This is a genomic window from Granulicella sp. dw_53, assembly GCF_018449545.1.
Taxonomy (GTDB): Bacteria; Acidobacteriota; Terriglobia; order Terriglobales; family Acidobacteriaceae; genus Edaphobacter.
This window is the reverse complement of the sequence record NZ_JAAVUR010000006.1, coordinates 1-57,671: the sequence shown is the minus strand read 5'-3', so window position 1 is coordinate 57,671 and position 57,671 is coordinate 1. Positions and strand designations below refer to the sequence as shown.

At 59.2% G+C, this 57,671-nt stretch carries 36 protein-coding genes (1 of these 36 running past the window's edge); 20 read left to right on the top strand and 16 right to left on the bottom strand.

Annotated features, from left to right (window positions below; translation table 11 throughout):
- Nucleotides 1–3,831 carry the 5' portion of a sigma 54-interacting transcriptional regulator gene (locus tag HB393_RS10740; protein ID WP_213805173.1) on the bottom strand. It extends 1,983 nt beyond the left edge of the window, so only the first 3,831 of its 5,814 coding nucleotides appear in the window; it begins with the start codon at nt 3,829–3,831; the stop codon falls past the left edge of the window.
- A 750-nt stretch (nt 3,832–4,581) separates the two neighbouring features.
- Here HB393_RS10740 and HB393_RS10735 point away from each other — a divergent pair.
- Nucleotides 4,582–5,760: a TIGR03118 family protein gene (locus HB393_RS10735; RefSeq protein WP_213805172.1), complete on the top strand. Its 1,179-nt coding sequence runs from the start codon at nt 4,582–4,584 to the stop codon at nt 5,758–5,760.
- Between the two features lie 170 nt (nt 5,761–5,930).
- Here HB393_RS10735 and HB393_RS10730 read toward each other — a convergent pair whose 3' ends face one another.
- The 5 genes from HB393_RS10730 to HB393_RS10710 form a co-directional block, all read right to left on the bottom strand.
- Nucleotides 5,931–7,262, bottom strand: a complete 1,332-nt coding sequence (locus HB393_RS10730; RefSeq protein WP_213805171.1) for a glucoamylase family protein — start codon at nt 7,260–7,262, stop codon at nt 5,931–5,933.
- Between the two features lie 91 nt (nt 7,263–7,353).
- Nucleotides 7,354–8,970, bottom strand: coding sequence for a glycosyl hydrolase family 39 (locus HB393_RS10725; protein WP_213805170.1), 1,617 nt, complete (start codon nt 8,968–8,970; stop codon nt 7,354–7,356).
- A 97-nt stretch (nt 8,971–9,067) separates the two neighbouring features.
- On the bottom strand, nt 9,068–12,616 hold the full coding sequence (locus HB393_RS10720) for a carboxypeptidase regulatory-like domain-containing protein (protein WP_213805169.1): 3,549 nt from the start codon (nt 12,614–12,616) through the stop codon (nt 9,068–9,070).
- 249 nt (nt 12,617–12,865) lie between these two features.
- A complete protein-coding gene (locus HB393_RS10715) occupies nt 12,866–15,325 on the bottom strand; it encodes a TIM-barrel domain-containing protein (RefSeq protein ID WP_213805168.1) in 2,460 nt (819 codons plus the stop codon).
- Nucleotides 15,326–15,455: 130 nt separating this feature from the next.
- Complete coding sequence (locus HB393_RS10710; protein ID WP_213805167.1) at nt 15,456–17,696, bottom strand: winged helix-turn-helix domain-containing protein; 2,241 nt, start codon at nt 17,694–17,696, stop codon at nt 15,456–15,458.
- 328 nt (nt 17,697–18,024) lie between these two features.
- Here HB393_RS10710 and HB393_RS10705 point away from each other — a divergent pair, with 328 nt between their 5' ends.
- Both HB393_RS10705 and HB393_RS10700 read left to right on the top strand, forming a co-directional pair.
- On the top strand, nt 18,025–21,435 hold the full coding sequence (locus HB393_RS10705; RefSeq protein ID WP_255550984.1) for a TonB-dependent receptor: 3,411 nt from the start codon (nt 18,025–18,027) through the stop codon (nt 21,433–21,435).
- Nucleotides 21,436–21,500: 65 nt separating this feature from the next.
- Nucleotides 21,501–23,378 carry an alpha-amylase family glycosyl hydrolase gene (locus HB393_RS10700; protein ID WP_255550983.1) on the top strand — a complete coding sequence of 626 codons (1,878 nt, stop codon included), beginning with the start codon at nt 21,501–21,503 and terminating at the stop codon, nt 23,376–23,378.
- 59 nt (nt 23,379–23,437) lie between these two features.
- On the opposite strand, the gene HB393_RS10695 is transcribed toward HB393_RS10700, so the two are convergent.
- Nucleotides 23,438–25,312, bottom strand: a complete 1,875-nt coding sequence (locus HB393_RS10695; protein WP_213805166.1) for a glycoside hydrolase family 2 TIM barrel-domain containing protein — start codon at nt 25,310–25,312, stop codon at nt 23,438–23,440.
- A 407-nt stretch (nt 25,313–25,719) separates the two neighbouring features.
- On the opposite strand from HB393_RS10695, the gene HB393_RS10690 reads away from it, so the two are divergent.
- The gene (locus HB393_RS10690; RefSeq protein WP_213805165.1) at nt 25,720–29,592 is read left to right on the top strand and encodes a TonB-dependent receptor; all 3,873 of its coding nucleotides are present in this window, start codon (nt 25,720–25,722) and stop codon (nt 29,590–29,592) included.
- On the opposite strand, the gene coaBC is transcribed toward HB393_RS10690, so the two are convergent.
- Nucleotides 29,589–30,845, bottom strand: coding sequence for a bifunctional phosphopantothenoylcysteine decarboxylase/phosphopantothenate--cysteine ligase CoaBC (gene coaBC / locus HB393_RS10685; protein WP_213805164.1), 1,257 nt, complete (start codon nt 30,843–30,845; stop codon nt 29,589–29,591). The two genes, HB393_RS10690 and coaBC, sit on opposite strands and share 4 nt — an antisense overlap.
- 621 nt (nt 30,846–31,466) lie before the next feature.
- On the opposite strand from coaBC, the gene HB393_RS10680 reads away from it, so the two are divergent.
- The 6 genes from HB393_RS10680 (at nt 31,467) to HB393_RS10655 (ending at nt 39,650) form a co-directional block, all read left to right on the top strand.
- The gene (locus HB393_RS10680) at nt 31,467–32,879 is read left to right on the top strand and encodes a TolC family protein (protein ID WP_213805163.1); all 1,413 of its coding nucleotides are present in this window, start codon (nt 31,467–31,469) and stop codon (nt 32,877–32,879) included.
- Complete coding sequence (locus HB393_RS10675) at nt 32,876–33,136, top strand: YtcA family lipoprotein (RefSeq protein WP_213805162.1); 261 nt, start codon at nt 32,876–32,878, stop codon at nt 33,134–33,136. The genes HB393_RS10680 and HB393_RS10675 overlap by 4 nt, the downstream gene beginning before the upstream one ends.
- A gap of 9 nt (nt 33,137–33,145) precedes the next feature.
- Nucleotides 33,146–34,345 carry a biotin/lipoyl-binding protein gene (locus HB393_RS10670; protein WP_213805161.1) on the top strand — a complete coding sequence of 400 codons (1,200 nt, stop codon included), beginning with the start codon at nt 33,146–33,148 and terminating at the stop codon, nt 34,343–34,345.
- A gap of 4 nt (nt 34,346–34,349) precedes the next feature.
- Nucleotides 34,350–36,407, top strand: a complete 2,058-nt coding sequence (locus HB393_RS10665) for an FUSC family protein (RefSeq protein ID WP_213805160.1) — start codon at nt 34,350–34,352, stop codon at nt 36,405–36,407.
- A gap of 211 nt (nt 36,408–36,618) precedes the next feature.
- Nucleotides 36,619–36,969 (top strand): PadR family transcriptional regulator, encoded by a 351-nt coding sequence (locus tag HB393_RS10660; protein ID WP_345945145.1) that lies wholly within the window; start codon nt 36,619–36,621, stop codon nt 36,967–36,969.
- A gap of 17 nt (nt 36,970–36,986) precedes the next feature.
- Nucleotides 36,987–39,650, top strand: coding sequence for an ABC transporter permease (locus tag HB393_RS10655; protein ID WP_213805159.1), 2,664 nt, complete (start codon nt 36,987–36,989; stop codon nt 39,648–39,650).
- A gap of 46 nt (nt 39,651–39,696) precedes the next feature.
- Here the strand turns inward: HB393_RS10655 and fabF are convergent, their stop codons facing one another.
- From fabF to HB393_RS10635, 4 genes are all read right to left on the bottom strand, one after another.
- Nucleotides 39,697–40,974 carry a beta-ketoacyl-ACP synthase II gene (gene fabF / locus HB393_RS10650; protein ID WP_213805158.1) on the bottom strand — a complete coding sequence of 426 codons (1,278 nt, stop codon included), beginning with the start codon at nt 40,972–40,974 and terminating at the stop codon, nt 39,697–39,699.
- Between the two features lie 2 nt (nt 40,975–40,976).
- Nucleotides 40,977–41,222, bottom strand: coding sequence for an acyl carrier protein (locus tag HB393_RS10645; RefSeq protein ID WP_020715918.1), 246 nt, complete (start codon nt 41,220–41,222; stop codon nt 40,977–40,979).
- 638 nt (nt 41,223–41,860) lie between these two features.
- Complete coding sequence (locus HB393_RS10640) at nt 41,861–42,379, bottom strand: hypothetical protein (protein WP_255550982.1); 519 nt, start codon at nt 42,377–42,379, stop codon at nt 41,861–41,863.
- Nucleotides 42,380–42,556: 177 nt separating this feature from the next.
- The gene (locus HB393_RS10635; protein WP_213805157.1) at nt 42,557–43,204 is read right to left on the bottom strand and encodes an HD domain-containing protein; all 648 of its coding nucleotides are present in this window, start codon (nt 43,202–43,204) and stop codon (nt 42,557–42,559) included.
- Between the two features lie 118 nt (nt 43,205–43,322).
- On the opposite strand from HB393_RS10635, the gene HB393_RS10630 reads away from it, so the two are divergent.
- The 4 genes from HB393_RS10630 to HB393_RS10615 all read left to right on the top strand — a co-directional run bounded on the left by HB393_RS10630 (nt 43,323) and on the right by HB393_RS10615 (nt 48,146).
- The gene (locus tag HB393_RS10630; protein ID WP_213805156.1) at nt 43,323–44,558 is read left to right on the top strand and encodes a sodium:proton antiporter; all 1,236 of its coding nucleotides are present in this window, start codon (nt 43,323–43,325) and stop codon (nt 44,556–44,558) included.
- 115 nt (nt 44,559–44,673) lie between these two features.
- Nucleotides 44,674–45,606 (top strand): winged helix-turn-helix domain-containing protein, encoded by a 933-nt coding sequence (locus HB393_RS10625; protein WP_255550981.1) that lies wholly within the window; start codon nt 44,674–44,676, stop codon nt 45,604–45,606.
- Nucleotides 45,607–45,723: 117 nt separating this feature from the next.
- Nucleotides 45,724–47,124: a hypothetical protein gene (locus tag HB393_RS10620; protein ID WP_213805155.1), complete on the top strand. Its 1,401-nt coding sequence runs from the start codon at nt 45,724–45,726 to the stop codon at nt 47,122–47,124.
- Between the two features lie 95 nt (nt 47,125–47,219).
- Nucleotides 47,220–48,146 carry a polysaccharide deacetylase family protein gene (locus HB393_RS10615; protein WP_213805154.1) on the top strand — a complete coding sequence of 309 codons (927 nt, stop codon included), beginning with the start codon at nt 47,220–47,222 and terminating at the stop codon, nt 48,144–48,146.
- Between the two features lie 186 nt (nt 48,147–48,332).
- Here the strand turns inward: HB393_RS10615 and rmuC are convergent, their stop codons facing one another.
- Nucleotides 48,333–49,811, bottom strand: a complete 1,479-nt coding sequence (rmuC, locus tag HB393_RS10610; RefSeq protein WP_213805153.1) for a DNA recombination protein RmuC — start codon at nt 49,809–49,811, stop codon at nt 48,333–48,335.
- A 272-nt stretch (nt 49,812–50,083) separates the two neighbouring features.
- Here rmuC and HB393_RS10605 point away from each other — a divergent pair, with 272 nt between their 5' ends.
- A complete protein-coding gene (locus tag HB393_RS10605; RefSeq protein ID WP_213805152.1) occupies nt 50,084–50,368 on the top strand; it encodes a hypothetical protein in 285 nt (94 codons plus the stop codon).
- 85 nt (nt 50,369–50,453) lie between these two features.
- Here the strand turns inward: HB393_RS10605 and HB393_RS10600 are convergent, their stop codons facing one another.
- Nucleotides 50,454–51,200, bottom strand: a complete 747-nt coding sequence (locus HB393_RS10600; protein WP_213805151.1) for an SDR family NAD(P)-dependent oxidoreductase — start codon at nt 51,198–51,200, stop codon at nt 50,454–50,456.
- A gap of 185 nt (nt 51,201–51,385) precedes the next feature.
- On the opposite strand from HB393_RS10600, the gene HB393_RS10595 reads away from it, so the two are divergent.
- Nucleotides 51,386–51,808 carry a helix-turn-helix domain-containing protein gene (locus HB393_RS10595; RefSeq protein ID WP_345945143.1) on the top strand — a complete coding sequence of 141 codons (423 nt, stop codon included), beginning with the start codon at nt 51,386–51,388 and terminating at the stop codon, nt 51,806–51,808.
- Between the two features lie 8 nt (nt 51,809–51,816).
- Here the strand turns inward: HB393_RS10595 and HB393_RS10590 are convergent, their stop codons facing one another.
- Both HB393_RS10590 and folP read right to left on the bottom strand, forming a co-directional pair.
- Nucleotides 51,817–52,596 (bottom strand): hypothetical protein, encoded by a 780-nt coding sequence (locus HB393_RS10590; protein WP_213805150.1) that lies wholly within the window; start codon nt 52,594–52,596, stop codon nt 51,817–51,819.
- Between the two features lie 101 nt (nt 52,597–52,697).
- Nucleotides 52,698–53,573 (bottom strand): dihydropteroate synthase, encoded by an 876-nt coding sequence (folP, locus tag HB393_RS10585; RefSeq protein ID WP_213805149.1) that lies wholly within the window; start codon nt 53,571–53,573, stop codon nt 52,698–52,700.
- Between the two features lie 78 nt (nt 53,574–53,651).
- On the opposite strand from folP, the gene dacB reads away from it, so the two are divergent.
- The 4 genes from dacB to lipA are packed head-to-tail and all read left to right on the top strand — an operon-like array spanning nt 53,652 to nt 57,086.
- Nucleotides 53,652–55,298, top strand: a complete 1,647-nt coding sequence (gene dacB, locus HB393_RS10580) for a D-alanyl-D-alanine carboxypeptidase/D-alanyl-D-alanine-endopeptidase (protein WP_213805148.1) — start codon at nt 53,652–53,654, stop codon at nt 55,296–55,298.
- A 54-nt stretch (nt 55,299–55,352) separates the two neighbouring features.
- Complete coding sequence (locus HB393_RS10575) at nt 55,353–55,703, top strand: cytochrome c (RefSeq protein WP_345945142.1); 351 nt, start codon at nt 55,353–55,355, stop codon at nt 55,701–55,703.
- Nucleotides 55,700–56,101: a hypothetical protein gene (locus HB393_RS10570; protein ID WP_213805147.1), complete on the top strand. Its 402-nt coding sequence runs from the start codon at nt 55,700–55,702 to the stop codon at nt 56,099–56,101. Before HB393_RS10575 ends, HB393_RS10570 begins: the two co-directional genes overlap by 4 nt.
- Nucleotides 56,102–56,150: 49 nt before the next feature.
- Entirely contained in the window at nt 56,151–57,086 is a 936-nt protein-coding gene (gene lipA, locus HB393_RS10565) for a lipoyl synthase (RefSeq protein ID WP_213805146.1), read from the top strand.
- Nucleotides 57,087–57,671 lie beyond the last annotated feature (585 nt).

Sequence of the window (57,671 nt, the reverse complement as noted above, 5' to 3'; positions counted from 1 at the left end):
TGATTCTTCTCGGAGGTGCGGATGAAGCCGGTCCAATTGTTGCACTTTACCATCGGCGCCCCAGAGGAGATAGCAATTCCGCGCGTTGCGCAGGTAAGCATGAGAGATCGTTGCCAGGCCACGCGTGTCGTAGAACCGGGATGCGAGTTCGTTCGCCAATGCTTCGTTTTGAATAAAGCCTTGTTCCTGTGCCAGCCGAATGGCCAGCGCGTAGAGTTCTTCTGCATCCGATGTTCTGTCTTCAATGCGTGCGATCTCAGCGGCAACGAGCGTTGCGCGGTTTGCGAAGTTCTCCGGGCTGTTCTTCGCCCATACAACAAGCTGTTTGTGATGGCTGAGGAGCGCTTCGGTGTGCTCGCGCCGTCGATCGTCGTGTGTCGTGTACCATGCCGCGGTCCGCGCCAGTGCAGCATAGAAGTGATATTCCGCCTCTTCCAGGAAGGACTTCGCCGCCCAGAGAAGATCCTGTGCTTTGATCGCTGCTTCGATTGCACCTGCGTAGTCTCCCGCAAAGAAGCGCGTTTGCAGCTTGTGAATCCAGAAGCAACAGGCGGGAAAAGACAGGTGCGACTTTGCGGCCGGGTGTTGTCCGTACCTAACATTGTCCGTCTCATCGTCGCTGTCGACGACGAGATCTGTTTGCCCGCGAAGTGCGCGGATCAGCGTGAGCTGTCCCATGAAGCTGTCGATGACGAGACCGAACTTTGCCTTGCGGGAGAAGGCGAGACCGTCCTCCGCTTCCTGCAGAAGCTCGCCTAATGGAACTCCGGAGACGAAGAGGTTCGTGATCAGATTTTTCACGCTATAGGCAGCGTAGGTCAGGTCGCCCATACCGTTGGCTGTTGTGAAGCTGCGGCGCATCCACTCTTGAGCGGATGACGTGTGTTTCGTCCACGGCATCAGGAGGCCGAAGCACATGTAGACACGCGCTTTGAAGCGATCCAAGCCGCGGCTGTCTACCAGGTCGACGCCGAGCCTGCCAAAGCGGAACCCTGTTTGATAGTCGTTGAACCGGTACCCCAGAACAATGGTGAGACAGACATAGGCGTAGCATGATCCGTCGCTGTTGCCGTATTCCAGGCTGAGATTCGTCATGCGAAGAAGAAGAAGATGGTGCAGATTTCCGTCCGTGAATCGTGCCGGAGGTGCGAGCTCTACGAGGACGTCCATCGTTGCACGCCAAACTGGATCGCTCATCCATGGAAGATCGATCAGCTCTTCAACGGTGCGTCTTCCGAGCAGGTGTCGCATCTGCTCCCATTCGAGCTCAACTTCTGTGTCCGTCGGATGCGCGGACCATTCGATGTCGACATTGCGCAGGTACTCGAGGCCGATCTCCAATGCACGATCCGATTGGTCTAACGTCGTGTAGATCGCCACGCGCAAGCGTGTCACAGCGGCTTTGTCGGCCAGGGAGGCTGCATGCCCTGCTAACGTCGATAGCCTTTCTTCCGCGGCGGCTATCTCGCCGGTCAGGAATTCGCACTCAGCTTGGCTGAGTTCTATTGCATAGGTAAGTGAGTAACAGCTCTCCCAGTGGTCCTGCGGCAACAGCGACTTGGCAGTGGCGAGGTAGATGAGCGATGAGGCGTAGTCTGTCGCTGTCCTGGCACGGTTCGCCGCAGCTAGGTTGAGTTCGGCGACCTGCTCGCGCTCCCCTTTCGATGAGATCAAAACGGCGCCGCGGTTAAACTGATTCACAATCTCGAAGGCCATCTCCTCGCGCTTCTCCAATGGAATGTTCGCAGCGAGTAATCTGCCGATCCGGAGATGGACTGCGGCGCGCTCCTCTTCCGGGACAAGTGCGTACGCTGCCTCCTGGATCCGGTCATGCAGGAATGTGTAGATCGCGCCATCTTGACCGAAGACGAGTCCGAGGTTCACGGCTTCCCAGAGTGCCGAGTGAATCTCGTCCTCCGATACCCCGTGAACTATCGCCAGCGTCGATGTGTCTGCACTGTTCCCCAGGGATGCGAGTTGCTTCAGGACCTCCCGCGTGGCTCCAGACAGACGATTCAGTTTGTCGATCATCAGTTCGACGATATTGTCGGTATGGCTCTTAGCGCGGATGCGTTCGAGATTCCAGGTCCAGACCGCTGCTTTGACGTCAAACACGATGAGCTTCTGTTCGGTCAAGGTACTGAGAAACTGCAAAGCGAAGAATGGATTGCCCCCGGTCTTCTCGTATACAAGCTCGGTGAGGGACTCTGCATGTTCGCGCTTGCAATGTAGTGTGTCGGCTACGAGTCTGCCAATATCGTCGAGAGGAAGGGCGGCCAATGTAATCTCATCCATTCCAACTTCAGCCTTGCGGATTGCCTGTAGAGTCCTCGTAAGAGGATGGGTGGAACTGACCTCGTTGCTCCGATACGCGCCGATCAATAGAAAATATCGTATCTCAGGTTCCGTTAGTAGATGTTGCAGCAGCTCAAGGGTTGCAGTATCCAACCACTGCAGGTCGTCGAGGAAGAGCGCAAGGGGATGTTCCCGCTGGGCAAAAACGCAAAGGAATCTGCGGAGTACCGTCTTGAAGCGGTTCTGCGAGTCGCGGAGCTGGAGGTCCACAATCGGTGGCTGCTTCCCAACGACGAGCTCGACTTCAGGAATGAGATTCACGATGAGTTGGCCATTCATTCCCACGGCTTCCTGGAACAAAGAGCGCCAGCGCGCGAGTTCTGTATCGCTCTGACCAAGGATGCGGAGGACAAGGGGCCGGAGTGCGTGGGCCAGTGTGGCGTAGGGGATGTCGCGTTTGTGTTGGTCGACCTTGCCGGAGGCGAAGAGGCTGTGCGGTGAGATCAGTGTCTTTTGCAGCTCGTTCACTACAGCAGATTTGCCGATGCCGGAGTAGCCCGAGACGAGTACAAGCCGCGGTGTGCCGGAATTAAAGACGCGGTCGAAGGCGGAGATGAGTAGGTTTACCTGAGACTCGCGACCGTAGAGTCTCTCCGGAATCAGGAGGCGGCTTGAGACGTCCTCTGTGCCAAGTGGAAAGGGGGCGATGTTTCCTCGTGACCTCCATTCGTCGAGACATCTCTGTAGATCCTTCTCGACGCCCGTAGCGGTCTGATATCGGTCCTCGGCGTTCTTAGACATCAGCTTCGATAAAATCGCGGAGACGGCAACGGGGACTCCATCCACTCTCTCGCTTATTGGCACTGGAGGCCTCGCAACGTGACAGTGGATCCATTCCATTGGATCGGAGGCCGTAAATGGCAGTACCCCCGTGAGCATCTCATACAGCGTTATTCCGAAGGAATAGAGATCGCTCCGCGAATCGATCGACCGGTTCATGCGCCCGGTCTGCTCTGGCGCCATATATGGAAGCGTTCCGACCATGATCGACGGAGGCCCAGAGGCCGGTCTCTCACGCGCGAGACGCGATGCAACTCCGAAGCCCATCAGCCACGCTTCGCCCGTCTCTTTGTTTACCAGGATGTTCGTCGGCTTGATGTCTTTGTGGACGATCCCGCGCTCGTGGAGGAGACTGAGAGATGCTGCAAGACCAATGGCGACACGAAGAAACTGTTCCAACTCCCATGGGCTTCCGAGCATGGCGGCGAGAAGCTCTCCGCCGGGATGCTCCATCCGTAGTGTCAACTTGCCCTGATGAGAGACCAATTCGAAGGGGCGCGCGGCGTATGCGGAATCTAATTCCTCACGCAAAGCATATGCATGCTCAAGCTGAGCGACGCTTCCCGGCGTCGATTGCACATGTGTCGAACTGATCGCCAGGATTGGAACCTGACCCTCTTGTAGGCTCGCGTGCGATAGGACAAATGTTCCATCGTCCCAAATCGTCTCGAAGGTGGACTCCAGCAATTCTGTCATGGTGGAATTTCGCGGCGATATCTTTGAGGATCGGCTTGGTCTCCAGTCGAACAGCTCAAAAGACAAAAGCCAATAAGACCGGCACATCAATGCGTCGATCTTGCCTCATGTGGCTCGGAATTACTTGGCTATCGGAGACACGTATTTTTACGTAAATCTCCCTAGAGCAACAAAGAAGCGAATAAGGAGAGGCCACCCTAAGATATCGATCTTACTGACTATTGTAAGCCAAAGACTGACCATAAGGCACTCCTGGACAGCTTCACGATAACGTCTAGTCGTCATCCCGGCCTTTCACAAAACGCCAGAATGGTTTGTCCTTTAGTCACATGAAAAAACATCGTATTGGGTGGAAAAGCCTGAGCAGATGAGTTGGAAAAATTATTGCAAACCGCTTGGAATAATCCCGACAAAGAAACCCTATTGGGGCTTGCACTAAGAATCAGTTACTTCGGTAGGGTGCTGGGCAGTTTCTGTGCGCTCCATCGTGGCTTGTTTATTTAGAGTCACTGCGCAGTAACTAGCGCCTTAGGTTTTCCTTCCGGGGTGGCCTTTCCTATACATGTCACAACCCTGTCACGTCTGGAATATAGGTGGGGCGGCTCTGTTCTTACAGCGGAGAATCTGCAACAGCGGACGATCCGAATTCCAACTCCGCTCCCCCTTGTAGTTGGATTCCAGCCGTTTGACGACACTGTGTCGATCAGAGAGGCATGAAGACGTCGGGGCTTTACAAATGGAGACTTGAAGATGAAGAAGTTATTGCATTTCGCGGCCGCTAGCTTGGTTCCTTTCGCGGTAGGAGCCGTTGCATACGGACAGCATTACACGGAAGTGAATCTCGTAGCCAATGTTTCGGGTGCGGCCCCAGTTACCGATGCCAAGCTCGTCAATCCCTGGGGCATCTCCCGTACTGCTGCCGGCGCCTGGTGGGTTTCAGATAACGTCACCGGATTTAGCACGCTCTACAACGGCGCTGGAATGGTGAATCCACTCATAGTTACAATTCCAGTAAGTCCTAATAACAAGACCACTAAGATTGGGTCTCCCACCGGCACAATCTCCAATAGCAGCGCGGCGGATTTCGTCCTCTCCAATGGCGTGGCGGCGCAGTTCCTCTTTGCGACGATCGACGGAACGATCGCGGCGTGGAATCCCACCATTGCTCTGGCGGACGGTGCAGCGCCACCTTCCACCCACGCGGTTACGGTTGCAGCGACGAAGGATGGTTCGGTCTACACGGGTATTACCAGTGCCACGGTGGAGGGAACTCGCTTTTTGTATCTTGCGAACAACAGCCTGAAGCGCATCGATGTCTATGACAACTCCTTCCACATCGTTCACCTGGATGGAGCTCATCCGGCACCTGGAAATGCCGCTTTCGCCGATGCCGAGCTGCCGGCTGGCTATAGCCCCTTCAACGTGCAAAACATTGGGAACGACATTGTTGTGACCTATGCCTTGCAGGTAGAGGGTAACCCCAGGCCGATGGCTGGGCCTGGTTTCGGTCGTGTCGATATCTTCACCTCGGCTGGACAGTTGTTGAGGCGTCTCGATAACGGCGATCAATTGAATGTGCCATGGGCCGTAACGCTGGCTCCCAACGACTTTGGGACCTTCAGCCATGCGTTGCTCATCGGCCAATTCGCGAATGCCGGTGCGACTCCGAATAGCGGCGTCATCGCTGCCTACGATCTCGCATCTGGGCACTTCCTCGGTCTGCTTGAAGATGCGAGCGGCGCGCCTATTGCCATCAATGGGCTGTGGGGGCTGAGCTTCGGAAACGCATCTGGGCCAGGTAACTACGATCCAGCGGGTGCGCCGAGTGAGGAGTTGTACTTTGCTGCTGGCGTTCACGGTGAGACGCAAGGTCTCTTCGGATACCTCAAGGCTGTTCCAGCGGAGCAGACCCAAGGTAACGATCAGTAGTTAGCTGCATTGCTTCAAATCAGAAGGGCGTCAGCATGCAGATGCTGGCGCTCTTTTCTTTATAAGAGACGAACTTCTTTTGATAATTGGCCGATGATCAGTTCTTCGAAAAGCGCTTTCGATATTGACGTAACAAATGCGTCCCTTCTACAGAAGAAGGGCGAGAGACTTTAGACGGTGTGGAAGCCGCAGAGGTTCATGGCGTTAACGGGCTCCGGGTTCTGCATGAAGGTATTCCAGACGAAGCGGCTGCGAAGGTTTTCTGCCATGAGGAGACCGATGCCGAGGTCGATGCCGAGGACGTCGGGATCGTACCAGAGCTGATCGGGATGGAAGGAGTCGCAGGGACCGTAGCGGCCCCAGGCATCCTTGCCGAATTTTTGCTTCAGGGAGCGGAGGACGCGCACGCACTCCGTGGGGAGGAAGGGAAGTGATCCAGCGGCGGCGGCGGGTACGACCGAGCCATCGACGGGGCCCATCAAGGGCGGGCCGCCCCATGCGGTGTATCCGTGTGCCCAGTCGGAGGCGGAGACGCCCCAGTAGTCGTCGTCGTAGCCGCGGTTGAGGCTGAGACACCAGGCTTTGTGGGCGCGGGTGGCGGTGACGGAGTTGTTGAAGTAGTTGGCGTAGGCGTCGCGTTTGCCGGAGAAGTCGAACCAGGCGTGCGAGTACTGATGGACGAAGAGAGGATCACGTCCACTGATGTAGTTGAAGGTGTCGAAGCGCATGCGGGGGCGCGTGAAGTTGTTCCAGTGATCGGGCGAGATGGGATTGGTCGGGGAGCCGATGGCGAGGAGGTACAGCATCATCAACTCGCAGTAGTGGTCCCAACGGAGGGGGAGGAAGCCGGTGGCGGGGTGCCAGCCCATGGAGAAGGTGTCGCCGCCGTTGAGCATCCAGGACCATTCGACGCGATTGTAGAGCTGGGTGGCGAGGTAGGTGATGGTGGAGTCATTGAAGTAGGCGCGGGCGGTGAGGACTCCGCAGAGGAAGATGGCGGTGTCGATGGAGGACACCTCACTCCAGGAGAGAGGTTGCCCGGTCTTGATGTTGTTGAAGTGAGAGAAGAAGCCGCGCTCGTGAGGCATGTTGTTGAGGTGGAAGTTGAGCGTGGAGAGGACCTGTTTGCGGATGACATCGGAGGGGGCGTAGGCGCGCTTGTCGGCGATGCAAAGGGCGCTGAGGCCGAAGCCTGTGGCGGCGATGCTGCCGGCGGCGCGGCTGTCGAGTTTTCCGGTGGAGGTCTTGTTGGAGGCGCGATCCAGAACCTGGCCGCTGGCGGGGTCGACCTGCTCCATGAAGTAGAGGCAGGCTGCACGTTGCATGTCGTCTAGGAAGCCGATGTCGGACGGGCTAAGCGAGCCCGCTGGAGACGATGCCCGGCGCCGCGGGGCCTGGGCGGCGTGTGCGCCGGGAGAGGCCGCGGTGGCAGAGAGAAGGCCCGCTCCGATCAACCGGAAGGCACCGCGCCGCGTGATGTTTTGAGAGGCAGAATCTTTCATTCGTGCAGGCTTCCAGTCTTCATCGCTGGCCTTGTTGGGAAGGCCCTGTTTATGGGACGTATCCAACCTTCATTTCGATGTGTGAAGAACTTCAGCGGGTGCCGCCTACGGTAATCAGCACGAGCCCTTGCGGAGGAATGCTGAGCTGGAGGCTTCCCGCGCGGAGCGTAGCTGTCTCAGGAGGCGATGGCTGGCCTGCAGCGCGGAGTGCGGTGAGCTGCTGCCGGGTTGGGAAGGCGGGGCGGCCCATGGCGTCATAAGCTTTGATGACGTTGCCGTGGTCGGCGTCGAGTCGCCAGATTTTTACAGCGGCGTTGGGAGCTGCTCCGGTGAGCTTGAGGCTGAAGGACTTAGAGGCACCGAGGCTGGTGGGAGATGGAGTGTAGGCGGCACCAGTTCCTGCTGGCGGTGCATAGTTCCAGAGGGCGAGGGCCAGCGCGCCGTCTGCCGTGCGGGTGGCGAGGGCGGAGTCCGAGTCGAGCTTGATGCGCTGCGTGCCGAGGCGATGGAGCATGGCGAAGGCGTTGAATGCGGGTTTGGGGATGCCATCTTCCGCGATGAGGCCGAAGCCGCCGTAGAACGGAGTGCGGATGACACCTTGTTCTTCAAAGACATCGGAGAAGGTCCAGTAGCTCATGGACTCGGTGAGACCGTCGCACTGGCTGATGGTGGTCGCGAGCCAGGGTCCCATGTAGATAGAGTCGGTGACGTTGGGCTCGTTGGCGTAGCTGGCGTTGTATTCGCTGAAGATGAGGGGAATCTTGGGGTAAGGAGAGGCGGCGATCTCGTCGTGAACCTTGCGGACGGAGCGGCAGACCATCTGGTCGCGGGGAATCTGCTCGTCGGTTCCCATGACGTCTTTGGCGGTGTCGTTGGCGTAGACGTGGGTGGAGGCGAAGTCTACGGGGATGTTTTTCTCTTTGCAGTGAGCGAGGAAAACGGTGACCCATGCGGCCTGTGCTGTGGAAGGGCCACCGATGCGGATGCGGGTGCTGACTTTTTTGAGGGCGAGTGCGGTGTGGTCGTAGAGCTCGAAGTAGGTGGGTTGTTTGGGGTTGCCGGCCCAGAAGTCGATGTTGGGCTCGTTCCATACTTCGAAGGACCAGGTGGAGACCTCGTTGATTCCATAGCGTTCGATGAGGTGCTGGGCGAAGGCGGTGATCATGGCATCCCAAAGCTTGTAGTCGCTGGGTGGGGAGACGTTCTGCTTGTACCAGAAGGCGTGCAAGGCGGCGGGATCGGCCGCCATCTTCTTGGGCATGAAGCTGAGCTCGACGAAAGGGCGGACGCCGTTGGCGAGCAGGCCGTCGTAGATCTGGTCGACGTAGGAGAAGTTATAGCTCCCGATGTCGGATGACTCTGGAGTCGTCGCGTTGGAGTTTGCCATCTGCGCGAACTTGATGGGCTTGCGGTCAGGGTCGTAGAGGCCTAAGTCATCCATGAAGATGCCGTGGAAGCGTACGGCGTTGAGCTCGGTGGCTTGCTTTACAGTGCGGAGGTCGTTGCGATAGCTCTCGCGAAGAGAGAGGACGGCGCGGCCGGAGCCGAAGACCTGCTCCCAAAAGTGTGGGAATGGAGTCGTAGGGGCTTTGGTGTCGATGGTGAGATTCACTTGATTCGGGGCGCCAGCCTGAGCGGCAGAGGTTTGCGAGGTGAAGGGGGCGAACAGGAGAACCAATGCTAGTAAGGCGGGGTGCAACGACTTCATATGTAACTCCGAGCGTCTGTACATACTTTACGTGTTGTTAATGAGATGAAGCCCCTGGGAGTTTGGGTTCCCAGGGGCTTGTCGAGAATTGTTCCGATCAGAATTGAAAGCGTGCGAGGAACTCGATGACGCGCCCAGCATTTGCACCCTGAGACTCGCCGAAGTTGGCGCTGGTAATGTTTGCCCCCGCGTTGGCGTTGCCGTTGGTGATGGGCTGCAAGCTGAGGATGTTGAAGGCGTTGAAGGCGTTAGCCTGAAAACGAAGGAGAGCGGTGCGGGCGTACATCTGGAACTTGATCTCCTTGGCAGCGCTGAGGTCGACGTCGACGTAGCATGGGCCGCGGAAGCTGTTGCGTCCGATGCCGGGGGCGTAGGCAGATTTGATGGTATTGCCGTTAGCGTCGACGGGAAGGTTGATGTTGAAGTACTGCGCTCCGCCTCCGACAAAATTTGTTCCATTCTTGAAGGCGTCGTTGGAGCAACTGGTTCCAGCACCTCCGTTGTAACCCAATGGGCGAACGGGATTGGGGACGTCGGAGTTCGGATTCGATCCTACCTGCTGGAGGTTAGGCACAACCGGGGTGTAGGGGAAGCCGGTGTGGTACGTCGCGATTCCGTTGATCTGCCAGCCGTTGGCGGCTGCCTTCACCAAGAAGTTATTGGAGCGTACATGAGGAAGCTCCCAAAGTGCGGTGCCGGTGATGCGATGGCGGCTGTCATAGTCCGACGGGCCGTACTCGGTACGATTGTGGGCGGGATCGGTTTGGTTAGCGTTGGAGTTGGATTGATCTCCGTTCGAGACCTGATCGAGACTCTTGGAGTAGGTGTAGTTTACGGAGGCGGTGAAGTTGCTCTTCATGCGCCGCTCGAGCCGGACGTTCAAACCGTTGTATGACATGACGGAGTCGGTCTGAGCCATGTAGACGTTACCGCCCACAGGCCCGCCAGTAGGATAGATGAAGCCCTGGCGCACGAGACGAGCGTAGTGACGCCCGAGGCTACCTGCATATCCGATGGTGGTGGTCATCTGGGCGGGCAGTTCGAACTGCGTCTCCAGGGAGTAGAGATAGCTGTAAGGAACCTGGGTTCGGGGGAAGGCTCCGTAGATCTCGATGCTGGGGTAGATGGGGTTTCCGCTACCGTCGACGCCGTAGGGATTGGGAAAGCCGTTTGCTCCGGTGCCAGTGGCGAGTGCAGGGTTCGCAGGAAAGCTGGTGGGAGAGTTACTTGTCCCGACCGAGTACTTGATAATTCCGCCTGCGCGAGGCGAACTGGAGTCGCCGCAGCAGAGGTTGTAGTTCGCCAGGTTCGGGCCGTTGTCCTGCTGCGCGGTGTTGAAGAGCGCGAAGTCGAGGTGGTTATAGGCGAGAGCGAATCCTCCGCGGAGGACCATCTTGCCAGAGAGTTGCGTGGGGTTGTAGGCGAAGCCAACCTTCGGTCCGAAGTTCTTGTACTGCGTGTTCCAGAGATGATTGCGAGGCACCAGGGTCATGCCTGCGAGTTCGTTGCCGGCGGGTCCGAGGACGGGGTAGTTCAACCGGGAGCCAGCGTTGCGTATCGGAGTAAATAGCTCCCAGCGAAGACCGGAGTTGATGGTGAGCTGAGGAGTGACCTTCCAATCGTGCTGCACAAAGGCGGCGTAGTTCTCTGATCGCAGGTAGTTGGCGATAGCAGGTGCGCCTCCGGTATTCGGGTTAGCGGTGATGCCCTCGAAGACGGGTGCATCATTCGCCAGACTCCACAGACCCTGGAAGGAGTAGACCGGACGCGTGGCTGCGATCACAGGGTTGTCGTTGTCTTGCTCGCGGCGAATCTCAACTCCCATTCGGAGGACGTGACTACCGAAGGTCTTGCTGACGGTGTCGCGGACTTCGTAGGTGTTCTGGGCGAAGAAGCTTCCCCGGCCTTGCGGGAGACCGAATTGAATCTCGTTTACAGGAAGACTCTCGGTGTGAGCTTCGGGGATGCCGAAGTTGACGATGCCTCCGCCGTCGGCGATGCCGTTGTCGAAGAAGCGAGTGACGTTGCCACGGAGTTCATTAATCAATGACGGGGAGAAAGTGTGGATGTAGATGAGTGTGCCAGCGGAGTTCAGAGGCTTGAAGGGCACGTCGCCTTGAAGGCGGGAGTTGAGATTAGCCGAGCCATAGCTGTCGAGCTTGGTTACATAGATGCTGCCTGCGATGAGGTCCTTCTGGGTCGCCTGATAGTCGACGCGTCCGTTGAACTGGTTGCCGCGACTATGGCCGGGAATGGCTAATGCCACGTATTGAAGGTCGGCCTGACTGTCGAGGCCGTTCCCTACCTCCCGCGGACTTGCCTGATTTGGTCCGGGTCGATTGAGATTGGGATAGACGCCGATCTGCGATGCGCCTCCGGCCGTAAGGGAGCCGATATCGATGCCACCGTTGACAGCCCGGCACCAGGGGCCATTGGTCAGTCCCTGGCCGGGATACTGACTGGGATTGGCTACGTAGTCGGTGCAGTCACGAGTCAGGTGGCCGGTGATGCGAGGTTGAATGCCCGCGCTACCGAAGATCTGCGAGGTGACACTGCCGGGGCGCGCTGCCTGAACTGCAGCGCGGTACTGATCGGTCTCGACCCAGCCTACCGCGGTTCCGGCGGTGCTTTGTCCGAAGCCCTGATAGGAGGCGAAGAGGAAGAGCTTGTTCTTGACGATGGGTCCGCCGATGGAGGCGGCGTAGGTCCGTTGCTTATTGGTGACCTTTAGAGGTGGGCCTCCGGTGGGACCGCCCCACTTGTTGAAGCTGTTGAGCCCGGGTTCGTCGTAGAGAAAGAAGAGCGAGCCGTGGATGTCGTTGGTGCCGCTCTTGGTGATGGACATGATCTGCGCGCCGGTGTTGCGGCCTTGCGAGGCGTCGTAGGAGGTGGAGATGACGTTGAGCGAGCCGACGGCCTCGGTGTTTGGCGTTACCACTGCCGAGCCGCCGTGGCTCAGGGAGTTCACGCTGACTCCGTCGAGCATGTAGTTGTTGTTGGCGACGCGCTGGCCGTCGGCGGAGATCTGAGTCTGGTTCTCGGTCTGGAAGATGCCGGAGGAGGAGCCGCCTGGGCCCGCTCCGTTGGGCAGGAAGTTGGCGGTGCCGTTGCCCGCGCGGGCTGCATCGCCGTTGATGCCGGGGGCGGTGCGGAGAAGTTCGTAGGGATTGGCGCCGAAGGTGGGAATGCGCTGGATCTCGGCGCTGCTGATGGTCGCGCCGATGCTGGCGTCGCCGGTCTGCAGGGCGGGAATCTCATCAGCGGTGACGGTGATGGAGTCGTGGCTCGATCCGGGCTGCATGGTGACGTTGAGATTGCGGGGGCTCTGGGAGTCGAGAGAGACACTTAGGGAGTTGTTCTGGAAGCCGTTCGCGCTGACGACGACAGTGTAGCTCGCGAGGGGCAGCGATCCGAAATGATAGAAGCCGGCATCCGCGGTGGAGGTCGTTGTCTGCGTCTGGTTAGTGGCGGTATTGGTCAGGGTGACGGTGGCGCCTGGAATGATTGCACCTGTAGCGTCCTGAACCGAGCCGGAGAGACTTGCGCCGTACTGCGCAAAGGCCGGGATCGCGAGGGACAGGAGCAGAAGGCTAGAGAGCAGCTTGAAGGCGCGGGAAAAAATAGCGAGAGGGGATACGTTGCGCATAAGTCTCCAAAAGGCGTGCTGGGACGATCGGCACACAGGTGATTCTTTTTTTCGAGTCTTTTATTACCGCGAACCGGGCATTCGGCTCGTACCAGCGGGCGCTGGTATTTGTCGCAGCGGGGCCTTCGCGAAGGAGATCCACAGGTGAATGTCTCAGAGTGTAGTTCGCCTACTCAAACGATGCCTTAGCTAGAGACGAGGTTGTCCTCAAAGCTCAATATCTGCTCTGCAAAGAATCTATCGAGTTACTTATCGGAGGACGAGTTCAGTAGCCGTGGTGACAGCAGGAATGGTCAACGTCCACGCCGCGCCGGACTGTTGGAGCGGTTGCGCTCCCTGCGGTGTTGTGGCGGTGCGGCTCGTGGGGGTCCACCCGTAGGCTTCGATGCGGATCTGTTTCCACCATGGCGCGAACGAGCCTTGGGGAGCGTCGATATGGAGCGCTAGGCTGCCGTCAGGATTCTCAGTGCAGGAGAGATGTATGCGAAGGTAAGAGCCGGTGCGGAAGGCGAAGGATTTGCCATCGTCCTGATAGAGATCGCCACTGCAGTGCTGGCCGGGATAGACTCGCAGGGTGAGCGGGCCGTTGGGGACTTCATTGGTGCTTTGGGTTAACGGTGAGATGGGAAGGATCGTGCCTTCGCGGACGTAGACGGGGAGATCCGCGAGCGTGGGAGTGACGAGGAGGGGCTTGTTGGGCTGCTTGGCGTCGCGCTGTTCGAGGTCGCGGGCGGCGGTCAGGGCACGGCGGTCGAGGCGTGCGCCGGTCCAGTAGTCGTACCAGACTCCGGGAGGAAGATGGACCTCGTAGGGTGCGACCTCCTCGGGGGAAGGATTGGGTGCGATGAGCAGGCTGGGACCGAAGAGGAACTCGCTGCCGGCGTCGAGATCGATGGGATGGCCGTCGTTGGTGGCCTGGGGAAATTCGAGGAAGAGGGGACGCATGATGGGCAGGCCGGTGCGGGACATCTCCTCGGCCACGGTGTAGAGGTAGGGCATGAGGCGATAACGCTCTTCGATGTAGCGGCGGCGGATGGCGAGGTGTTCGGGGCCGTCGACCCAGGGCTCGTGGTCGCGGGTGCCTTTGGCGGCGTGGTCACGGTCGATGGGCTGGAAGGCGGCTAGCTCGAGCCATTTGGTGAGGAGGTCGGGGGAGGGAGAGCCGGCGAAGCCACCGACGTCGGCGCCGGTCATCGCGAATCCGCTAAGCCCGAGGTTGACGATCTGCGGGACGGACATGCGCAGGTGGTTCCAGGTGGAGCTATTGTCGCCGGTCCAGGTGGCGGCGTAGCGTTGGCCTCCGGCGTAGCTGGCGCGGGTGAGGACGAAGGGACGCTGGTCGGGTTGGAGGGAGAGCAGACCCTCGTAGGTGCCGCGGGAGTTCTCCAGGCCGTAGATGTTATGGACCTCGAGATGGCTGGTGGTGCGGGTCTGGAAGCCGGGCTCGTCGATGCGGTGCTGGATGTTATCCGGCATGGTCTTGGTGGGGTAGGTGAAGACGGCGGGCTCGTTCATGTCGTTCCAGAAGCCTGCGACGCCTTGCCGGGTGAAGTCCTGGTAGAGGGTGCCCCACCAGTCGCGGCTGGCCTTGCGGGTGAAGTCGGGGAAGACCGAGGGGCCGGGCCAGACGGGGCCGACGTAGGTGGTGCCATCGGGATTCTTTACGAAGTGGTCGCCTGCGGTGCCGGTGTCGTAGGGGGTATATCCGGCGTTGGGAAGATGGGCGATGTGGAGGTCGGTGATGGCGACGATGTGGAAGTTCTTCTGCGCCAGGTCCTGGATCATCTGCTGGAAGTGAGGGAACTTGTCGGTGTCGACGGTGAAGGGGCGATTGCTCTTCTGGTAGTCGATGTCGAGATAGATGGCGTCGGAGGGGATGTGGTCGGCGCGAAGACGGTCGGCGATCTCGATGACTTTGGACTCCGGTACGTAGCTGTAGCGCGACTGCTGGAAGCCAAGGGTCCAAAGCGGCGGCAGGGGGGTGGGACCGGTGAGCCAGGCGTAGGTCTCGACGACCTGTTTCGGCGTCGGTCCGTAGAGCAGGTAGTAGTCGACGGGACCGTTTGGGGCGCTGAAGGTGTATTGACCGGGGGCGTCTTTGCCGAAGTCGAAGGAGGTGCGCCAGGTGTTGTCGAAGAGGACTCCCAAGGCGCGGCCGGCGCGGAGGTCGATGAAGAAGGGGATGCTCTTGTAGATGGGATCGGTGGACTCCTGCCAGCCGAAGGCGTCCGTGTTCCACATGGTGAAGGACTGGCCGGCGCGGTCGAGGGGACCGGGTTTGTCGCCGAGGCCGAAGAAGTGGTCGGCGGGGTCCTTCTGCTTGGTGACCCTGAATCCGGTGCCGTGCCAGAGGATGGGTTCGGAGTCCTGCTGGAGGATGTGGCCGGCGAGGTCGGAGACGGTGAGGCGGAGCGTGGGGTCCAACGTCACCTGGAGGGAGGCGGTGTGGAAACCGGTGGCATCGGGAGAGACGTGGATGGAGGAGGTGCGGGAGGCAGGGAGGACGGCCCACGAGGCGTCTTCGGGCAGCTTACCGTCCTGGCCGATTCGGACGCGGAGAACGTCATCGCGGAGAGCGGTGATCTGAACGGTGGTGCCGCTGGCCGTGGCCTGCACGCCGTTGGGGAGGGATTTAATCTTTGCCGAAGCAGCGGCCGCAATCACTGACGACGAGAGAACGGAGAGAAGGAGGAGAGCAGACGCGCGCATTGGATCAAAGAACGTTATCTGGCAGGGTAGTCACAATGCAAGGAAAACCTTTTGTGGCTCATTTTTGTGTCATCTTGTAAGCCTTTTTGAATGAGTAGCATGGAGTGCCGCATTAAATAGGGGAACAGGCTTATTTCCCGTCGAGATCCAGGGAGTAGAGGTTTCCAGTGGAGCTGCGGGAGCGGACCAGAGGGGTATTGTCCGGGGTAATGCCGCTGAAGAAGTAGTCCGCAGTGTCGCCGGTGCGGAAGTTGGCCAGGCTGGCGATGGATTCGAGGCGGCCATCGGGAACGGAGACGCGATAGATCGGCTGGGTTTCATCCATGAAGGCGTGGATGAAGATTGATCTGCTGTCGCTGCTCCAGACGGGGTCGGCTACGCTGGTCTCGGCGAGGATCTTCCAGGTACGGCTGTCGGTGTTAAAGAGAAAGAGGCGGCTCTGGTCGAGGGAGAGAGCGGCGATGAATCTTCCGTCAGGAGACCAGCGGGGGCTGAAGATGCCCTCGGAACCTGGGATCTCCTCCAGTTTTCGGGTACGGAGATTGAGGATTTGCATGTTGCGTGCGCCGTTCTCTTTGCCCATGAGGTCGGGAACGCGACCGAAGACGAGGGAGTTTCCATCGGGAGACCAGGAGGGGTCGGCCTGGTTGCGGTTTTCAGGGAGAAGGTGCTCTGGGCTGCCTCCGTCGGCGGTTATCAGATAGATCTGCCAGGCCTTACCGGGCTCATGGGCCATGAGGGCGAGACGAGTTCCATCGGGGGACCAGTGGGCCAGGAAGACAGTGAGGGAGTCGCGAGTGAGCTGGAGTTTTTCGGTTCCGTCGATGCGGGCGCGCCAGAGACGGCCGTCGGGATCGGTCCAGGCGACCCATTTCTTATCTCTGGAGTAATCGATCCGGCTGGCGTCGACGAGAAAGGTTCTCTCGGGTATAAATTCTTTCTTATCAACTAGAAATCGTTTTAGTTCAGAGTGGGTATCGACTCCGAGGAAGAAGATCCCGTGGCCGTTTCGGGCGGCAACGGGTGCCTCGTAGCTGAGGGGGCCGTTGGTGAGTTTCTCGGGGTTTCCGGTGCTTTTGCCTTTGAGACGCCAGAGGTCGGAGGTGCCGTCGTGGGAGGACTGGAAGACGTAGGAGGTACCGTCAGAGGTCCAGGTGCCGCAGCACTCGGTGGCTGGATTGGTCCAATTAGCGAGGATCTGGTGAGGAGCGTGGTAACCGGCGGGGAGCTCCCAAAGGGAGAGGGTGTGACTAATAGGGTCGAGAATGGTGAAGCGGAGGATCTGTCCGTCGGGGGACCAGCGGAGCCAGAAGGCGCGACCCGGGAGACTAGCGTAACTGGTTTGACTGCCGTCGTTTACGTGGGTCAGGAACAGATCGTTTCCGTTGGCGTAGAGGATGCTTTTGCCGTCGGGCATCCAGGTAGCGTCATGGGCGAGAATGTTGGCCAGACGCAGGGCGCTGCCTCCGCCGGTGGGGACGATCCAGAGAGCTTGTTCGGACTCTGGGGATAAGTGGCTTCGCAGCAGTAGTTTGGAGCCATCCGGTGAGAGGTCTCCGAGAGAAGGAGCGGCGATCTCGCTGGGGATGGGGAGCAGTTGGATCTCGCCTCCGTTGACCGAGATCTGGGAGAGAGCGGCGCGTCCGTTCTCTATGACGGAGGCGAAGATACGGACCCCGTCGGTTGCGGTAGCAGGGAGGCTCTCCATTGCGGGCGCGCCCGGGGAGATGCGGCCGGAGTGTGTTATCTGGTTGATGTGTAAAGGCTTGGGAGATATGTTGCGCGTGCCGAAGAAGAAGCCGATTGCTGCGGCAGAGAGGATAGTGGCTACAGTGGCGCCCCAGCGAACGAGTGCTCCTGTATTAAGGAGGATGCGATTGCCTGCGAGACCGTGGGCGTCCGGAAGAGAGATTGGGGTAGCAGAAGCTGGTGTGTCTGGGAAAGATTGCGCGGAGGGTGGATTTTGTATGGCTGTTATTTCGCCGGGAACGAGGGGGAGCCGGACGGGCTGGAGCTGGGGCTGAGGCGAAGGCGGGTAGGTGACCGGGGCGATGAAGCGGTAGCCACGGCGGGCCAGGGTCTCGACGAAACGGGGATTGTCGGCGGTATCGCTGAGGGCTTCGCGGATCTTATTAATGGCGGTGCCGAGGGAGTGGTCGAAGTCGACGATGGTGTCTTTGCCCCAGACGCGGAGTTGAAGATCTTCGCGGGCGACAACTTCACCGGGACGCTCGAGGAGCGCGGTCAGGACTTTAAAGGGCTGGCTTTGAATCTTGATTCGCTTGCCAGCCTTCCATAGCTCTCCGGTTTGTAGATCAGCCTCGAAGAGACCGAAAAGGACCCGCGACGGGCTCTCGACGGTAGGGGACATGCGACGACCTCTGGATGACGACTGTAACACTGGTTTGATTCGGGAGTAAGTGCCTACGATGCGGTTCCTTCGAGGGAATCAAAACCGTTTTTGGCCGACACTCCTTCTGGATTCGAAGAGCCCCAAAGTCTTATCCTCCATTTTAATGCGTTGAAGGCTCGAATCATCTCATTGAAATAACGGCATTTATCAGGAGAAGCAAAATTGAAGGAGAAACGAACTCTAAAGGATTGCGAAGGGACGAATGCAACCGCGATGGTTCTCCGCGCAGCCCATTCCTCTTTTGGATTGATAGTCGCAGGCGAGAGATGGGCGCTTTGGAGGCAACATGGCAGCGTTCGCAGATTTGGGCAGGATAGCCCGGGCAGTAGCCCAGAACAAATTTCACGGTATCGGCAAGACTTTTTTGATGGGATTCGCGGTGTTGGCTCTCGCGATGACCAGTATTGGAAGCGGTGTGGCGCAGACCGATACAGGTCGTGTGACCGGGACGGTGGCGGACTCTACGGGCGCACTGATTCCGGGAGCCGCCGTAACCCTGACGAACTCGGAGAACGGAAACGAACTGAAGCAGACCGCCGGTCCGGATGGTTCGTTCAACTTCTCGGCGGTATCCCGGGGGCATTACAAGATCGTGGCGGCGAAGGATGGGTTTGAGACGACGACCCAAAACTTCGATCTGCAGGTGTCGCAGGTGCAGAACGTCCTCTTCCATCTGGCGGCAGGAGAGGCGAACACGGTGGTCGAGGTGACGGATGCCGCGCCGCCGGTGGACCTGTCCACGTCGTCGACAGGCGAGGTGATCGCCGGCCGGCAGGTGACGGAGCTTCCTCTGAATGGACGTAACTTTACCCAGTTGGCGTTGCTGGCTCCAGGTGTGACTCGGGGGAACTACGGCAATGGGGCGAGCGGTGTAAATGGAGATGCGGAGACGTTCCGCAACTCGACGAATGGAGGCGGGTCGCTCTCGAACAACGGACTGCGGCCGCAGGCGAACAACTTTATCCTGGACGGCGTGGACAACAACGAGTCTCTGGTGAACACGTTGGAGTTCTTCCCGAACGTGGAGGGGACGCAGGAGTTTCGGGTGAACTCAAGCGTGGCTCCGGCGGAGTTCGGACGGGCGGGCGGCGCGATCGTCCAGACGTCGATCAAGTCGGGCACGAACCAGATTCACGGATCGGCCTTTGAGTTTGCGCGCAGCAGCTTGTTTGATGCGAGTCCGAACTACCGGTTCGCGGGTGCGAGCGCGACACCGGTGCTCCCGTTCAAGCGGAATCAGTTTGGCGGTTCGCTGGGAATGCCGCTGCTTCGCAATCGCTTATTCTTATTTGGTGACTACCAGGGGCTCAGAGAGAGCCAGCCGCTAAATCCCGAGCTCATCACGGTTCCCACCGCCTTGATGCGGACCGGTAATTTCAGCGAGCTCTACAACCAGGGCACGACGCAGGCTCCACAGTTCTGCACACCGGCAGCGGGTGCGGTGACGGGTGCGCCCGTGGGTACGACGAACGGGTTTATCTACGACCCGCAGACTTGCGCACCGTTCGTCGGCAATATCATTCCGACTGCACGGCAGAACAAGGCGGCGATCAACTATCTGAATGCTTATCCGTTGCCCAACATTCCGGGTGTTGCGAATGGAACGCAGAATAACTACCGGACGATTCGGAAGGATGTGCGGCACGCGAATACGTTCGACGCACGGTTGGACTACAAGATCGGCGGGCGGGATCAGTTCTTTGCGCGGTTCTCGTATGACAACAGCGACTTCACCAGGACTTCGCGCCTGCCGCTGCTGCCGGCCGGATTCGGATCGGGTTCGAACAACGTACATGGACGAGGCTATGCACTGGGTGAGACGCACATCTTCACTCCGAATATGGTTAATGAGTTTCGTGCCGGATACGTTCGCTATACGTTTACGAATCAGCCGGTCTTTAGCAATGTTCCGATCTCGGCGAACCTCGGCATCGTGAATGCGAACCGCAACGCGAACCTCGGGGGTGGCGCATTGATTGGTGGAAACAACAACCAGTTGGAGTACACCGGAGACTATGGTACGTATGCGGTGCCGGAGAACACGTACCAGTTGAATGACGCGCTTTCTTATGTTCGCGGCAGGCATACGTTCAAGGTCGGTGGGAATGGGATTCGACGCGAGGTAGCGTTCTTCCGCCCTATCGCGGGCAAGGGATTCTTCCAGATCGCGAATGGTGACTTCACCGGATACCAGGTGTCGGAGCTGCTGGCTGGATTCATCGATAACTACAGCATCGGCGCGCAGAGCGGCTTCTTTGGGACGCGCAACTATGAGGTAGGAGCCTTCGCGCAGGACGACTGGAAGATTACGCAGCGTCTTACGTTGAACCTCGGCATACGGTACGACATTATTACGTATCCGACAGAGGAGCATAATCGGCAGTCGGCGTTGAACCCGGTGACCGGCACGATCGATCTGGCGGGAGTGAATGGCGTTCCGCGTAGCATCGTGAATACGGACTACAACAACGTCGCTCCACGTATCGGATTTGCGTACGACGTATACGGGACGGGCAAGACGGTTCTGCGCGGCGGCTACGGCATCTTCTACTTCCTGGATCGCGGCGGCATCGACAACCAGTTCGGCCAGCAGGTGCCGTTTGGTGGAAGCGTGAGCTATACGGCAGCGAGTGGATATCGCATTACGTTTACGGGTCAGAGTCCGCTGAACAATAACAACAATACGTTGGCCACGAATCCGTTGCCGCTGCCGGGATTTCCGAACTTCGATCCACAGAATCCTCCGGCTGGTGTGAACGTGTTTGCGACGGATCGTAATAAGCAGCTTCCCGCGGTGCAGCAGTACAACCTGCAGGTGCAGCAAGAGGTGGCGAGGAACCTGGTGATGAGTGTCGCGTTCGTAGGTAACAAGAGCGACCACCTTGCGACGGGATACAACTTCAACAACAAGCCGCTAGGCGCGCCGGCGAGCGCACCGAACCGCTTTCCGAATCTGGGACAGGTGGTCTACAACCAAAACAACGGGACGTCGCACTACAACAGTCTGCAGGCGCAGTTGACCTACCGTGCAGCGAAGGGGCTGACATTTACCTCTTCGTATACTTGGTCGCACAACATCGATAACTCCGATGGGTTCATCGGTTTTTCCGCGGTGAGCCAACTGTATCCGTATGACACACGCTTGAATAAGGGCAACTCTACCCTCGATCAGCGGCATGTGTTCGTGTCGAGCGCGGTGTACGATCTTCCGTTTGGACGAGGCCGGATGTTCGCGTCGCATCTGAACCGAGGTCTGGATACCGTGGTGGGTGGATGGCAGTTGAATGCGCTGGTACAGGTTGAGACGGGCACGCCCTTCAGCGTTCTCTTCAACCAGAGCAACGGCAACTACAGTCTGCGTGCGAGCACGACGGGACCGGTGCAGCAGCCGCACAGCGTCAAGGGCCAGTGGATCGTGAATAACTTTGTGCAGCCACCCGCAGGGCAGGAGGGCAACACGTCACGGAATCAGTTCTACGGGCCGGGTTTTGCTACGGGAGATGTCTCGCTGTTCAAGACGCTGCCATTGACGGAGCGGCTGAAGGCGGAGCTGAGGGCGGAGGCGTTCAACATTACGAATACGCCGCAGTTCACGAATCCGGATACGAATGCAGGGAATGCCACGGTCGGTCAGATCCAATCGACACGGCAGGCTACGGAGCGCCAGTTGCAGATGGCGGTTCGTTTCCTGTTCTAGGCTACGGCGTGATCATGGGCGCCGCGGCTTCGAAGGCGCGGCGCCTTTTCTTTTGAGTGGATGGAATGAATAGAAGTGAGGGCGCTGTGATTGTTTGCAGGTGGATGGTTGGTCTGGGAGTGTTGATTGGCACGGTTGGACTATGGGCGCAGGCGCCGGTGATGACGAAGGTCGATCCGCCGAACTGGTGGGCGCGTATGCCGAAGGCGATGTTGCTGGTGCAGGGCGAGCATCTTGATGGAGCGACGTTTCGCTTGAGCGACCGCAAGCTAAAGGTAGAGCGGACGACGGTGTCAGCGAATGGGCATTGGGCGCAGGTTTGGTTGAGTGGTTCTCCGGAGAAGGCGGAGACGGTGGAGTTGAGTGCGGTTGCTCGGGGTGAGACGGCGAAGGTGGAGTATCGGTTCGAGGAGCGGAAGGCCGCGTCGAGTGGGTTTGCGGGATTCTCTTCGAAGGACGTGGTGTATCTGATCATGACGGATCGGTTCGCGGATGGGGATACGACGAACGACATGCAAGCTGGCGATATGGCCGATGAGAAGGCGAAGGCTCGTGGGTGGCATGGGGGCGATCTGCGTGGGGTCCTGCAGCATCTGGACTATCTGCAGGAGCTGGGCGTGACGGCGGTGTGGATCACGCCGGTGTATCAGAATCATGAGGCGCAGAGCTATCACGGGTATGGCGCGACAGATATGTATGCGGTGGATGAACACTTTGGGAAGCTGGAGGATCTGAAGGTGCTGGCGACGGCGCTGCACGGGCGCGGGATGAAGCTGGTGTTGGATACGGTGCCGAACCATGTGGGCGCGAAGCATCCGTGGGTCGAGGACTCGCCGACAGAGGACTGGTTTCATGGGACGAAGGCGAATCATACAGTGGCGCAGGGGGAGTTTCGGCCGCTGACCGATCCTCATGCGGCGTGGCGGGACCAGAAGAATGTGACGGAGGGGTGGTTCGCGAATACGCTGCCGGATATGAATCAGGAGAACCCTGCGGTGGCGCAGTATCTGACGCAGAATGCGGTGTGGTGGGTGGAGGAGACGAGCGCGGATGGTCTACGGATCGATACGTTTCCGTATGTGGGGCGGGAGTTTTGGCAAGGGTTTCATGCGGAGCTGCATGGGCTGTATCCGCGGCTGACCACGGTGGGTGAGGTGTTCAATCCGGATGCGACGATTACGTCGGCGTTCGCGGGAGGTGTGGTGCGGAATGGCGTGGATACAGGGCTGGATACGCCGTTCGACTTTCCGAGCCACTTTGCGCTGCGGGAGGTTTTTCTGAAGGACGCTCCGATGACGAAGCTGGCGGAGGTGTTGCGGCTGGATGCGCTGTATCCGCATCCGGAGCGGCTGGCGCCGTTTCTGGGGAATCACGACATGGCACGGTTCATGGGCGAGAAGGGCGCGACGCCGGCTCGCTTGAAGGAGGCGTTCGTGGTGCTGACGACGATGCGGGGGATGCCGGAGATCTACTCGGGCGACGAGATTGCCATGCAGGGGGGAGAAGACCCGGACAACCGCAGGGACTTTCCGGGAGGGTTTGCGGGGAGTAGCGCGAGTGCCTTTGTCGCCGCGGGACGGACGCCGGAGCAGGCTGAGATCTTCGATTGGGTGAAGGGCTTGCTGAAGCTAAGGGCTGCTCGTGTTGAGTTGCAGAGCGGCGAGGAGCAGGTGCTAGAGGCGAAGGCCGGGGTAATGGTGTTCGTGCGCGGAGTTGGGTTGCAGGCTGGATGTGTCGCGGGGAACGATCGGCAGCGGGTGATGGTGGTCGTGAACAATGGCGATGCTGCGGAGAGTGTAACGGCTCCGGTTGCGAATACTTCTCTTGAGGGTTGTGGGCGGGCGGAGGTGTTATGGGGGAAGGACAGTAGGGTGAGGGTGTATGGAGGGGAAGTGCGGGTGGAGGTTGGAGCCAGGCAGGCGGTCGTGGTAGCTGTGTACTAACAGGTTGCCCCTTCGCGATGCGCCGCGAAGGGGCGTAAGTTAGTTGGCTTTGGCTGACTCTATTCGGCTTTACCGAGGGTTTTGTCTTTGTAGGCCTTCTGCAGGATGAAGAAGGCTTGCTTCTTCTGGCCCTCGGGGGAGATGAGGCCCTTGCGGTTGAAGTTGTCCTGGACGCCAGGCAGTACGCGGACAGGAGAGCGGAAGTCCATGAGGATCCAGGGGCTCATGCCGCGAAGCTGAGGGATCTTGTTGAGCATGACGATTTGGTTACGGTAGATGTTGGACTGGTACTCCTCGGTCCAGCGCTCGTGTTCGGAGCCATGCAGACCGAAGCGCGCATCGCCACCGAACTCGCTCATGATGAGTGGCTTGTCGTAGGCGATCTTCCAGACAGTGTTTGCAGCGTCTTCAGGAGTCTTCTCGTACCAGCCGATGTATTCATTTGCGCCGATGACGTCGAGGGCCTTGCCGAGCGGATCGTCGACGATCTTGACGTTGGGTTCGCCCGGCTTGACGTGCGAGTCGCCGCTCTCCGTATGGCCTTCGGCGCGAACCAACAGCGCGGCGGTGACGAGGCGGGTAGGATCGAGCTCGTGGGCGTTGGCGGCGAGCGTGGAGAGGAAGGTTGTGCGGGCCGGTGTGTTGGGTGTCTCGTTGGCGACAGACCAGAGGATGACAGAGGCTTTGTCGCGGTCGCGACGGATGTTCTCGCGGAGCTGCTGCTGAGCCTTGGCGAGGACTGCAGGGTCGTCGAAGTGAAGCGCCCAGTAGGTAGGAATCTCGCTCCAGATGAGGACGCCCATGCGGTCGGCGGCGCGGGTCATGCGTTGGTCGTGGGGGTAGTGGGCGAGACGGAGGAAGTTGCAACCCAGCTCTTGCGCCCAGGTGATGAGGGTGGTGACATCCTGCTCGGTGTTAGCACGGCCGGTGCGGTACGGCGCTTCGGCGTGCACGGACATGCCGCGGAGGAAGACGGGCTTGCCGTTGAGGAGGATTTGAGTGCCCCGCGTCTCGATGGTGCGGAAGCCCATGTCGTCGGTGAGGGTGTCGGATCCGGATGCGATGGTGACCTTATACAGCTTGGGGGTCTCGGGGGACCAGAGCTCGAGGTTCTGCGGAGTAAGTGCAATGGCGGCGCGGCCTGCAGCGTCTGTGGTCGCGTCTACTGCGACCTTGAGCTCGGGGATGGTGAGGTGGACCTTGGTTCCCGACGTAGCGTGTTCGACGTGGACGTAGCCCTCGATCTTGGTGCGGGTCGCGCGGTCGAGGTGGAGTTCGTAGTCGTCGACGAAGGCTTCGGGGACGGAGAGGATGGAGACGTCACGGGTGAGCCCACCGTAGTTCCACCAGTCGGTGTTGAGGGTGGGCACGCCGTCGGCGATGCGTGTGTTGTCGACGTTGATGACGACGGAGTTCTGGCCGGGCTTAACGACCTGCGTGACCTCGCAGTCGAAGGGAGTGAAACCGCCCTCGTGATCGCAGATGTGTTGGCCGTTGACCCAGAGCTTGGCGCGGTAGTTCGCAGCGCCGATGTGGAAGAAGACGCGGCTGGCGGCCTTGGGGGTGAAGTCGAACTTGCGCTCGTACCAGAGGGGACCTTCGTAATAGAAGAGGGAGTCGTGCTGGGTGTTGAAGTCTCCCGGAACCTTGAGGATGGGAGACTTGGCGAAGTTGTATTCGATGGGGCCGGCTTTGGCGGAGGCAGGATCGGCGTCCATGAAGTAGCCGTCCTTCTTGATCTCGCGGTGGAAGCTGTAGAGGCCGCCGAAGTAGGGGTCGACGATGTAGTGCCAGTCGCCATTAAGGCTAAGGGCGTCGCGGTGGTCGATGTCGACGAGCACGGTTGGTTCGCTAAGGGTGGTCTGTGCGAGGGCGGCAGGGATGCATGGGACAACAAGGAGAGTCAGTAAGATGCGCGTACAAAGGTTCGACATGAAGTTCGGGCTCCGGGTAAGGCTTTGATGCTTAAGAAAGTAACGATACAGGGGCAAAGATACGTCTCGCCAGCCGATCCCGGAAATACGTCTGGATCGGCGTGAAAGAGAGGTGCAATCTCCTCCGTCAAATTTTTTTTGGCGGCATGAACTCACAGAGATCTTCAATGGTGGACCTTAATTAATTCCTCGCCAACGAAAAGAGTATGCGGTATGGTGGGAATCGAAACCTCAATTTCCATTTGGATCCGTTGTTAGGATCACTGCTGTTCGTTTGAACGAGTGGTTTTAGCGTTTTTACATCTCCCCGTTTTTCGTTGCAAATCCGACTCCCCGTTTTATAAGCGCTGATCCCGCTCGCCTTTTTTCTACTCACTCCAACCCAGAGCTTCTCAGGAGAGATCTTGATGTCTACCCGTCTTCACACCCGCATCCGAATCTCAATGGTGGTCATAATTGCTTTGTTGAGTGCGCGATTTGCGGCGGCTCAGCAGACGCTGGGGGGGATCACCGGTATTGTCACGGATGTGACGGGTGGCATCCTGGCAGGAACCGAAGTGACCGTAGTGGGCGACCAGACGGGACTCAAGCGGACCCAGAAGTCTGGCAGCAACGGCTTCTATGAGTTCCCTAATCTCCCAATCGGGAGCTACAAACTAACCTTCAGCCTGGATGGATTCCAAAGCCAGGAGATTCCCTCGATCGGAGTGCAAGGCAATCGCACGGCCACGGTCAATGCGGCGCTGGCGATCGGCAACCTCAATACGTCGATTACGATTGAGGCCACTCCGCTCCTGAACGCGGTGGACACGACGAATGGCTACGTTCTGGATCAGGCGCAGATCCAATCCATCCCTCTGCCGACGGGCAGCTTTACTGGCCTCGCGATTCTCTCCCCAGGAGTGAATGCGGAGCTTTCCGGTGGCACGGGTGTCAACAGCGGTCTCGGCAATGCGCCGATCTGGGCCAACGGACAACGTGACACCAGCAACACCTTTCTGCTGAACGGGGTCGACGGCAGTTCCCTCTTCAATGGCAAGAGTACGAGCCAGGTTGGTTCAGCGCGCGTGATCAACAGTACCGGCGTGGGAAACAGCGGAGGTGGTGGCGTGATTCAATCCAGCGCCTCGGTGTATCTCTCAATCGGCAACTCCATTCCGACTCCTGCTCCGGAGAGTCTGCAGGAGGTGCGCGTCAACGCCTCCATGTACGACGCCTCCCAAGGCTCTACCTCGGGGGCACACATCGATCTGAGCACCGCTTCGGGAACCAATGTCTTCCATGGCAACATCTATGGACGACGCGGAACGAACTGGATCAACGCTGCACCCTTCTTCTTCAAGAATGACGATGCCATTCCGGCCAACCTGAAGAACCCCGAGCTGCACCGTTACATCGTGGGGGGAACTTTCGGTGGCCCGATCATTAAGAACAAGCTCTTCGGGTTCGTGTCCTATCAGCACTTGCATGTCGCCGACCAGGAGATCGGGGATGGATTCCTCAACGTTCCTGTCGGCTTAAGCGATACCAACCGTAACGCCGCCGGTCTGGCTTCGATCATCAATGCGCAGTTCTCGGATACGAACGTGATGCCCTCGCAGGTCGATCCTCTGGTGCTGCAACTCTTCAACTCGCCTTCGCTTCCCGGCGAGCCTGGCAAGTGGCTCATTCCCAACGACACCGGCTCGTCTCATCTCTCCCCGACGCATGCCTTCGACGCATTCCTTCCCGGGACGGGACGCTTCACAGCAGACATGGCAGTCGCCGATCTCGACTACAACGCCAACTCCAAGGACACGCTCGCGCTGAAGTACTACTACCAGCACGATCCGACGATCGCGCCCTACGCCTACTCGAACGTTCCGGGCTTCTCGCAACATCTGGATGCGGGCGCGCAGGTCTTCTCGATCAACAACACCTACACCGTCAAATCGAACCTCAGCACAACGCAGTCCCTTGGTTTCCTGCGTGAAAAGATCTACTCCAACAACGAACAGCCCTTCACTCCGCAGAGTATTCCTGGAGGCACGTACGGAACGGGCTCCATCAATACCTTTGGTTCGACTTACTTTCCAGGCATCTCGATCGTCAACGTGCTTGGCGAAGCGGCCTACAACGCCGGTATCTCCACCGGCATCCTGAGCATTGGTCCTAACGCGGAGGCCCAGGGGTCGAACACCGGCGTCTTCCAGAACCGGCTTCAGCCGTCGGGTAACGCGATCTGGACGTTGGGGAAACACACAGTCAGCTTCGGTGGAAGCTATAGCTATACGCAACTCAATACGATCGACAAGCGGACCGGCACCGGCACGATCGCTACCGACGACCTCAGCGCGTTTGCGCAAGGATACGTTACGCCGGGCGGCTCTTCGACCGGCTTCTATGTCTCGTCCTTCCTGCAAGGAAATGCCAGCCGCTACTATCGTGCGAATCAGGTCGGCTTGTATGTGCAGGATAAGTTTCAGGTAACGCCGACGCTTAGTCTCACTGCCGGCATTCGCTATGACTGGGACGGCGGACTGACGGAGAAGGAGGGACGCATCTTCAACTTCGACCCAACCCTCTACAGCTATTCGGCTGGCTCCGACACCATCGTCAATCCCGGCTTCATCATCGCTGGAAATAACACGAACGGTACGAGCGGTGTCAGCGGTACGACGCTTACGGGTCGTCAATGGGGCATCGGTCCGCGTCTGGGTGCGGCCTGGCAGCCGGAGGCGTTTCACGGCAAGGTGGTCGTCCGTGCCGGCTCCGGCATGTACTACGATCGCGGCGAGCTATTCAGCTACTTCTCGCCTGGCTATGCCATTGGCACTGTGACCGGTGGTCCCTTCGGCGTGAATCAACAACTGCCGTTTGTCACTGCGCAGAGCTGCCCGACCGCTACTCTTTACAGCGGTTTCATCCCTACTTGCGGCGGCCTTGGGCCGGGAGGCGATTCCTTCGCTCCGCCGACGGTGGCGCCTACCGCCTCAACTGGAAATCTGGCGAATCCCTATACAAATGTGAAGTCCGCTGCGCCGACGAATCCCAAGGCCTCCGACCTTAGCAACTATCTGCCAAATCTAGCCAGGATCAACAATGGAGCTCAGCCGATCTCGCTAGGCGTCTACGACCGCAGGAACAAGCTGCCCTACACCATTAATTACACTCTCGATATCCAGTGGCAGCCGCGCAACGATCTTGCGATCGAGCTCGGCTACGTCGGCAATCTGGGGCGGCATCAGGTGATTCCGGTGCCGTTCAACCAGCCGGGAATCGCCAATCCCTCCGCTCCCATCCACGGCCAGAAGTACAGCTATGGCTACACGGTGCAAGGCGCAAATCTTCCCGACGGCTCGGAGTACATGGCCGACTTCGAGGGCGGAAACGTCGATCATCGCGTTCCTTACGTTGGATACGCTGCGGAATCTATCTCGTACAGAGCCGCAGGTGTCTCTGCTTACAATGCGCTGGTGGCGCATGTGGAGAAGCGTATGAGCCACGGAGTGCAGGTTGGTCTCTCTTATACCTACTCGCATGCGCTGGATGAGCAGAGCGGGCTCGGTCTCTTCTACAACGGCAACAACCCATTGAACCTGCGCGATGCGTATGCGTCGGCGGACTTCGATCGGACTCACGTCATCAACTTCAACTACGTCTACAGGCTTCCGAACCTGGTGAAGGAGCACACGCTCGTAGGTTACGTTGCGAATGGTTGGTCGCTGGTCGGGCTTACAGTCTTGCAGAGCGGGCAGCCGTATAGTGTGATCGACTTTACCGGCGCTGTCGGCAGCGTCTACTACAGCACGAACAATGGCATCACAAATCCAATTGTTCCACTGGCTCCAGGTTGCAACGCCAAAAACGCAGTGACGGGCAAGTCAGGAGCATTTGGTGTGGGAGATGAAGCCTTGAAGGCCTCATGCTTTACGGTGCCTTTGCTCGCCCCTGGTTCGTTGAGCGGTGGAATTCCGACTACCGATCCCTTCGAGACAGACTTCACGACAGGACAACGCAACATCTTCCGGCAGGCGTTCCAGAAGAGAGCGGATGCCTCGCTGGTAAAGATGACGAAGTTTACCGAGCGCTTCACGTTGAAGTACACCTTCGACGTCTACAACCTTACGAACACCACCAGCTTCGACGTTCCGGGCAACGAGGTCTCTCAAAATGAAAACTTCAACTCGTTCCCCACCGCAGGTCAGCAGCTGTACAACGCTCCCTTTGGCCTGGGCGTTGTGAGCCATACGATCGGGAGTCAGCGGCAGATTCAGATGTCGCTGGGGCTGAGCTTTTAAATCAGGGCGGGTGCTTTAACGAGCGTGGAGGCGAGGTTCGCTTTGAGGGCGAGGGCTTCGTCGAGGATTCGGTGGGCCATCGCTTGCTTGGTCGTCGCTGGTATTTCGACCTGATTATGGCGGGTGAGGAAGACGCCGGAGTTGCGCTCGGAGTCGAAGCCTAAGCCAGCGGCGGAGATGTCGTTTGCGACGATGGCGTCCGCGCCCTTCTTCTCCAGCTTGGCACGGGCGTTGACGAGGAGGTCGTTGGTCTCGGCGGCGAAGGCGATGACGAGGGTGCCCGGCTTGCGGAGGCCAATGGCCTCGCGGAGGATGTCCTCGGTGGGATCGAGCTCAAGCAGAAGCGGGCCGTTGCGCTTGATCTTCTCGGGCTCCGGGTGGCGGACGCGGAAGTCGCTGACTGCGGCGGCCATGATGAGCAGCGAGCTTTCGGGGAGGCGGTCGAGGACCGCCCGCCGCATCTCGGCGGCGGAGATTACTTTGATGAGCTCGCAGTCGTCCGGGGCCGGCAGGGAGGTTGGTGCGCTGATGAGGATGACGCGAGCTCCGCGTTGGCGGGCGGCCTCGGCGAGGGCGTAGCCCATCCGTCCACTGGAGCGGTTTCCGAGAAATCGGACGGGGTCGATGGCCTCGCGTGTGCCTCCGGCAGTGACGAGGACGGTCTCACCAGCCAGGTCTTGGATTGCTGTTTGTGCGGTGGTTTTCAGGGCTTGCAAGGTGGCGGCGACGATGGCGGAGTTGTCGGCGAGGCGGCCGCTGCCGATCATGCCGCAGGCGAGGTAGCCGCTGCCCGGCTCGACGATTTGAACGCCACGCTGGCGGAGAGTGGTGAGGTTCGCCTGGGTGGCCGGATGATTCCACATATTGACGTTCATCGCGGGAGCCACGATGACGGGAGCGATGGTAGCAAGGTAGAGGGTGGTGAGGAAGTCGTCGGCCAGACCTCCTGCGAATTTGCCGAGGATGTTTGCAGTGGCGGGGACGACGATGAGAGCCTGGGTGGTCTGAGCCTCGTCGATGTGCTCGATGGCGGCGTCGGGCTCGGGGTCGGCGTCGTCCCAGAGAGAAGTGATGACCTTATGGCCGGAGATGGCGGAGAAGGTGAGCGGGGTGACGAAGCGCTCGGCTGCGGCGGTCATGACGACATGTGGGTCAAGGCCTGCATCCTGCAGGAGGCGGACCAGCTCTACCGCTTTGTAGGCTGCAATTCCGCCGCAGACGCCGACCGTGACCTTAATCTTTCCAGCACTCATAACAGCACCTTTCTCTATGCTATACGGCTTCTGGGCTCCGGTCCCCCCTTTTCGTGTACCCGACCGAGGGAGTATTCGCGGTGGTGGTTTGCTGCAAAATATCGATTTCAACCCAATTGCCAAAGCATTGATCCGGCTTGAGTTCCCTTTCTTTCGTTCAAAATGGAAAGGCCCTATCTTTTTGGCATTTTTTTGTCTCCATTTCAATTTTTGAGAGACCACAAGCTGTAGGCTACTTCTATATCGCGCCTTGTCCTTGATTTGTGAAATTCAGAATTGTCAGACGGTTGATCTTCAGAGAAGCGAGATTAATTCTTACTACCCTGGTTACTGTTAACCAGGTCAATCGTCACAAATGCAAATGATCACGGTGAGTGCAAAGTCGTCTCGATGAACGATCTGCGCTCCCAACTCTTCTTAGTTCTGCCTTCGTGTTTACGCCCTCTTGGGGGTTGGCTATGATGCACTTTACAGGGATATGGGGAGAGCCTTTTGCTAACAGGAGTAATCGTTCGGAGCCTGGTCAGGCAGCACGCTCAACCTCTGGCTTTGAAGCGGCCTGAGCTGTGCATTCGGTTGAGTCTTCTATTTGTCTTTGCTTGTTGCCGGCCTGTGACGTTGATGGCCCAATGCGCCGGCATAAGCTCGACACCTGGCGCAGCCGCGGATTGCGCCGCCCATGCAGTTGCATCGGATACCGTCGCGAAGCTCGACCCCGCACATCCCTACACGCTTGCAGAGTTGATCGATATCGCCGAGCAAAACAATCCACGCACACGCATCGCATGGGAGCGGGCCAAGCAGAGGGCGGATGAGCTGGGCGTCGCAAAAAGTGCCTACTACCCTGTGCTTGCGGGAGTGGCGGCCTTCTCCGACGAGCGCATCATCAATCCCTTTCCTAAGCCTCTATCGCCTCGAGGCTACAACCTGGTCGAAGTGCCGGCTGTCGTACCCGAAGTCACACTCGACTATCTCCTCTTCGATTTCGGCAAACGCGGAGCGAAGGTAGATGCCGCGACTGCCGAAAAGCTGGCCGCTGGAGCGAACTTCATTCAGGCCAATCAACAGATAGCCTTCACCGTGGCCAGCGCATACTACAAGCTGCTCACTCAACAGGAACGTCTTGAGGCCGCGCAACAGACCTTGAAGACTGCCCAAACCACACAGGACGCAGCCGAGGCCCAGCTCCTCAACGGCCGATCTACGATACCTGATGTTCTAAACGCTCGCGCCGAGGCCTCGCAAGCTGTCTTCGACCTGGAGTCGGCCGACGGTGATGAAAAGATTGCGCGCGTCACCTTGACGGAAGCAATTGGCGTTGAGCCCTCGCCGGACATCACGATCGATGGGCAGAAGAGTGCTCCACTACCTGATGAGCTGACCATGCCAATCGATGCGTTGATTGCACGCGCCATGGCAGACCGTCCAGACCTCATGGCACAGGCAGAGGAGATACGTGCCGCCGATGACGCAATACGTTCCGCGAGGTCCGAGTATCTTCCGAAGATTCTTCTTTCGGCCAATGCAGCGCAGACCTCCATCTGGCCCACCGTGGACTACGGCCAGCTCGGCAATGCAAGCGAGCCCACATGGTCGGCGGCGGTGGCCGTGGAATGGCGGTTGTTTGACGGAGGAGCGCGAAAAAACGAGCTTGCCTCTGCCAGATCGCAAAAACGCACAGCCCAGGACGAGTTGCGCGAGAAGCGCGATCGAACTACGCGCGAGGTCTGGACAGCTTACATCGCCTTCCGGTCAGCGATGCGCAAACAACAAGCTGCGGTGTCGCTCCTCGACTCCGCCAACTCTTCCTATTCGGCCTCGCTCGAGGCCTACAAATATGGCGTGAAGAATCTTATCGACGTAGTGACGGCAGAGAGACAGTTGGCGCAGGCTCGCTACTCCAGCGTGTCGGCGCGTTCGCAACTTCTCCTCGAAGCAGTCGATCTGGAGTTCAGCACTGGCAATCTGCTCCGGTCGCAAACGCCCGCAACGAAAACATCCATCCCGAAGCCCCAGATTGGCCAACCACAATGACCCGAAGAACCCTGATCCTAGCCCAAGCGACCTGCCTGCTGTGCGCAGGCTGCGGCCGAGCGCCATCGGTCGATATCATCGGCTCTTTCTTTCCCGTCTGGATGCTCTGTCTGACCATCGCTATCGTCCTTACCTGTGTCCTGCGGGTGGTGCTATTGCGCTATCAGTTCGAGTCGGAGATTGGGCCAGTCGCTCTCTTCTATCCTTCTGTAGTTATCCTGCTCAGTTGCGTACTGTGGTTGATCTTCTTCCGCTAAGGACATCGTATGGATCAAGAGACTCAAAGCCTCAACCGTAAACGGCTCGGCCGCCGTATCCTCATCGGTGTCGTCGTCGCTGCTGCGCTTACGCTTCTGCTGGCTATCTATCAGGTCGATCTGCATCCGCGAACAGATGATGCCAACGTGTGGGCCAACTACATCGAGATCGCTCCGGAGGTCAGTGGACGCCTGGTCCGGCTGCCGGTTAAGGACAATGCCTTCGTGAAAAAGGGCGACCTGCTATTCGAGATCGACCCGCGCCCCTATGAGTATGCACTGCAGCAGGCTCTGGCCGACCAGGAATTGCTCGAGCAGCAGATCATCGACGAAAGACGCAAGATCGCCGCGCAGAACAGCGCCGTCGAGGCAGCCGGAGCTGCGGTTCATGTCTCGCGGACCGGCGTTCAAACTGCCAGCAGCAGCATCGATCTGGCCAAGGCCGCCGTCTCCCGCGCCCGGGCAGGCAAGGCCGCTGCCCAGGCGCGGTTGGAGTACGCAACCAACGATCTGAAGCGCATCCAGCCATTGCTACAAAAGCAGTACGTTACCGTCGAACAGGTCGATCAGGTCAGCACCTCCGTGCGCGTCGCGCAGGGGAGCTTCGACGAATCCAGCGCGGCACTCCTCCAGGCACAGGCCCAGCTCGACGAAGCCATGCTGCGGCACGAACAAGCCGGAAGCACCGCCATCGAGTCGCAGGCTCGGCTCGGCCAGGCCATCCACACCATAGACCGCGTAGAGACGTTGATAGCGCAGCGGCCCTCCAAAGCCGCCAAAGTAGATAGCGCCCGCCTCGATCTCGAGCGCACACGCGTACCTTCCCCCTTCGATGCGTATGTGACCAGCATGAACATCTCTGAAGGCGCCTATGCCCGTCCCGGCAGTCCGCTGTTCACCCTCATCGATACACGCAACTGGTATGTCATCGCCAACTACCGAGAGTCCAAGCTGAAAAACATTCACCTCGGCTCGCACGTCGACGTCTACGTTATGGGGCATCCCGACCGCAGGTTCGGCGGCCACGTAGAGAGTATCGGCTATGGCGTCTTTCCCGAAGACGGCAAGGTCGCGGGCGGTCTGCCCAACATCGAGCGCACGCTGAACTGGGTTCATCTCTCCGCGAGATTTCCCGTCCGCGTCCACATCGACGATCCGGATCCGAATCTCTTCCGCGTTGGAGCCACAGCCGTCACGGTTGTGAGGTAACGGCATGGCCACGAGCCTCGCAACCTGGGTCGACCGATTCTGGCAAGACCTGCAACCGACGCCGGGACGATTGAACAGTTCCCTCCGCATCGTTCTTGCCACCGTCCTCGCGCTCATCCTCATGATGGTCCTCAGGATGCCTTTCGCATCGTTGGGTCTCTATTTCATCTTTCTCGTAGGGCGCGACTCACCTTCCGTCTCTTTCCGATCAGGGTTTTTTTCCCTGGTGGCTCTGGTTTTTACAGCGGGCACGGTGCTTGCCGTCGTCTCCCTTACGGACAATAACCCGATGGCGCGGCTTCTGAGCGTCTCTATCGTGGTCTTCCTCGCCGGAATGCTGATGCTCTCCACGAACATCACGGTCCTGGCCTCCACCTGGGGATTCATCTACTGCACCCTGATCGCATTCTGGGAGACGCACGCCCCAGCCGGCTATCTCGTCAAACAGTCGCTCTACATCATCGGAACAGTCTCGATCGCTGTGCTGTGTTCGATCGCAGTCGAGTACACTCTCGGGGCCAGGGCTCCCGCCGCCGATCTACAACAACAGCGCAGAATTCGCTACGAGGCGCTCGGCAGGATGTTCTCGCTCTATGCTCAAGGGGCTCCACGCGAACAGATCGTCCCGGCCGTTATTGCTGTGTCCCGTCTCGCCGTAGCCGGTCAGAACGGCATGTTGCAGCTCTACAACATGATCGTCGATCGCAAACTCGACCCAGGCGTGCTGCCCATCGGAACGCGAGTGCGCATCACTATGCTGGCGCAGTTGATGGATGTCTCCGCCGCCTTCGGCACACAGAATCTCTCCAGCTCAGATCCCGCGCTTCAACGCCGCTGCGCTCACATCGCGGACCTTTGCCGTGACCTGATCCACGACATCAGGGCGAAGCCCAAAGATTTGGAAGAGCAAAGACCTGCAGGTTCCTCCACCCTGCTCGACCACGTCGATGAAACTCTACACGCCATCCTCTCCATGCCCGCGGAGATCGCAGGCATGAAGAATAAAGAACTAGTCGCCTTACCATCGAGCAAGGTTCCCATCTTCATCCCCGGCGCATTAGCGAGGAAGGAGACCGTCGCCTTCGCGCTCAAACTCAGTCTGTGCGCGACGATCTGTTACATCATCGTTCGCGCTGTCGATTGGCCTGGTATCTCCACCTCTGTCATCACCGTTGTCATCGCCGGCCTCAGCACCAGCGGAGCCATTAAGCAGAAGCTTATCTTTCGCCTCGTGGGCGCCATTATCGGGGGCCTCATCTTGGGGATGGGAGCCACCATCTACCTCTTCCCCTACATGGATACCATTTCCTCGCTGGTCTTGCTCATCGCAGCAATCTCGATGCTGGCGGCATGGTGGGCGGGTGGACGGCAGTTCAACTATGTGGGTCTGCAGATAGCATTTTCATTTTATCTGGTAGCCTTTGAAGGATTCAGCGCACCCATCGAACTCGCTCCGGCCCGCGATCGTCTGATGGGCATCCTTCTCGCGTTAGTCGTCATGGCGTTTGTCTTCGACCAGCTATGGCCGGTGCGAACCGTGACCGCGATGCGAGGTTCGCTGGCGGCTATGATGCGTAGCGCCGCAGAGTATCTGCGGCTGGCCAACACGGTCACCAACCTCGCCGAGCTTCGCCGCCACGCTGACGCAATACGCGACCACGTCGGCAAGACGGTCGGCAACATCCGCACCATGGGCGAAACAGTAGAGTACGAGTTCGGTGTCGACGTCAAACAGCATCTTCTCTCGAGCGAGATGATTCTCAACGCCTCGCTGACTCTGGTCGCATTTTTCTGGAATCAATTTGCCGTCCTCCACCGCGAGGAAGATCGCGAGTTCCTCACACAGCCGGAATTGATCGCGCTGCGGTATAGGATGGCGGAGGGAATGGATTCGATGGCGAATGCGACAGTAAACAAAACCGAATTCCCCATGATCGATCGCGACACCCTGGCTCATTCCCCGCTGCTTACACATCCCCTCTACGGCGAATTCGCACGAAACGCAGTGGACCGCTTCCTGGAACTCGAACAGGTCGTGACGCGTCTCAGGATGCTGGCATAACCGACACCCTCAGTATGTCCCGGTGCGTTGCTCTCTATCGGCTAGCGACGATAGGCCACTCTGCTCGTAGGCCCAACTAGCTAGCCTTGGCGGACCCGATCTTCTCATTTACTTCCAATAGAAATTCATCGGCCAGAAGAAAAGCTCTTCCCATAGCCATTCGAGTGGAGTATAAGTCTTTCTTGCATAGTCATTCGAGTGGAGGGAGTGCGTGGGAGCCAAAAAAACACCGGCGGCCGGCGATATTCTGCAAGGTACCTTGGACATGCTCATTCTGCGCACGTTGGTGATGGGCCCTGCGCACGGGCACACGATCGCAGAGGTTATCGAGCGTACGTCGGAGAACTCGTTGGACGTGGAGCAGGGATCGCTCTATCCAGCCCTCCACCGGCTCGAAGACCGGGGCATGCTCGCCTCTGAGTGGGGCACAAGCGAAAACAACCGCAAGGCAAAGTTCTATCGCCTTACCGCAAAGGGCCGCAAGGAACTTGCGGCTGCAACCAGCCGCTGGCGGCAGATGACTCGCGCAATCGGCCTCATTCTTGGTGAATCGATGGAGTAGGTAGAAGGAGAACGCTTATGAACTTACGCCGCTTTGAGCAACGTGAGAAGAGAGACGTAGAGCTAGCCGAGGAGATTGAATCCCACCTGGCTCACGAGCAGGACGCAAATGCTGCGAGAGGACTCTCTCTGGAGGAGGCTCGCCGACGGGCCCGCCTGAAGTTTGGCAATCCGCGTGTAACGCGCGAGCGCGTGTGGAGCTATCGTTCCATACCTTGGCTCGAAGCCGTTTGGCGCGACCTGCGCTTCGCGTTGCGCTCTCTCGCAAAGACCCCTGGATTCACTGCAGTCGCCATCCTGGTGATCGCGGTTGGTATCGGTGTCAACACGGCAGTCTTTTCGGTCGTCAACACCGTGCTGCTCAAACCGCTCACCTATCCTGACCCTCAAACTCTTGTGGAACTGATGAATACAGGCCCCCAGGGCTCATTTCCCGGCGCAAATATACCGAAGTTCAACATCTGGCATCAGCAGACCAGTATCTTCCAGCAGGTCGCAGGCTACGACTGGGGCGGAGCAGGACTCAACCTTACCGGCAGCGACAATCCCCAGCAGGTACAAGGCATCCACGTCACCGCAGACTACTTCGCTATGTTTGGCGCACCGGTGCTCGCCGGCCGTACCTTCACCGCCGCAGAGGACAGCCCGAACGGAGGGCGTGTCGTTGTCCTCAGTTATGGCCTCTGGAAGACACGCTTCGGCAGCAACGTAAACATCGTTGGAAGAACGATCCAGATCGACGGTCAGCCTTACCTCGTCGTCGGTGTGATCGGCCGCGGATTCGTCACAGAACCGGCTGGCGATCTCTGGCTGCCATACCAGTTTGATCTCACCTCTCACGACATGGCCCATTACTTCACCGTCGCGGCGCGGCTTAAACCCGGCGTCACATTGCAACAAGCCAACGCGCAGTTGAAGCTCGCCGAGAATCAGTACCGCCGCACCTACGGCAGCGACGCCCTTCCCCCTCATGACGGCTTTGGTATCGCTTCGCTCCAGGAATCGATCGTCGGCGATACTCGATCTTCGCTCCTGGTCCTGCTCGGTGCCGTCTTCTTCGTCCTCCTCATCGCCTGTGCCAACGTCGCCAACCTTCTACTGGCGCGCGCCTCGGCCCGAAAGCGCGAACTCGCCACTCGCGCCGCTCTCGGCGCTGGACGTGGACAGATTACGCGGCAACTGCTCATCGAGAGCCTTACGCTCTCTCTCACCGGTGGATTCCTCGGCCTTATTCTGGGATTTGTCGGCCTTCGACTGTTGCTTCGCATCAACCTCGGCGGCATTCCTCGACTCGGAGAAAACGGCATCGCCGTGACGCTCGATCTCAACCTGCTGTTGTTTGCCTTGGGAGTCTCCCTTCTCACCGGAGTTCTCTTCGGCCTCGTCCCAGCCTTCAGCGCTTCCCGTCCCAACCTTGCTGCCAGACTCAACGAGAGCAGCAATCGCGCCGGCCTCGGCTTTCGTAGCGGCAAGCTCCGCTCCATCCTGGTCGTAAGTGAGATGGCGCTTGCCCTGGTCCTCGTGATCGGAGCGGCTCTGCTCATTCGCACATTCCTGAAGCTACAGGCAGTCGATCCCGGCTTCGACACCCACAATGTACTCACGATGGCCATGTCGATCAGCGGCGATCGCTTCCAGAAGACAGAAGGTGTCGCACAAATTATTCGCGATGGAACCGAGCGGCTCAAGTCCATCCCCGGAGTCACCAATGCCGCCGCCGCGTGCTGCTTGCCGCTGCAAGGTGGTTTTGGCGTGCCATTCGACATCGTGGGACGTCCCAAGGGCAATGCCCGCTCGACAGGAGGCGGTGGCTATTACTCCGTATCGTGGACCTACTTCGATACCTTCAAGATTCCTTTGTTGCGCGGACGCGGTTTCACTGAGCACGATGACGGCTCTGCGCCTGGAGTGATCATCATCAACGAGGCGATGGCAAAACAGTACTGGCCAAAAGGGGATCCGCTCAAGGACCGCCTCTTGACCGCGGTGAATATGGGACCGACCTTCGCCGAGCCTCCACGCCAGATCATCGGCATCGTCGGTGATACCCACGACGGCGGCCTCAATCGCGATCCTCGTCCGACCATGTACTTCCCCGTCTCCCAAATGCCCGACGCAGAGACCGCGCTCAACTCCCGTGTCGCGCCTCTGTGGTGGGCCGTCCGCAGCAACGTAGACCCGCGGTCGCTTGTTGCGCCTATATCCGCAGCCCTTCGCGAGACCAGTGGAGGTCTGCCCGTCGCGCACATTCGCACCATGGATGAGATCCTGGTGCGTACCACCTCCCGCCAACGCTTCAACATGCTGCTCCTGACTATCTTCGGAGCGTCAGGATTGCTCATGGCCGCAATCGGCGTCTATGGCCTCATGGCTTATACCGTACAACAGCGCACGCAGGAGCTTGGCGTTCGCATGGCACTTGGCGCCCAGGCGTCCAGCATCCGAAATATGGTTCTTCGCCAGGGAATGTCACTCGCGTTCATTGGCGTGGCCATCGGTATCGGTGGAGCTATTTGGCTGACCCGCTTCCTGGCCAGCTTCCTATTCGGAGTAAAGGCCTGGGATCCCACAGCCTTCATCGTGACACCGCTGCTTCTTAGCGCGGTCGCACTGATCGCTATTTGGATTCCAGCTCGAAGGGCTACCCGAGTCGATCCAATGACAGCACTTCGGTTTGAATAAAACGGCACGGCTTTCGCCGTGCCGTTTGTTGGTACAGGTTTTTAGCCTATTCCGTCCAGCGTCTGAAGACCAGGGAGCCGTTGGTGCCTCCGAAGCCGAAGGAGTTGGAGAGGGCGTAGTCGATCTTTGCGGCCTTGGGGGTGTTGGGGACGTAGTTGAGGCGGCACTGGGGGTCGAGCTCCACGATGTTCATGGTGGGCGGTGCGGTCTGCTCCAGCATGGCCATGATGGTGATGCCGGCCTCGAGGCCGCCGGCTCCGCCTAGAAGGTGTCCGGTCATGGATTTGGTGGAGCTTACGAGGAGCTCGTGGTCCAGAGCGCGCGCGCCGAAGACGTTCTCGATGGCCTTCGATTCGAGGGCGTCGCCGAGAGGGGTCGAGGTGGCGTGAGCGTTGACGTAGTCGATCTGGTCCGGGGCGATTCCGGCGACCTTGAGGGCCGCGGTCATGGCGCGGAAGCAGCCTTCGCCTTCGGGAGCCATGCCAGTCATGTGGAAGGCGTCGGCGGACATGCCGTAGCCGATGACTTCGGCGAGGATCTTGGCTCCGCGCGCCTTGGCGAACTCCAGTTCTTCCATGATGAGGATTCCGGCTCCTTCGCCGCAGACGAATCCGTCACGATCCTTGTCCCAGGGACGGCAGGCGTGTTCGGGGTCCTCGTTGCGGGTGGAGAGGGCCTTCATGGCAGCGAATCCGCCGACTCCCATGGGAGTGATGGCGGCTTCGGTGCCTCCTGCGATCATGGCGTCGGCGTCGCCGCGCTGGATGATGCGGAAGGCGTCGCCGATGGAGTGGGCGCTGGAGGTACAGGCTGTCGCGGTGGCCTCGTTGGGTCCGCGGGCGTTGTACTTAATGGAGACGTGTCCGGCGGCGAGGTTGACGATGGAGCCCGGGATGAAGAAGGGCGAGATTTTGCGGGGTCCGCCGGCGAGCATATTGGAGTGTTCGCGCTCGATGACGTCGAACCCGCCGATGCCGGAGCCGATGTGGACTCCGAAGCGGTCGCGGTTGGTCTCATCGATGATGAGACCGGAGTGGGCCATCGCCTCCGCCGAGGCGGCGAGGGCGAAGTGGATGAAACGGCCCATCTTACGGGACTCTTTTTTATCCACGAAGAGGAGTGGGTCGAAGTCTTTGACCTCGGCGGCGAAGCGGACGGAGTGACCGGTGAGGTCGAAGGCCTTGATCTCCGCCATTCCGCTTTTGCCTGCGAGAAGACCTGCCCAGACCTCTGGAACGGTCTTTCCGACACCGCAGAGGAGGCCGATGCCGGTGACGACGACACGCCGCCGCTGATATGGTTCCGGGCTTTGCTGCTGGGACATTGCTACTTTGCCGCCTTCTGATTCTTTTCGATGTAGTCGACAGCATCCTTCACAGTTTTGATCTTCTCGGCGTCTTCGTCGGGGATCTGGATGTCGAAGGCTTCCTCAAACTGCATGACGAGTTCGACTACGTCGAGAGAGTCAGCGCCGAGGTCCTCCTGGAAGCTTGCGCCGGGGGTGACTTCGGCCTCATCCACCTGAAGCTGCTCGACAATAATCTGTTTAACCTTCTCGTCTACTGCTGCCATGTGTCTCTCCTGTTGTGCGTCTTCACGCAAGAATCAAAGTGGTTTGGATGCAATGTCCATTGTTGGGACGCCAAATATGGCCGCCGGTGAGCCAGGCAGTGCCAAGCCTCAAGGATACCGAGCGCCCTGTTGAGTGTAAAGCATAGCGACGGTTGCCGCATGCCTGTGCCGGGCGTCTCTCCCATTTCGAGGAATTTTTAGGGAGTGAGCGGTTCAGGGTGGTTGGCTCCCCGAATCCGGATGGAGATTCAGCTTATCCATTCCTGCTTTTCCTCCGACTTCTCCGATTTCCCTATCCGGGCCTGCGGCGTTGGAGCTGGATGCTGCTCGGTTCTAGGCCCCTCCCATCCTTGCCGGACACTCTGCCCTGCTTCCTCCTCCCTGTGGAGGGGACCCCTCCCCCCTTGCCTGGCTAGAAGCGGCTTATTTTCAGCCAGTTATGCGGGGTGGCGCCCTGGAAATTATTGATTCCAGGGCGGTTGCGTCCAAATCCGTGACACGGTTCAACTTAGGGCTTCTTTTTCTCCTTTCGCTTAAATGTAAGAGCCCTGCCAGTTCGGCAAGGCTCTTTTTTATCTCTAGTTCTATTTTACGGAATGGGCCAAAACTAACTTGCACTTTTATTGGCTTTGTTTTGTTTAGGTTAGGGCGTTTCGGGGGTTGACATGTGATTTTGCTGGGATTTTTGAGGGTTTTATTTTGGAGCTAATAGTTGTCCGCTGCTGTAAGGGGCGCACGTCTATCTTCTGGTTGATTTGCGTCGCGAATCTCCGGACGCTGAAGGAGATGGGCAGGCCGACTACGACCATGTGGACGAGCAGTCCCTGGATCAGGTCGTGCAGCTCGTAGGGGCCTCTGGCGTGGAGCGCGGAGAGAGGCAGGACGACGAGATTCATCACGGTTTCGACCGCCGCGCCGTAGAACAGGCCGCAGAGGAGTGGGTGCTCCTTTAAGAAGCCAAGGCTGCGGCTTGCCGTGTAGTAGATCGCGGAGGCCGAGAGGGCGATAAAGAAGTGGAGAGAGACGCCAAGGAGGTAGGTGCCGACGCCTCCGTGCTCTGCCTTCGGCCCGAGCAGGCCGCCTACGGCGATTGTCAGTAGGGCGCCTCTTTTAGGGGTTCTTTTCTCGAAGAGCCGAGGGGCTGAGTCTTCCATCATGTGTGTTCTCTCTTTCGCCTGTGATTTGTTCGGAGCTCGTGTGCGGTTGGCCGTGCGATTGACCTTGAGCAGCGAGTCCCGGCTTACCGTAGCGGGATGAGAGGCGGGAAGTCCTGAGCTTGGTCTGAAAGACTCTGAATACTTCTGAAAAGGATGGTTTGTGGGCGGCGGGGTAAGTTACTCCGAGATCTCGGAGAGCATTCCATCGTAGAAGGCTTGAAGTGCCCGCTCTCGTTCGTGCGCCAGCCTTCGTCCGGTCTCTGTCTGGAATCCATTCGAGAGCCGGAGAAGTTTCTTCGGGAAGTGGTCCAGTGCGAAGGCGCTATCGTTCAGTGGGCGCGTTTCGCCATGCGGATCGAGAGGGTGGTAGAGACTCGATCCCATTCTGCCTGCCGTATAGAAGCACCGGGCGATACCTGTAAACCCAATGGCATCGAGGCGATCGGCGTCCTGAAGAATGCGGCCTTCGAGCGAGGCAGGTTGCAAGCCGGCTGAGAAGCTGTGGCTTTCGATGGCTTCGGCCACTGTGTCGATACGGTCGCTCACCCAACCCAGCGAAGCGAGGAGCTGTCGAGCTTTTTGAGCCGCGAGCCGCGAAGCATTCGCCCGCTCCGGGGAGTCTTTTGCGATCTGGACGCAATCGTGGAGTAAGACGGCGGCGGCGATCAACTCCAGATCTCCGCCTTCTTCCGCGTGGATCGTTCTGGCGTTCTTCCAAACACGGGTGAGGTGAGACAGATCGTGCGATCCATCGTCGAAGTCGCCGTTGGCTGGAAGCAGTACCCGGGCGAGTTCTTCGTGCGGGGTAAAACGATCGGACGGCATGAGCACTATTTTAGGTGCTAAGCCAGTTGGGTGCCGGGTGGCGATCTGCCGGACCAACCGAGCGGACACGAGCAGCAACTCTCAATCGATCTGAATCAAGTAGGCTCGAGTGAGAGCCATGACTACACTTTCACTAGTCAGCATCATCATCACCGCAGCAGCTCTCTTTGGCTGGCTGAGCGTGCGCGTCTGCCGACTTCCTATCACCATCGGCACGATGCTGCTCACGGTGATCTCGTCCATCGTCATGATTGTGTTGGGCCATGTCTTTCCGGGGTTGCATGCCTGGAGCATGACCCTGGTCGGCCGGATTCGATTTGAGGAATTGATCCTTCATGGAATGCTGGGTTTGCTTCTGTTTGCAGGCGCATTTCTTCTGGACCTTCTCTACCTTTCCCGAGAAAAACTCGCGGTGGGTCTCCTTTCGGTTATCGGCACACTCCTTTCGACGGCTGCTCTGGCTGGTGTCATGCACTGGCTTCTGCCGGTTTTTGGGATCGCTGCTCCGTGGATTGAATGCCTTTTCTTCGGCGCGTTGATCTCTCCCACTGATCCGGTCGCCGTACTCGAGATGTTGCACCGGGTGGGTGTTCCCAAGAATATCCAGGCGCAACTTGCTGGGGAATCGCTGTTTAATGACGGCATCGGAGCGGTTCTCTTCCTTGCGGTGCTGGAAGCCTCGCGAGGGGAAGCTCCATCCATTGGACACATAGGGCTCCTGCTGATGCTGAAGTCCAGTGGTGGACTCCTGTTGGGCATCGCCCTTGCATGGACGGCCTCCGAACTGATGCGGCGTGTCGAAGCTTACCAAATTGAAATACTGCTCACCTTATCGCTCGCTTTGGGTGGTTATGCTTTGGCGGAGACGTTACGCCTTTCGGCTCCGCTCGAAGCGGTTGCAGCCGGACTGGCACTTCGCCGGTTCAACATGAATCATTTGCATGCCGAAATCTCCCACGAATCCTTAGATCGGTTCTGGAGGGTGATTGATGAAGTTCAGAACGCGATTCTCTTCGTTCTGCTGGGCTTTGAAGTGCTCGCTATCCCTTTTACGCAGCGAACCTTCGAGTCGGGCGGACTTGCGATTCTTTCCGTGACCGTGGTCCGTATTCTGGTCGTCACGCTCGTTTTGGGGTTGGTGCGACTGTTGCAGCCCGGGCATAAATCTTCCCTCCTCACGCTCAGTTGGGGCGGCTTACGCGGCGGTCTGTCGATAGCACTTGCCCTTTCCGTACCGGACCTTCAGAGCCGTACCTGGATTCTTGCAACAACGTATCTCGTAGTCGTCTTTTCCGTCGTGCTGCAGGGGGGTACTCTTGACCTTTTCCTGAAGCGGATCGGTAGGTTCGAATGACGCGACCGACCTTATCCCAGGTTCTTTGTCGCGTCGCTGCGTTTCTTCATGGTGTCGATATAATCGGCGGGCGTAGCTTTCTACTTCGAGATAGAGGGTGATCGACCGGGCCTGTATGGAGCGCACTACTACGACATTGCTTCGCATCGGCGCATGGTGCGTCAATCCGGCTGCTGGCGAGATCTCGCGGGATGGCGAGAGCGTTCGGCTGGAGGCGCGGACGATGCGTCTGCTGCTTTGTCTGGCGGAGCATGCTGGCGAGGTCGTGAGTATCGATACGTTGCTCGAGCAGGCTTGGTCTGGGGTGACTGTTTCGACGGACTCTGTCTATCAGGCTGTGGCTTCGTTGCGCCGTCTGCTGGGCGACGATCCTAAGCAGCCTGTTTATATTGCGACGGTGCCGCGGCTGGGGTATCGGATGGTGGCGGCGGTTCGTCCGTGGGCCGATTCTTCTGTTGCGCAGGCGGGGACTTTGGATTCGGCTTCGGAGGTCTCGGATATGGCGATGCCGATTTCGAGGCCGCTTCGTGGAGTGGGTTTTGTGTTGGCTGGTGTTGCGGTGATTTGCTTTGTGGGTGTCGTTGTCTTGTTTGTCTACGGGGTGGGGATTGGTCATCGGGTGGCTCCGAGTGCCTTTGCTTCGCAGCCCGCGAAGTCGATTGCCGTGCTGCCGTTTCTGGATTTGACCGAAGGGATGAATGAGGAGCCCTTTGCCGATGGTATGACGGAGGAGCTGATCGACAAGCTCAGCAAGGTGCCGGGGCTGCGGGTGCCGGGTCCTACTTCGTCGTTCTATTTCAAAGGGAAGCTGGTGCCTGTCGGCGAGATTGCGAAGGCGTTGGGGGTTGCCTATGTGCTGGATGGGAGTGTACGCAAGTCGGGCGGGAGGCTAAGGGTTGCTGCGCGGTTGATTCGCGCGGACAACGGGTTTGTCGTCTGGACGGAGAGCTATGACCGGCCCTTCGATGACATCCTGATGGTCCAGGATGACATCGCTGGGGAGGTGACGAAGGCGTTGCGGACGTCTAGTGAGTTCAAGGGGCGTTGACGCTATTACCGTCGTGGGATTGTGCTCTCGTTTTCTTGGGGGCGAGGGCGATTTTGCGTTAGCCGAGGGACGAAGTGTGGCTAGACTGTGTGCATGCTGGAGGATCCGCTAGCTCGGATGCGGGAGCAGGCAGCACGATCGCAGCCGGCGGTGCGTGCGGCGGCGATGTTGCGGATCGCACGGGTGCAGACTGCTGTGGACAGGGGCCGGGCGCGGATCACGTTCGAGATGGCGCTGGAGGAGGCGCGGCGGCTTGCGGGCCGCGATCGCGATGCTCTTCTGGAGCAGGCGAGGTGGGTGGCGGCGGCGGTTGCGCCGGAGTTGTTGGAGACGATTCCTGCCGGGAGGAATGGGTCCCATGAGCAGTTCAACTCGGAGATGCTGGTCCGGATCATGCTCGACCATGGACAGATGGACGCGGTGTTTGAGTATGTGACTTGTCATGGCGATCCATCTACGTTTCCGTTCCGGCATGCGGGGAATCTGATGCTTCTGCTGGAGGATGCGGGACGGCGGGTGGAGGTGTTGCGATGCGCGGTGCAGGCGTGGCGGGGGTCGTGGGAGGATGGCTTTCTCTGGTTGTTCTCGTCGCAGTGGAAGGTGTTGCCTGAGGAAGAGGCGCGGGAGGTGATGCGCGAGATTGTGCAGGTGACTTTGAGGCTGCCCGATTCGCCGATGACGGCGACGTATGACGAGGGAGAGCTGCGGATCACCTCGACGCGGGAGCATACGTTGTTTCAGGTGTGGCATGTCGTTCTGCGGCTGGATGGGCAGTTGGCGAGGTCCTTGATCGCCAGGTATGAACAGCTCGCCGCGGCTGTGCGGCGTTATCCCAAGGGGATGGATTCTATTCGGGAGGAAGGCGAAGAGCGGCGGAAGAAGTCTGGAGACAGTTGTGTCGGCGGAGTCGTCATGAGTGGAAGTGGGCGGGACCTCAACTCCATGAGGGCACTGCTGCAGGCGTCGAAGGATGGGGATTTCGGACCGCCGATTGAACATGCGCTCGAAAGCTATGAGGAAGATACGGCGGTGGATAGCCCGAATGAGGCTCCGAAGGCGTTCTGGCCTTCTACCGGCAGCTTTCGAAGCATCTTCTACAGCGCGGGGAAGCGGCTTGGGCGGGAGGCGGAGATCTATCTCGATCGGGTTCCGGATGACGACCTGCGGCTGTTTGCGCAGATCGAGCTGGCGGCGGCTCTGGCTGGACTGCCGGAGCTGCAGGGATTGTGGCAGCAGTATCGGCCACGGCGTGGGGGTGGGTCGCCAAGGGGTTCAGTTCGCGGCGGGATGCTCGGAGGGGAGGAGCCCTTCCGCAGTCCGGATGGGGCTCTGGTGCGCTGCCCGAGGTGTAGTGCTTCGCCGAATGCGAGGGAGCGCTGGGTCTGCAGGTGTGGGCATGTCTGGAATACGTTTCATACGCGTGGGCTTTGTCCGGCGTGCCGCTACCAATGGGAGGTGACCGGGTGTCATCGATGTGGGGAGGAGTCTCCGCATGACGAGTGGTATGGGGCTTCGTAAGGTGATATTCGGAGTGGGTGGAGTACGGGTACACTTTTCTGGTGACTGTGATCTCTGTTGCGATTTCTCTCCTAAGGGTGGAGCTGTCGCGCCTCGTGCGTTTGGGGTGTGTGCTCTTTGTGTTTGGTTTGGGTGCTGGGGTTCGTCCTTGCCTTCTGCATGCTCGGCAGGTTGCGATCACGATCGACGATCTTCCCTTTGCGGATAAGGCCTCGTGCGATTTTGAGGAGACCAGATCCGTCACGCGGCGATTGATGGAGCCTGTTCAGGCGCAGAAGGTTCCGGTTGCGGGGTTTGTGATTGGGGAGAGGTGCGGCAACCTTACGGAAGAGCAGCGGCGGGATCTATTGCGCGTCTGGCTGGATGCGGGAGCAGAGCTGGGGAATCATACCTGGTCGCATCCGGATCTCAATGACACGCCGCTGCCGAAGTATGAGGAGGAGATTCTGCGGACGGATGCGGAGCTTCGAGGGCCGCTGGGTGTGGCTCGGGTACGATACTTTCGCGCTCCGTACCTGCATGATGGGGCTACGTCTGCGGTGAAGGATTGGCTTCATGCGTTTTTAGCCGAGCATGGGTATCGAGAGGCTCCGGTTACGATTGACGATAGTGATTGGATGTTTGCTTCTGTGTACGGCCGTGCGCTTGATACGCATGATGCTGCTCTCGCACGGCGTGTTCGCGAGGCTTACATTCCTTATATGCAGAGCGTGGTGGAGTTCTTCGAGAGGCGATCGGTGGAGGTGTTGGGGAGGGAGTGTCCCCAGGTCTTGCTGATCCATGCGAGCAGGCTGAATGCGGAGATGCTGCCTGCGCTCTTGCAGATGTTCAGGGATAGAGGCTATGAGTTTGTCAGTCTGGAAAGCGCGATGAGCGATAGTGCGTATCGACTGCGGGATGGGTATGTTGGGCGTAAGGGGTTGTCGTGGATTCATCGCTGGGGGATTGGCAAAGGGCAGGCGGTTCAGCTTGAGCCGGATGAGCCGCGATGGATTAGCGATATGGTGAAGGCTCAGAGGTAGGTGCTTCTTGTAAGACATGAAGAGGATGGGTGCTTCGAGCAAGCCGCAGGTCCTTCGACTGCACCACTCGCGGTGAGGCTGCGAGTGGCTTCGATCAGGATGACAATTTTTATGTGGCAATTTTAGTTACAAATAAATTTAGAACATCATTGTAAACGGCATGACTCTCTCCGATTCAGGGCTGCGCTAGTCCTCTTCGCCAGCGGCGGCGAGGAGGGGAGCGATGCCGTCGAAGGCCAGGACGTTATCGGGGGTGGAGCCGGTTTCGCTGACCTCGCGGAGGGTGCGGTCGATGGCTCGGGTGCGTACGCCTAGTTTCTGGATGGTGTTTTGGACGGTGCCTACCTGGTCTTCCATCTTGGACATGAGGGTGCCGAACTTGCCGAACTCGGTCTTGGTGGAGGCGAGGACCTTCCAGACTTCGTCGCCCTTTTCCTGGATGGCGAGCATGTGGAATCCCATCTGGAAGCTGGTGAGGATGGCGGAGAGGGTGCTGGGGCCGGCGATGGTGACCTGGCATTTGGACTGGATCTCGGCTTGGAGGGAGTCCCGGCGCATGACCTCGGCGTAGAGGCCTTCGGTGGGGAGGAACATGATGGCGTGGGGCGTGGTGATGGGCGGGTTGATGTACTTTTTGCAGATGCGTTCGCCCTCGGTGCGGATGGCGGCCTCGAAGGCCTTGCCGGCGGCGGCGACGGCTTCGGGGCTGTTGGACTCGTATGCTGCTTCGAGGCGCTCCCAGTCTTCGCGGGGAAACTTGGCGTCGATGGGGAGGAGGGTCTCGCCAGAGTGGCCGGGGAAGCGGACGGCGAACTCGACGACCTCCTGGGTGCCCTCTTTGACGCGGGCGTTACGGACGAACTGGCTGGGGGCGAGCATCTGTTCGAGGAGCATGCCGAGCTGGACCTCCGCAAAGCCGCCGCGGGATTTGACGTTGGTGAAGATGCGGGAGAGGTCGTTGACGCCCTCGGAGAGGCGGGTCATCTCGCCGAGGCCGGAGTGGACCTTGGTGAGCTGGTCGGTGACCTGGCCGAAGGACTCGGTGAGGCGAGCTTGTAACGTCGACTGGAGCTTTTCATCGACGGTGACACGCATCTGTTCGAGCTTGGCTTCGTTGTCGGTGTTGAGTTTATCGAGGCGGGCTTCGACGGAGGTGCGGAGCTTATCCTGCAGGCCGGTGTTGCTGGTCATGAGGTCGGCGAGCTTGGCGTTGAGGGATTCGCGGAGGCTGGTGTGCTGCTGGGTGGTTTCGGCGGTGAAGGCGGAGAGGCGCTGGCTGAGGGCTTCGAGCTGATTGTGGACGGACAGGGTAAGGGCGGAGGCGGCTGTCTTGTTGTCTTCGCGGAAGCTGCCGAGGCCGCTTTGCAGGGTCTGGCCCAGGGTGGCGATGTTCTGGGAGATTTCGACGCGAAGGGAGGTGGAGGCTTTGTCTGCCTCTTCGCGGGTGCGTTGGGCCTCTGCGGAGAAGTCGGAGCGCAACTGGGTGAGGGTGCTGCGGATGTGGGCGTCGAGGCCTTCGGCGCGCGCATCGAGGCGGGTGAGCTGATCGGGGAGCTGGAGGAGGCGGGGATCGGCCGGCGTCGCGGCACTGGATCTGCGAAGAAGGAGGATGAGGCAGATCAGGTTGATAGCGAGCAGAGCCAGAACGAGATAGCTAGAGAGCATGTTCGTATTTCCTTCTCCCCAGAGGATAACGCGGGAAGAGATTTCGAGGGAGCAGTTGTGTCGAAATCCCGCGAAATGATAGGTTTTTTGAGATACAAAAAGCTGGATCGAGCGTCTCTCTGAAAGATTCGGGAATCTGAGGGGCGAGGCGAAGGATTTGGCCTAGAGTGCATCTCATTGCATAATGCAGGACGATCTTTTCGCATTGAGACTCCACCGCGCAAGACGATCTTTGCATAAAAGCGAAAACCATCCCCCAGGAGTGACACATTATGGCAAAGACGCAGATGGCAAAGACGCAGAAGGAAGAGTTCGAGGATCCAATCCGAGGGATCGGCGCGGATTCTACGGCGACGTTCGACAACTCCAGCAGCAACCCGACGGAGCGTGCCAGCAGCGAAGTGCTGGACGAGGCTCTGGACGAGGGGACGGCGGTGGAGGATGAGGAAGTCGATGTCGACGTCGAGTTAGAAGACGAAGATGAAGATGATGACGACGAAGATGAGGATGACGACGAGGATGATGAGGACGAGGAGTCGCCGGTGATGGTGATGTGATCTTGCGCCAGGGATGCTGCTGCGACCTTCGGCCTCTGCGTGGTGGGCAGGGCCGAGGGTCGTATTGCGTTAGGTCGGTTGCGTGTTAGTGGTTGATCTTGGAGAAGGTGGGATACAGGTTCTCGCTAACGCCGCCGGTGTAGAAGAACTTTGCTCCGGCGACCTTCAGTTCGACTTCATCGGATGCCAGATCCTGCATAGCAGCGGCAATAAAATCTCTCAGCGGCATTGCGCCACCGCCTGTGTTGCCAACGAACAGATCGGTTTCAACCAAGGGCGGAGCCAGCTCGATCACCTTGACCGAAGTATTCTTCAACTGCTCCCGCAGGGACATGCTGAAGGAGTGCACGAAGGCTTTGGAAGCGGAGTAGATGGGCGCACGCGCGTTGGGGACGAAGGCCAGACCCGAAGAGATGTTGATGACGGTCGATGCGGCCTGCTGTCGCAGTTGAGGCAGAAAGGCAGACGTCATGCGCAGTACGCCGCTGATGTTGGTCTGGATCTCCGAGTTGAGAGTTTCGTCGTTCAGAACCGGATCGGAGTCGGAGCTGAAGTTGAGGAAGTTCAGGATGCCCGCGTTGTTGATCAGTACGTTCAGGCTGGGGAAGCGCATCTTGATCTCTGCTGCAGCGTGGGTGATGCTGTCGAGGCTTGCGGTATCGAGGGTGAGGAACTCCATGCCGGGGTTGGCGGCGGTTGTCTCGGCGAGGACGGATTCGCGGCGGCCCGCGATGATGACGGTGTTGCCGAGTTTATGGAAGGCTTCTGCAAGTCCGCGGCCGATTCCGGAGCCGCCGCCGGCGATTAGAATGGTGTTGTCTGTGGTCTTCATATCGATCTCCAAAGAGCGAATTGCGTGAGTCTCAACGTCATCGCAATTTTTTGCTCCAACAGCATAGTAGGCGTGCGGAATCGACATCGAGAAGTAGGCACTTTCAAGTTCGATAGGCACCGCCGGGAGAGTGTGGCATGGCATCGGAATAGTTCGCCGAAGAGCAGAAACGAAGGATCGCTGCGGTGCTGGCCGCCATGCAAGATCATCCTCCGCCGCGTGAGACAAATCCGGAACTCGACAAGCTGGTGACGGAGATTATCGGACGAGTGGCCGATAAGTGGACGATGCTGGTGCTGGAGATCCTGACCGAGAACGAGCGGTTGCGATTTACGCGAATCGCAGAGCAGTTGGAGGGGATCAGCCAGAAGATGCTGACCAAGACGCTGCGCCAGATGGAGCGGGATGGGCTGTTGCAGCGGACGGTGTATCCGGTGGTGCCGCCGCATGTGGAGTATCAGCTTACAGAGCTGGGCCTCAGTCTGAGCGCGGCGTTCTGCGGCGTGTGGATGTGGGCGGAGAAGAATCGTGGAGAGCTGCTGCGGGCGCGGGCGCAGTTTGACGCTACGCCCGCAGCGGGTGTTCCGCAGCCTCGTGTGGCTGTTTAGCGAGAGAGCTATGGGGTGGAGACGGTGCGGTTGATCCAGAGGATGTTATCCCAGCTAAGGACCTTGACGGTGCTGTCGAAGAGCTTGTCGTAGCTGCCGCCGGAGGTCTTGAGGGTGAACTCTTTGACGCGGTCGGGTGGGTTGGTGGTGGTGTTGCGGAGGATGTCGAGCACCTGCTCCTGGTGGGAGATCTGGTAGAAGGCGGGGGTCTTGGCGGAGTAGAACTTCGCGTCGTTGGGCTTGCCCTGGTTGCCGGAGCCGCGCTCGTACTTGATGTGGAGTTCGAGGTGTTCGCCGGACTTGGCGGCGAAGACCCAGTCCTGAATGTCGAGGATGGGACCCGACGCGCCGGAGGTGGTGGTGCGGCGCATGTCGTGCGTGGCCGCGGGCAGATAGTTGCCGAAGGGACCGGGCGCGTCGGAGGGATCTTCGGTGAGGCCGCCGATGATGAGCTGCACGTTGGCTCCGGTGGCATCCTTGGCGGGAGCGGCGAGGTAGACGAGGCGGTTGGAGCCATTGCCGAGGGGCTTGCCGTCGGGACCGTTGATGGTGATGCGGTCTACGAAGATGAGGCGGAGGTTGCAGTCTTTGGCTGGGCCTTGAGGGGCGACGTTGGAGGTGAAGCCCTCGGGGAAGAAGGATTTGAGGGCGGCGTCGGGGACTTTGAGGTCGATCTGGAAGCGGGTTTCGGAGCTGGTTTCGACGAGTGTCTGGGAGTGGCTGACGAGGGTGGTGGCAACGAGCGCAACTGTAGCCAGCACGGGATAGATCCGTTTGATGCTGCTCATGACTTTTCTCCGGTTGGAAACGGGCAGATAAGGGTATGGGAGTGCGATGGAATCCTACAGGATGGATTGCTGGGTGTGCGACTGACTTCAGCGTACGGGGTTCAGATGGCCGCGAGGGTGGCGTCGGCGATGAGGGCGGCTTCGCGGGCGGGGGCGGGGTCGTGGACGCGGAGGAGGTGGGCTCCGGCGAGGATGGCTGCGATGTTGGCGGCGAGGGTGGTGTGGAGGCGCGATGCGCTGGAGGCAGGCTGCGGCAGGGGTTTGGTGAGGAAGCCTTTGCGGGAGAGGCCAACGAGGATGGGGAGATTGAGAGCGTGGAGGGCTTCCAGGCGGGCGAGGAGGGTGTAGTTCTCCTGGCCTAGCTTGCCGAAGCCGAAGCCGGGGTCGAGGACGATCCGGTCGCGGGGGATTCCGGCGGCAGTGGTTGAGGCGACGCTCTTGGTCAGTCCGGTCAAGACCAAAGGAAGGATCTCTTCCGGCGCGAGATGCGGGAGGCTCTGCCAGGTTTGCGGTGTGCCGCGGGTGTGCATGAGGATTGCGCCGCATTGGAGGGCAGCGCAGGTGGAGGACATGGCGGGGTCCCAGGTGTGGCCGCTGACGTCGTTGACGATCTCGGCTCCGGCTTCGATGGCGTGTTTGGCGGTGGAGGCGTGGAAGGTGTCGATGGAGAGGATGGCTTCGGGGCGCGCCTTGAGGATGGCTTCGAGGATGGGAAGGGCGCGGGATTGCTCCTCGTCGGGAGAGATGGGGCTGGCGTTGGGACGAGTGGATTCGCCGCCGAGGTCGAGGATGTCGGCGCCTTCGTCGAGGAGATGGAGGGCTCGGTCGAGGGCTTTTTCGGGGGAGAAGAAGTGTCCTGCGTCGGAGAAGCTGTCAGGGGTGACGTTGAGGATGGCGAGGATGAGCGTGCGGGAGCCGAGGACGAGGGTGCGGGTGCGGAGGCGCCAGTCGAAGTTCGTGCGGCGGAGGAAGGGCATAGGTAGAGGGTAGAGGTTATGGCTTCGGGGTGGAAGAGATTTGCGTCGATGCGTCGATGACGGTGCTAGACTGCGCGGATGCGAGAGCTTGGTGCGGGTTTGAGGGTTGGAGTGCTGCTTTGGGCGGCGGTAGCAGGGATTTGCAGTGTGGGTTGGGGGCAGAGCGCGGGGCTTGCGGGACAGATTGAGGGGTTGCTGGCGGATCCTGTGGTGGCTCGGGCGCATTGGGGAATTATGGTGACGGCGATGGATGGGTCGCCGATCTATGCGATGAATGCGGGGCAGCTGTTTCAGCCGGCTAGTAATGCGAAGTTGTTCACTACGGCTGCGGCGTTGGCGATTATGGGTGGGGGAGCGACGTTCGAGACGAAGGTGATGGCCACAGGCATTTTTAGCGGGACTGAGCGGCTGCAGGGGAATCTGATACTGGTGGGCGGCGGGGATGCGAATCTTTCGGGAAGAGCGGTTCCCTACGTTGCGCCAGCTCTGAGGCCAAAGGCCGCTCCGGGCGCGCCTGCGTTGGCGGAGCCAGATCCGCTTCGCTATCTGGCGCAGATGGCGGATGGGATAGCGGCTACGGGGTTGAAGGTAGTGAACGGCGATGTGGTTGGGGATGACAGGCTGTTTCGGTGGGAGCCGTACGCGGAGGACTGGTCGATTGACGATACCGTATGGGGCTATGGAGCGCCTGTGTCTGCGCTGTCCATCAACGACAACCAGCTAAAAGTGACGGTGACTCCAGGTGCAGCGGTAGGGACGCCTGCGACGGTGATGATCGATCCGGCGGCTGCTTATTACACGTTGGATGTCTCCGGATTGAGGACGGGCGTTGCGAAGACAGGGAGTCATGTGCAGATGGAGCGCGCGCTGGGATCGAAGGTGCTGCGGCTGTACGGGACGATTGCAGTCGATGCGCCGCCCAACGTTGAGGAGGTCGCGATTCACGATCCGGCGGAGTATGCCGCGATGGCGCTTAAGGAATTGCTGGAGGCGAGAGGGATTGTTGTCTCGGGAGTGGCGCGGGCGAGACATTTGATTCCGGACGAGACTAAGGGTTTCCTGGAGCAAGTGAAGGAGGGGGTCCCCGCAGGCAGCTTGGGAGGGGGAATCGGGTGCGCGGTGGCTGCGGATGGGGGGAGCGCGTCGCAAGTGGAGGAACGGGTGATCGCATCTCATCGCTCCGCTCCGCTGGCGGAAGATGTGGTGGTGACGAACAAGGTAAGCCAGAATCTGCATGCGGAGATGTTGCTGCGGGATCTAGCGAGGCGTTCTCCTACTTCCTTATGCGACAGAGGCTGGACGATCGCCGAAGGGGCGCAGGTGATTCGTGCTTTTCTTACGACGATGGTGGGGATCGATAAGGATGATTTTGTGTTCTTCGATGGGTCGGGGTTGAGTGGGCATGATCTGGTGGCTCCGCGGGCTACGGTGCGGTTGTTGCGGTATGCGAGCACGCAGCCTTGGTTTGCGGATTGGAAGAGGAGTTTACCGGTGGGTGGAGAGGATGGGTCGCTGATCGAGCGGTTTGGGAAGGTTCCTTTGAAGGATCATGTGTTCGCCAAGACGGGGACGCTGGGAGAGGCGCGGGCTTTGAGTGGGTATCTGGATTGTGCGAGTGGGAAGACGGTGATCTTCTCGATCATGGTGGGGAATCATATGCCTCGGTCGAATGCGGATCGGGAGGCGATGGACAAGATTGTGGCGGCGATTGCGGCGGCTAATTGAGGATGTTCAACTTTGCTGCTCCTCACTGGCTGTTGCTTCTGCGAGAATGATGGGGTGAGAGTTTTCTTGTTCGGTCTGGGGATGGTTGCTGCGGTTGGGTTGATGGGATGCGAGGCGAATCCGAAGCCTACTCCGATCAATGAGTTGAAGCCGCGGGAGTTGCATGGGTATACGGTGTTTCAGTCGCGGTGCGGGGTTTGCCATTATGACCGCAAGGACGGGACGCGGCATGGTCCGGCGCTGGTTGGGCTGTACAAGAAGCGGGCGCTGCCGAGCGGAGCCGCTGCGACCGATGAGCGTGTGACGGCGACGATCCAGCATGGCCGCGGGATGATGCCGGCGATGGGAGATACGATCGATCCTCAGGATCTGGACGATCTGCTGATGTATCTGCACACACTATGAGCGAGATCGACGACATACGAGAGCCTGAGGCGGAAGAGGTCAGGAGGCTGAAGGCGAAGGCGCGCGGGATGCTGCCTGGAGTCGCGGCGATCTGCATGTTCATGCTGGTGCTGACGATGATCAACGCGTTTGCCGCTTTGCAGGGGCGTTTTGGCAGTGGGAGCGGCAAGTATGGCGTGTTGACGCTTTGTACGCTGCTGGGCGTGGGCATCTTCGGCTTGCTGCGGCTTTTGCGCTGGGGTTGGGCGCTGGTGCTGGCCGGTTGTCTGACGCTGTTTTTGGGGAATCTGTTCGTGTTTCAGAAGACGCATGCGGGGCCGTTCCTGATCCAGGGCCTGTTTGCGCTGGTGTTTTTTCTGTATCTGGTTCGGACGGAAGTGCGGGACCGATTGCGGTAAGCGCACGGACCGGTGCAGGACTGGCGCGAGGACGGATACAATTGTGGGGATGACTCCTCCTACGGCGCAGTTGAATGCCGAACTGGTCCAGATCGATCTGACGCCGCGCAAGCCGGCCAAGAAGCCCGAGTGGCTGAAGGCCAAGGCTCCGATGGGCGAGACCTTCCACAACCTGAAGAAGATGGCGCGTGAGCTGAACCTTCATACAGTGTGCGAGAGCGCGCAGTGCCCGAATATCGGGGAGTGCTGGAACCAGAAGTCGGCTACGTTCATGATGCTGGGAAATCTTTGCACGCGGCGCTGCGGCTTCTGCGCGGTGCCGAAGGGCCGGCCTGAGCCGATCGATTTCGACGAGCCGCGTCGGGTGGCTTATGCGGTGGCTCAGTTGGGGCTGGCGCATGCCGTGGTGACGAGCGTGAATCGCGATGACGACAATATGGGCGCGGCGCGGGCCTTTGTGAGCGTGATTGAAGAGATACGGCTGCAGGCTCCGGGGTGCCGGGTGGAGGTGCTGACGCCGGACTTCCAGGGGGTTGAAGAGGCTCTGCGGCTGGTGGTGGCGGCTGCTCCGGAGATTCTGAACCACAATATCGAGACCGTGCCGCGGCTGTATCGCGTGGCGAAGAGCGGCGGGCGGTACGAGCGGTCGCTGGCGTTCCTGCAGAAGGCCAAGGCGGTGGCGGCGGAGACCGGCGATACGATCGTGACCAAGACGGGCATCATCGTCGGGATGGGCGAGGAGATGCACGAGCTGCTGACGGTGTTCCGCGATCTGGCGGACCGTAAGGTGGACATTCTGACGATCGGGCAGTATCTGCGGCCTAGCCGGGACCATCTGCCGATGACTCGGTACTACACGCCGGATGAGTTCGCGTTCCTCAAGCACGAGGCCATGGGGATGGGCTTCCGGCATGTGGAGTCGGGTCCGCTGGTGCGGAGCAGCTACCATGCGCAGGAGCAGGCGGAGTCTACCGGACTGGCTTAGGTTGGTTCTCCCACTATCTCCAGGACCCTACCCCCCTTTGCCTGGGCGTAACCCGTTTCTTTTCATTCGTCCAGGCGGAGGGCCGGAGGGTAAATTCCTGGATCTTCATGGGTTACGTCCAAATATGCCTAGATCAATGAGTTACGTCGTGTGCAGAGCCTGATTTTTAAAGAACGAAGGCCCGGCGTGATGCTGGGCCTTTCCTTTTTGTCTTCTTGTTCTATTTTACCGAGTTGACCAAAACTAAAGTGCCACTTTGGCTGGGTTTATTTTTCTGGTTTAAAGAATTTAGAATGTGCTGTTTGCTGGTGCTGCGCCGGCGGGTGAAGGGCTTTTGGGGCTTGACAGGGTTCTCTGCATATTTAGATTTCTGCGATGCAGAGAGCGATGATTCCTTCGACTGCGCTTAGGGCTGCAAGAAAGCGTGTTTGGATTGCCTGTTCTCGCGCTTTCACCCTGTTATCACCAGTCAAAATTTTGTGGCATTGGTGTTCAGTAAACAGAAGACGACTGTCAGTTCTAATCTCGCGTCAATGAGTGCATTGGCGATTTGGCATCAATCCAGGAACATTCCTGACGAGATGC

Coding starts and splice junctions, on each gene's coding strand:
- HB393_RS10735 (WP_213805172.1), top strand. CDS start 4,582: ATGAAGAAGTTATTGCATTTCGCGGCCGCTAGCTTGGTTCCTTTCGCG.
- HB393_RS10730 (WP_213805171.1), bottom strand. CDS start 7,262: ATGAAAGATTCTGCCTCTCAAAACATCACGCGGCGCGGTGCCTTCCGG.
- HB393_RS10725 (WP_213805170.1), bottom strand. CDS start 8,970: ATGAAGTCGTTGCACCCCGCCTTACTAGCATTGGTTCTCCTGTTCGCC.
- HB393_RS10720 (WP_213805169.1), bottom strand. CDS start 12,616: ATGCGCAACGTATCCCCTCTCGCTATTTTTTCCCGCGCCTTCAAGCTG.
- HB393_RS10715 (WP_213805168.1), bottom strand. CDS start 15,325: ATGCGCGCGTCTGCTCTCCTCCTTCTCTCCGTTCTCTCGTCGTCAGTG.
- HB393_RS10710 (WP_213805167.1), bottom strand. CDS start 17,696: ATGTCCCCTACCGTCGAGAGCCCGTCGCGGGTCCTTTTCGGTCTCTTC.
- HB393_RS10705 (WP_255550984.1), top strand. CDS start 18,025: ATGGCAGCGTTCGCAGATTTGGGCAGGATAGCCCGGGCAGTAGCCCAG.
- HB393_RS10700 (WP_255550983.1), top strand. CDS start 21,501: ATGAATAGAAGTGAGGGCGCTGTGATTGTTTGCAGGTGGATGGTTGGT.
- HB393_RS10695 (WP_213805166.1), bottom strand. CDS start 25,312: ATGTCGAACCTTTGTACGCGCATCTTACTGACTCTCCTTGTTGTCCCA.
- HB393_RS10690 (WP_213805165.1), top strand. CDS start 25,720: ATGTCTACCCGTCTTCACACCCGCATCCGAATCTCAATGGTGGTCATA.
- coaBC (WP_213805164.1), bottom strand. CDS start 30,845: ATGAGTGCTGGAAAGATTAAGGTCACGGTCGGCGTCTGCGGCGGAATT.
- HB393_RS10680 (WP_213805163.1), top strand. CDS start 31,467: ATGGCCCAATGCGCCGGCATAAGCTCGACACCTGGCGCAGCCGCGGAT.
- HB393_RS10675 (WP_213805162.1), top strand. CDS start 32,876: ATGACCCGAAGAACCCTGATCCTAGCCCAAGCGACCTGCCTGCTGTGC.
- HB393_RS10670 (WP_213805161.1), top strand. CDS start 33,146: ATGGATCAAGAGACTCAAAGCCTCAACCGTAAACGGCTCGGCCGCCGT.
- HB393_RS10665 (WP_213805160.1), top strand. CDS start 34,350: ATGGCCACGAGCCTCGCAACCTGGGTCGACCGATTCTGGCAAGACCTG.
- HB393_RS10655 (WP_213805159.1), top strand. CDS start 36,987: ATGAACTTACGCCGCTTTGAGCAACGTGAGAAGAGAGACGTAGAGCTA.
- fabF (WP_213805158.1), bottom strand. CDS start 40,974: ATGTCCCAGCAGCAAAGCCCGGAACCATATCAGCGGCGGCGTGTCGTC.
- HB393_RS10645 (WP_020715918.1), bottom strand. CDS start 41,222: ATGGCAGCAGTAGACGAGAAGGTTAAACAGATTATTGTCGAGCAGCTT.
- HB393_RS10640 (WP_255550982.1), bottom strand. CDS start 42,379: ATGATGGAAGACTCAGCCCCTCGGCTCTTCGAGAAAAGAACCCCTAAA.
- HB393_RS10635 (WP_213805157.1), bottom strand. CDS start 43,204: ATGCCGTCCGATCGTTTTACCCCGCACGAAGAACTCGCCCGGGTACTG.
- HB393_RS10630 (WP_213805156.1), top strand. CDS start 43,323: ATGACTACACTTTCACTAGTCAGCATCATCATCACCGCAGCAGCTCTC.
- HB393_RS10625 (WP_255550981.1), top strand. CDS start 44,674: ATGGAGCGCACTACTACGACATTGCTTCGCATCGGCGCATGGTGCGTC.
- HB393_RS10620 (WP_213805155.1), top strand. CDS start 45,724: ATGCGGGAGCAGGCAGCACGATCGCAGCCGGCGGTGCGTGCGGCGGCG.
- rmuC (WP_213805153.1), bottom strand. CDS start 49,811: ATGCTCTCTAGCTATCTCGTTCTGGCTCTGCTCGCTATCAACCTGATC.
- HB393_RS10605 (WP_213805152.1), top strand. CDS start 50,084: ATGGCAAAGACGCAGATGGCAAAGACGCAGAAGGAAGAGTTCGAGGAT.
- HB393_RS10600 (WP_213805151.1), bottom strand. CDS start 51,200: ATGAAGACCACAGACAACACCATTCTAATCGCCGGCGGCGGCTCCGGA.
- HB393_RS10590 (WP_213805150.1), bottom strand. CDS start 52,596: ATGAGCAGCATCAAACGGATCTATCCCGTGCTGGCTACAGTTGCGCTC.
- folP (WP_213805149.1), bottom strand. CDS start 53,573: ATGCCCTTCCTCCGCCGCACGAACTTCGACTGGCGCCTCCGCACCCGC.
- dacB (WP_213805148.1), top strand. CDS start 53,652: ATGCGAGAGCTTGGTGCGGGTTTGAGGGTTGGAGTGCTGCTTTGGGCG.
- HB393_RS10570 (WP_213805147.1), top strand. CDS start 55,700: ATGAGCGAGATCGACGACATACGAGAGCCTGAGGCGGAAGAGGTCAGG.
- lipA (WP_213805146.1), top strand. CDS start 56,151: ATGACTCCTCCTACGGCGCAGTTGAATGCCGAACTGGTCCAGATCGAT.